The sequence below is a fragment of the Brevibacterium renqingii genome (assembly GCF_017808105.1).
Classification (GTDB): domain Bacteria; phylum Actinomycetota; class Actinomycetes; order Actinomycetales; family Brevibacteriaceae; genus Brevibacterium; species Brevibacterium renqingii.
Map to the genome: position 1 here is coordinate 1 of NZ_JADBHF010000015.1, position 56,638 is coordinate 56,638.

General features: G+C 66.9%; 48 protein-coding genes (1 of these 48 cut by a window edge). 24 read left to right on the forward strand and 24 right to left on the reverse strand.

The annotated features are described in order from the left end of the window. Positions 1-133: 133 nt before the first annotated feature. The 6 genes from IHE57_RS14130 to IHE57_RS14155 all read left to right on the forward strand — a co-directional run bounded on the left by IHE57_RS14130 (position 134) and on the right by IHE57_RS14155 (position 7,648). A complete protein-coding gene (locus tag IHE57_RS14130; RefSeq protein ID WP_209374082.1) occupies positions 134-649 on the forward strand; it encodes a hypothetical protein in 516 nt (171 codons plus the stop codon). Between the two features lie 180 nt (positions 650-829). Beyond that, complete coding sequence (gene betT, locus IHE57_RS14135) at positions 830-3,100, forward strand: choline BCCT transporter BetT (RefSeq protein WP_209374084.1); 2,271 nt, start codon at positions 830-832, stop codon at positions 3,098-3,100. 185 nt (positions 3,101-3,285) lie between these two features. Next, positions 3,286-4,866: a lipase maturation factor family protein gene (locus tag IHE57_RS14140; RefSeq protein WP_209374217.1), complete on the forward strand. Its 1,581-nt coding sequence runs from the start codon at positions 3,286-3,288 to the stop codon at positions 4,864-4,866. A gap of 240 nt (positions 4,867-5,106) precedes the next feature. Then, positions 5,107-6,021, forward strand: a complete 915-nt coding sequence (locus tag IHE57_RS14145) for a metal ABC transporter substrate-binding protein (protein WP_366933979.1) — start codon at positions 5,107-5,109, stop codon at positions 6,019-6,021. Further along, positions 6,018-6,770: a metal ABC transporter ATP-binding protein gene (locus IHE57_RS14150; protein ID WP_209374086.1), complete on the forward strand. Its 753-nt coding sequence runs from the start codon at positions 6,018-6,020 to the stop codon at positions 6,768-6,770. Before IHE57_RS14145 ends, IHE57_RS14150 begins: the two co-directional genes overlap by 4 nt. Beyond that, positions 6,767-7,648 carry a metal ABC transporter permease gene (locus IHE57_RS14155; protein WP_209374088.1) on the forward strand — a complete coding sequence of 294 codons (882 nt, stop codon included), beginning with the start codon at positions 6,767-6,769 and terminating at the stop codon, positions 7,646-7,648. The genes IHE57_RS14150 and IHE57_RS14155 overlap by 4 nt, the downstream gene beginning before the upstream one ends. A 149-nt stretch (positions 7,649-7,797) precedes the next feature. Here the strand turns inward: IHE57_RS14155 and IHE57_RS14160 are convergent, their stop codons facing one another. After that, entirely contained in the window at positions 7,798-9,057 is a 1,260-nt protein-coding gene (locus IHE57_RS14160) for an Nramp family divalent metal transporter (RefSeq protein ID WP_209374090.1), read from the reverse strand. A 467-nt stretch (positions 9,058-9,524) separates the two neighbouring features. On the opposite strand from IHE57_RS14160, the gene IHE57_RS14165 reads away from it, so the two are divergent. The 3 genes from IHE57_RS14165 to IHE57_RS14175 all read left to right on the forward strand — a co-directional run bounded on the left by IHE57_RS14165 (position 9,525) and on the right by IHE57_RS14175 (position 12,564). Further along, positions 9,525-10,340 (forward strand): class I SAM-dependent methyltransferase, encoded by an 816-nt coding sequence (locus IHE57_RS14165; protein WP_209374092.1) that lies wholly within the window; start codon positions 9,525-9,527, stop codon positions 10,338-10,340. Between the two features lie 126 nt (positions 10,341-10,466). Next, entirely contained in the window at positions 10,467-11,033 is a 567-nt protein-coding gene (locus IHE57_RS14170; RefSeq protein WP_209374094.1) for a hypothetical protein, read from the forward strand. Between the two features lie 148 nt (positions 11,034-11,181). Further along, on the forward strand, positions 11,182-12,564 hold the full coding sequence (locus IHE57_RS14175; RefSeq protein WP_209374096.1) for a uracil-xanthine permease family protein: 1,383 nt from the start codon (positions 11,182-11,184) through the stop codon (positions 12,562-12,564). 116 nt (positions 12,565-12,680) lie between these two features. On the opposite strand, the gene IHE57_RS14180 is transcribed toward IHE57_RS14175, so the two are convergent. The 3 genes from IHE57_RS14180 to IHE57_RS14190 all read right to left on the reverse strand — a co-directional run bounded on the left by IHE57_RS14180 (position 12,681) and on the right by IHE57_RS14190 (position 16,353). After that, positions 12,681-13,799, reverse strand: a complete 1,119-nt coding sequence (locus IHE57_RS14180) for a LacI family DNA-binding transcriptional regulator (RefSeq protein ID WP_209374099.1) — start codon at positions 13,797-13,799, stop codon at positions 12,681-12,683. A gap of 287 nt (positions 13,800-14,086) precedes the next feature. Continuing rightward, positions 14,087-14,797 carry a sulfite exporter TauE/SafE family protein gene (locus IHE57_RS14185; RefSeq protein ID WP_209374101.1) on the reverse strand — a complete coding sequence of 237 codons (711 nt, stop codon included), beginning with the start codon at positions 14,795-14,797 and terminating at the stop codon, positions 14,087-14,089. Next, entirely contained in the window at positions 14,797-16,353 is a 1,557-nt protein-coding gene (locus IHE57_RS14190; protein WP_209374103.1) for an amidohydrolase family protein, read from the reverse strand. The genes IHE57_RS14185 and IHE57_RS14190 overlap by 1 nt, the downstream gene beginning before the upstream one ends. 93 nt (positions 16,354-16,446) lie before the next feature. Here IHE57_RS14190 and IHE57_RS14195 point away from each other — a divergent pair, with 93 nt between their 5' ends. After that, positions 16,447-17,664 (forward strand): methyltransferase domain-containing protein, encoded by a 1,218-nt coding sequence (locus tag IHE57_RS14195; RefSeq protein ID WP_209374105.1) that lies wholly within the window; start codon positions 16,447-16,449, stop codon positions 17,662-17,664. A 110-nt stretch (positions 17,665-17,774) separates the two neighbouring features. On the opposite strand, the gene IHE57_RS14200 is transcribed toward IHE57_RS14195, so the two are convergent. The 5 genes from IHE57_RS14200 to hutI form a co-directional block, all read right to left on the reverse strand. Beyond that, positions 17,775-18,518 carry an IclR family transcriptional regulator gene (locus IHE57_RS14200; protein ID WP_209374107.1) on the reverse strand — a complete coding sequence of 248 codons (744 nt, stop codon included), beginning with the start codon at positions 18,516-18,518 and terminating at the stop codon, positions 17,775-17,777. Positions 18,519-18,600: 82 nt separating this feature from the next. Continuing rightward, positions 18,601-20,067, reverse strand: coding sequence for an amidohydrolase family protein (locus IHE57_RS14205; protein ID WP_209374109.1), 1,467 nt, complete (start codon positions 20,065-20,067; stop codon positions 18,601-18,603). After that, the gene (locus IHE57_RS14210; protein ID WP_209374111.1) at positions 20,064-21,380 is read right to left on the reverse strand and encodes an allantoate amidohydrolase; all 1,317 of its coding nucleotides are present in this window, start codon (positions 21,378-21,380) and stop codon (positions 20,064-20,066) included. Before IHE57_RS14210 ends, IHE57_RS14205 begins: the two co-directional genes overlap by 4 nt. A gap of 66 nt (positions 21,381-21,446) precedes the next feature. After that, positions 21,447-23,123: a histidine ammonia-lyase gene (gene hutH / locus IHE57_RS14215; RefSeq protein WP_209374113.1), complete on the reverse strand. Its 1,677-nt coding sequence runs from the start codon at positions 23,121-23,123 to the stop codon at positions 21,447-21,449. 35 nt (positions 23,124-23,158) lie between these two features. Next, positions 23,159-24,481, reverse strand: a complete 1,323-nt coding sequence (gene hutI / locus IHE57_RS14220; RefSeq protein ID WP_209374115.1) for an imidazolonepropionase — start codon at positions 24,479-24,481, stop codon at positions 23,159-23,161. A 308-nt stretch (positions 24,482-24,789) separates the two neighbouring features. Here hutI and IHE57_RS14225 point away from each other — a divergent pair, with 308 nt between their 5' ends. Next, the gene (locus tag IHE57_RS14225; RefSeq protein ID WP_209325964.1) at positions 24,790-25,665 is read left to right on the forward strand and encodes an SDR family oxidoreductase; all 876 of its coding nucleotides are present in this window, start codon (positions 24,790-24,792) and stop codon (positions 25,663-25,665) included. A gap of 128 nt (positions 25,666-25,793) precedes the next feature. Here IHE57_RS14225 and hutU read toward each other — a convergent pair whose 3' ends face one another. Further along, a complete protein-coding gene (gene hutU, locus IHE57_RS14230; RefSeq protein ID WP_209374123.1) occupies positions 25,794-27,515 on the reverse strand; it encodes a urocanate hydratase in 1,722 nt (573 codons plus the stop codon). A gap of 349 nt (positions 27,516-27,864) precedes the next feature. Here hutU and IHE57_RS14235 point away from each other — a divergent pair, with 349 nt between their 5' ends. The 6 genes from IHE57_RS14235 to IHE57_RS14260 all read left to right on the forward strand — a co-directional run bounded on the left by IHE57_RS14235 (position 27,865) and on the right by IHE57_RS14260 (position 35,767). Then, positions 27,865-28,428, forward strand: a complete 564-nt coding sequence (locus IHE57_RS14235) for a dihydrofolate reductase family protein (protein WP_209374125.1) — start codon at positions 27,865-27,867, stop codon at positions 28,426-28,428. A 432-nt stretch (positions 28,429-28,860) separates the two neighbouring features. After that, positions 28,861-29,754, forward strand: coding sequence for a LysR family transcriptional regulator (locus IHE57_RS14240; protein WP_209374127.1), 894 nt, complete (start codon positions 28,861-28,863; stop codon positions 29,752-29,754). A gap of 88 nt (positions 29,755-29,842) precedes the next feature. Beyond that, a complete protein-coding gene (locus IHE57_RS14245) occupies positions 29,843-30,982 on the forward strand; it encodes a CaiB/BaiF CoA transferase family protein (protein WP_209325960.1) in 1,140 nt (379 codons plus the stop codon). A 105-nt stretch (positions 30,983-31,087) separates the two neighbouring features. Beyond that, positions 31,088-32,227, forward strand: coding sequence for an acyl-CoA dehydrogenase family protein (locus IHE57_RS14250; RefSeq protein ID WP_209374129.1), 1,140 nt, complete (start codon positions 31,088-31,090; stop codon positions 32,225-32,227). A gap of 260 nt (positions 32,228-32,487) precedes the next feature. Continuing rightward, positions 32,488-33,918, forward strand: coding sequence for a purine-cytosine permease family protein (locus IHE57_RS14255; RefSeq protein WP_209325958.1), 1,431 nt, complete (start codon positions 32,488-32,490; stop codon positions 33,916-33,918). A 385-nt stretch (positions 33,919-34,303) separates the two neighbouring features. Further along, complete coding sequence (locus tag IHE57_RS14260) at positions 34,304-35,767, forward strand: lipase family protein (RefSeq protein ID WP_209374131.1); 1,464 nt, start codon at positions 34,304-34,306, stop codon at positions 35,765-35,767. Positions 35,768-35,812: 45 nt separating this feature from the next. On the opposite strand, the gene IHE57_RS14265 is transcribed toward IHE57_RS14260, so the two are convergent. Next, on the reverse strand, positions 35,813-37,315 hold the full coding sequence (locus IHE57_RS14265) for an amidase (RefSeq protein ID WP_209374133.1): 1,503 nt from the start codon (positions 37,313-37,315) through the stop codon (positions 35,813-35,815). Positions 37,316-37,677: 362 nt separating this feature from the next. Here IHE57_RS14265 and IHE57_RS14270 point away from each other — a divergent pair, with 362 nt between their 5' ends. Further along, positions 37,678-39,879, forward strand: a complete 2,202-nt coding sequence (locus IHE57_RS14270; RefSeq protein WP_209374135.1) for a DUF222 domain-containing protein — start codon at positions 37,678-37,680, stop codon at positions 39,877-39,879. A gap of 247 nt (positions 39,880-40,126) precedes the next feature. Here the strand turns inward: IHE57_RS14270 and IHE57_RS14275 are convergent, their stop codons facing one another. Then, positions 40,127-40,603: a MarR family winged helix-turn-helix transcriptional regulator gene (locus tag IHE57_RS14275; RefSeq protein ID WP_209374137.1), complete on the reverse strand. Its 477-nt coding sequence runs from the start codon at positions 40,601-40,603 to the stop codon at positions 40,127-40,129. A 271-nt stretch (positions 40,604-40,874) separates the two neighbouring features. Here IHE57_RS14275 and IHE57_RS14280 point away from each other — a divergent pair, with 271 nt between their 5' ends. From IHE57_RS14280 to lgt, 3 genes are read left to right on the forward strand one after another with little or no spacing between them, the layout of a single operon-like run. Next, complete coding sequence (locus IHE57_RS14280) at positions 40,875-41,519, forward strand: maleylpyruvate isomerase family mycothiol-dependent enzyme (protein ID WP_209374139.1); 645 nt, start codon at positions 40,875-40,877, stop codon at positions 41,517-41,519. Between the two features lie 5 nt (positions 41,520-41,524). Continuing rightward, on the forward strand, positions 41,525-41,851 hold the full coding sequence (locus tag IHE57_RS14285; RefSeq protein ID WP_209374141.1) for a hypothetical protein: 327 nt from the start codon (positions 41,525-41,527) through the stop codon (positions 41,849-41,851). 33 nt (positions 41,852-41,884) lie between these two features. Beyond that, a complete protein-coding gene (gene lgt, locus IHE57_RS14290; RefSeq protein WP_209325951.1) occupies positions 41,885-42,811 on the forward strand; it encodes a prolipoprotein diacylglyceryl transferase in 927 nt (308 codons plus the stop codon). A gap of 120 nt (positions 42,812-42,931) precedes the next feature. On the opposite strand, the gene IHE57_RS14295 is transcribed toward lgt, so the two are convergent. The 5 genes from IHE57_RS14295 to IHE57_RS16460 form a co-directional block, all read right to left on the reverse strand. After that, positions 42,932-44,626, reverse strand: a complete 1,695-nt coding sequence (locus IHE57_RS14295) for a nucleobase:cation symporter-2 family protein (RefSeq protein ID WP_209374143.1) — start codon at positions 44,624-44,626, stop codon at positions 42,932-42,934. A gap of 210 nt (positions 44,627-44,836) precedes the next feature. Continuing rightward, on the reverse strand, positions 44,837-46,030 hold the full coding sequence (locus tag IHE57_RS14300; RefSeq protein ID WP_209374145.1) for a pyridoxal phosphate-dependent aminotransferase: 1,194 nt from the start codon (positions 46,028-46,030) through the stop codon (positions 44,837-44,839). Between the two features lie 271 nt (positions 46,031-46,301). Further along, positions 46,302-47,690, reverse strand: coding sequence for an MBL fold metallo-hydrolase (locus IHE57_RS14305; protein WP_209374147.1), 1,389 nt, complete (start codon positions 47,688-47,690; stop codon positions 46,302-46,304). Between the two features lie 181 nt (positions 47,691-47,871). Then, complete coding sequence (locus IHE57_RS14310) at positions 47,872-48,627, reverse strand: sulfite exporter TauE/SafE family protein (RefSeq protein ID WP_209374150.1); 756 nt, start codon at positions 48,625-48,627, stop codon at positions 47,872-47,874. A 46-nt stretch (positions 48,628-48,673) separates the two neighbouring features. Beyond that, positions 48,674-48,859 carry a DUF8730 family Cys-rich protein gene (locus IHE57_RS16460; protein WP_246475965.1) on the reverse strand — a complete coding sequence of 62 codons (186 nt, stop codon included), beginning with the start codon at positions 48,857-48,859 and terminating at the stop codon, positions 48,674-48,676. A gap of 111 nt (positions 48,860-48,970) precedes the next feature. Here IHE57_RS16460 and IHE57_RS14315 point away from each other — a divergent pair, with 111 nt between their 5' ends. Next, positions 48,971-49,264: a metal-sensitive transcriptional regulator gene (locus tag IHE57_RS14315; RefSeq protein WP_209325946.1), complete on the forward strand. Its 294-nt coding sequence runs from the start codon at positions 48,971-48,973 to the stop codon at positions 49,262-49,264. 34 nt (positions 49,265-49,298) lie between these two features. Here IHE57_RS14315 and IHE57_RS14320 read toward each other — a convergent pair whose 3' ends face one another. The 3 genes from IHE57_RS14320 to IHE57_RS14330 form a co-directional block, all read right to left on the reverse strand. Beyond that, on the reverse strand, positions 49,299-49,856 hold the full coding sequence (locus IHE57_RS14320; protein ID WP_209374152.1) for a hypothetical protein: 558 nt from the start codon (positions 49,854-49,856) through the stop codon (positions 49,299-49,301). 63 nt (positions 49,857-49,919) lie between these two features. Next, positions 49,920-50,705, reverse strand: coding sequence for an SDR family oxidoreductase (locus tag IHE57_RS14325; protein WP_209374154.1), 786 nt, complete (start codon positions 50,703-50,705; stop codon positions 49,920-49,922). 64 nt (positions 50,706-50,769) lie between these two features. Continuing rightward, positions 50,770-51,150 carry a cupin domain-containing protein gene (locus IHE57_RS14330; protein ID WP_253720321.1) on the reverse strand — a complete coding sequence of 127 codons (381 nt, stop codon included), beginning with the start codon at positions 51,148-51,150 and terminating at the stop codon, positions 50,770-50,772. A 182-nt stretch (positions 51,151-51,332) separates the two neighbouring features. Between IHE57_RS14330 and IHE57_RS14335 the strand changes: the two genes are divergently transcribed. Both IHE57_RS14335 and IHE57_RS14340 read left to right on the forward strand, forming a co-directional pair. Further along, positions 51,333-52,787, forward strand: a complete 1,455-nt coding sequence (locus IHE57_RS14335; RefSeq protein WP_209374156.1) for an NAD(P)/FAD-dependent oxidoreductase — start codon at positions 51,333-51,335, stop codon at positions 52,785-52,787. A 15-nt stretch (positions 52,788-52,802) separates the two neighbouring features. Then, positions 52,803-53,972 (forward strand): pyridoxal phosphate-dependent aminotransferase, encoded by a 1,170-nt coding sequence (locus tag IHE57_RS14340; RefSeq protein WP_209374158.1) that lies wholly within the window; start codon positions 52,803-52,805, stop codon positions 53,970-53,972. Positions 53,973-54,016: 44 nt separating this feature from the next. Here the strand turns inward: IHE57_RS14340 and IHE57_RS14345 are convergent, their stop codons facing one another. From IHE57_RS14345 to IHE57_RS14360, 4 genes are all read right to left on the reverse strand, one after another. Further along, the gene (locus tag IHE57_RS14345; RefSeq protein ID WP_209374160.1) at positions 54,017-54,637 is read right to left on the reverse strand and encodes an OmpA family protein; all 621 of its coding nucleotides are present in this window, start codon (positions 54,635-54,637) and stop codon (positions 54,017-54,019) included. Then, positions 54,637-55,218 (reverse strand): hypothetical protein, encoded by a 582-nt coding sequence (locus tag IHE57_RS14350; protein ID WP_209374162.1) that lies wholly within the window; start codon positions 55,216-55,218, stop codon positions 54,637-54,639. Before IHE57_RS14350 ends, IHE57_RS14345 begins: the two co-directional genes overlap by 1 nt. 120 nt (positions 55,219-55,338) lie before the next feature. Further along, a complete protein-coding gene (locus IHE57_RS14355; RefSeq protein WP_209374164.1) occupies positions 55,339-56,130 on the reverse strand; it encodes an alpha/beta fold hydrolase in 792 nt (263 codons plus the stop codon). Positions 56,131-56,211: 81 nt separating this feature from the next. After that, positions 56,212-56,638 carry the 3' portion of a homing endonuclease associated repeat-containing protein gene (locus tag IHE57_RS14360; RefSeq protein WP_209374166.1) on the reverse strand. It continues 239 nt past the right edge of the window, so only the last 427 of its 666 coding nucleotides appear in the window; the start codon falls outside the window, past its right edge; its stop codon occupies positions 56,212-56,214.

Consider the following 56,638-nt stretch of genomic DNA (forward strand, 5'->3'; position numbering starts at 1 on the left):
TAATCCTGGCTGACCTCGGACACTTCACCTGCACGCATGCCTTCAGTATCCCATGGGCGATCGGGAACACATGTTGCGAAACCATTACCTGCACACCGCCCGCCGCCGAGGCGGGACTGCCAGAATCACAGTTATGACTCCCCATTCCGACCCCGCTCACTACGTGCCCCCATCCGCCGGCCCTGCCACCGGGCGTGCGGCTGCGGGCCCGGACGGCTCGCGCACTGGCCTCTTCCGCATTCTTGCCAGGACGCCGCTTTTGGCGATGAGACGCCGGGCGTCCCCTCGCTCGGCACCGACGCAGCGGTCGACGACTGCCCGAACTTCATCCCCGACCGCTCTGTTCCGCCCCGGGGAGGTCGAGTACGCACACCTGCAGAGCCTGCCGCCCTTCGTCTCCGATCACCTCATCCTCACCGACCTGCGGATCCTGCGGGTGCGCACCGATGACAGCGGTGCCATCACCCAGCTCTCCCAGGCAGCCTCCCGGCAGATCAGCACGGCGCGCTCGGAGCACTTCCGCGACCGTGCGACGGTGACGGTCGAACTGCACCTCGGCTCGTCGCTGCGCCTCGAAGAGACCGCACCCGCCGAGGCGCACCGATTCGTCGTGACGGTCAACGGGTTGACCGGCCGACACCGCAGCTGAGCAATTCCGCCGTTTTACAGCACTCACCCGGCCCCTGATGCCGCTGCCCATCAAGCCACCCTGACACGCTCCCGGTTTCCTGAGAACAGGGGGTGATGTCCCCGTGAGATTCCTCCACCCATAGAATGGACCGGGCCCTTTTCGGGCCCTGTCCACTTTTTGCCTACCGGAGGTTGATGCGTGCAGGATCCGAACGAAGAGACGTTGAAACGCCCGGTCGTCGAACGAGAACGCTTCGGCGGCACCGACCCAGCCACCAGAGTCAGCCGAGACACCGACCCCGACAAGCGCGCGCCGATCGACAGTTCGGAGATGAGCAAGGGGCCGGCCGAGCTCTCCGACGAACGTGGTTCGCGAGTCAACTGGCGAGTGTTCATCATCGCTTCGCTCATCATCCTCGCCTTCTCCGTGTGGGCCATGGTGATGCCGAGCTCCGCACAGTCGACGATGAAGATGGCCGTCGACTGGATCGCCGAGAACCTCGGCTGGTTCTACGTCGTCACGGTCACCGTCGTCATCGGCTTCGTCCTCTGGGTCGCCCTGTCGAAGGAGGGCTCGGTCCGCCTCGGTCCCGACCATTCCCGCCCCCAGTACAACCTCTTCACCTGGGTCGCGATGCTCTTCGCCGCCGGGGTGGGCATCGACATGCTCTTCTACTCGGTGACCGGACCGATCACCCAGTACCTCCAACCGGTCAACGCCGATCCGGAATCCGCGGCCGCCGCTCAGGACGCCGTGGTGTGGACGATGTTCCACTACGGCATCGCCGGCTGGTCAATGTACTCGCTGCTGGGCATGGCCATGGGCTACTTCGCCTACCGCTGGGGCATGCCGCTGTCGATCCGCGCGGTCCTCTACCCGCTGCTGGGCAAGCGCGTGCGTGGAGCCACCGGCGATGTCATCGACATCTTCGCCCTCGTCGGCACCGTGTTCGGGGTGGCCACCTCGATGGGCATCGGCGTCGTCCTCCTCAACGTCGGCTTCTCGATGCTCTTCGGACTCCCCGAAGGCCTCGCCCTGCAGATCGCACTAGTCCTCGTCGCCGTCGTCATGACGGTGGCCGCCTGCACCTCGGGCGTAGACAAGGGCATCCGGCTCGTCTCCGAGCTCAACCTGTGGTCGTGCGCGGCGATGATGCTCTACATCCTCGTCACCGGCAAGACCGCGTTCCTGCTCAGCGCCATGGTCGAGAACATCGGCCGCTTCGTCTTCACCCTGCCCGAACGCACCCTGTCGACCTTCGCCTATGTCAGCGATGGCTCCGAATGGATGGGCGCGTGGACGCTCTTCTTCTGGGCGTTCTGGCTGGCCTGGGGCCCCTTCGTCGGGCTCTTCCTCGCCCGCATCTCCCGCGGCCGGACGCTGCGTGAGTTCGTCATCGCCGCGATCACCGCTCCCGTCCTCTGCGACTTCATCATCGTCTCGATCTTCGGCAACTCGGCGCTGTCCGAGGTCTTCAGCGGCAACAATGCGTTCGCGCAGCTCGCCATCGACTCACCTGAGGAAGGCTGGTACTCGCTGCTCGAGATGTTCCCGGGCGCGACCTTCCTCATCGGCCTGGCCACGCTCTCCGGGCTGCTGTTCTACCTCACGTCCGCGAACTCCGGTGCCATGGTCATGTCGAACTTCTCCTCGACGATCCCGAACCCGGAGGAGGACGGGGCGAAGTGGCTGCGCATCTTCTGGGCGCTCGTCACCGCCGTGCTCACGATCGCCATGCTCGTCGCCGGCGGGGTGACGACGATGGAATACGCCACGCTCATCTTCGCTCTGCCGGTGACGGTCATCGCCTACCTCGTCATGGCCTCGTTCTCGAAGGTGCTGCGAATGGAGCGCGCCGAACGCGAGGGGCGCATCCGCAGACGCCGCACCGTCGCCGCCCACGGCGGCCGCGCACCGGAGAAGACCTGGCGCCAGCGTCTGGCGACGCTGCGCTCCTATCCGTCGCAGAAGTCCGTCGCCCGCTTCGTCGCCGAGGTGGTCGGACCCTCACTGACGGCCGTGGCCGCAGAGTTCCGCGAACTCGGCTACACCGTCGAGCACCTCCAGACACTCGACGAGGAAACCGGAATCACGACGCACACGCTCAACGTCGACATGGGCGAGCAGCGCGACTTCCACTACGAGACCGCAGCCGTCGAGGCGAATGTGCCGTCCTTCGGCGCCCGGAATGCACCGCGCGGCGACGATGTCTACTACCGGATCGAGGTGTTCACCCAGACCGGTTCCGAGGGCTATGACCTCATGGGGCTGAGCTCCCAGCAGATCATCGACGACGTCCTCGACCGCTACGAGAACCACCTGTCGTTCCTCGCGTACTCGCACGAGCACTCCTACCAATCGGTCGTCACCCCGCCGGCACCGCCGGCCACGGACTCGATCCCAGCGGTCCCCACCTCGGCGGATGAGGTCGAAGAGATCGAACCGGAGCCCGAACCGGCACACGAGTGAGCGGCATCGTGCACGCACACCGAACCCATTCGGCGCCCTGACCGGGACCGAAACGAGGCTGCCCCCGATCTCGGGGGCAGCCTCGGCGCATTCATCACGGGTATTGCGCGATGCCGAGCTGGGCACCATAGTCGAGACAGGGACGCCGAGAACGCCGCACGAACCTGGAGGTGATCGCCGTGGACATGACCGCGGTGCTGTCCTTGCTGAGCGCCGAGGACTACACGATCTCTCGCGAGATCATCCAACGCGGCTTCGGCGTCCTGTTCCTCATCGCTTTCCTCTCCGCGTTCACCCAGTTCCCGGCCCTCCTCGGCGAGCGCGGGCTGACCCCGGCCCCACGCTTCATCGCGCTGACCACTGCCGAGCAGGCGCCGACGATCTTCCGCTGGAAGCGCTTTCCGTATTCGGACGGCCGCCTCCGGCTCGTCAGCGTGATCGGAATGGTCCTGGCCGCCTCGGCGATCATCGGCCTGCCCCAAGCCGGTCCCGCCTGGGTGCCGATCCCGGTGTTCCTGGCGATGTGGGCCCTGTACTTCTCGATCACGTCGATCGGGCAGCGCTTCTACGGCTTCGGCTGGGAATCGCTGCTGCTCGAGGCCGGGTTCCTCGTCGGCTTCCTCGGCTCCCATGAGGTGGTTCCCACCCTGCCGATGATCCTGCTGCTGCGCTGGTTCGTCGTCCGCGTCGAGTTCGGCGCCGGCATGATCAAGATGCGCGGCGACAGCTCCTGGCGCGACCTCACCGCGATGGACTACCACCATCAGACGCAGCCGATGCCGAATCCGCTCAGCCGGCTCGCCCACCTCACGCCCGCCTGGTGGCATCGCGGTGAGACGCTGGGCAGCCATGTGGTGCAGCTGATCGCACCGTGGCTGCTGTTCCTGCCCCAGCCCATCGCCTCGTTCGCGGCCGCGGCGATCATCATCACCCAACTCGCGCTCGTCATCACCGGCAACTACGCGTGGCTGAACTGGGCGACGATCCTGATCGCCTGCTCCGGCATCAGCGATTCGTTCTTCCGCTGGATCGTCGGCGGCCCCTTCCCCGGCTGGGGCTGGGATTCCGTCGTCGATAAGGTGACCGGATCCGCCGGCGCCGAGGCGATCGGCCCGTCCGCAGGCACCGGTCCTTCCCCGGTGTGGTGGATGGTCCTCGTGCTCGTCTTCGTCGCCTGGCAGTGCTGTCTCAATGTGCCGGCTGTGCGCAATCTCTTCTCCCCCGGTCAGCTGATGAACGCGAGCTTCAACCGGCTCGGCCTCGGCAATGCCTACGGTGCGTTCGGGTCGATGACCGAGACCCGGAACGAGATCATCATCGAGGGCTGGATCGATCCGGGCGAGGACAGCGGGGAGGTCGGTGACGGCCACGACACCGACGAGGATCTGCCTGCGGACGAGGGGTGGCGGGAGTATCGATTCAAGGGCAAACCCGGCGATGTCGCACGGATCAGCCCCCTCGTCGCGCCCTACCACCTCCGGCTCGATTGGCTCATGTGGTTCGCCGCCCTCGGCGACTATCGGCAGTCGTGGTTCTCCGAACTTCTGCGCCATATCGGCTCCGGCGATCAGCAGATCCGCCGCCTCATGGGTCCCGACCCCTTCGACGGCGAGGCACCGGAGCTCATCCGTGTCCGGGTCTTCACCTACCGCTACGCCACTCGTGCCGAGCGCCGAGCCGCGGCAGCCGCCGGGCGGCCTCGCCCGTGGTGGGTGCGCTCGCACCCGCGCGTCCTGGTCAGGCCGATCGACCTGCGCGAGAACTGAGGCTTCGGCGGCGGCCGATCCGCCCCGACCTGCTCGACCCGGGCACCTCTCCGACCGAGGGCCGCCTCGGCGAGGCTGTGCGACACGACTTGGCTTTCCTCAGGTCACGATCTAAAGTTAACGTACCTTAACTTTGATCCAGGCCCCGTCGTCGAACCAGGAGCCCTCGTGTCCCAGCAATGCAATTCCCGTGGCCGACCCAGCCGTCCGAGCACACCGACCCTGCCCTCCACACACCCGATCCCCCGAGCCCTCGGCGTCGCCACTGCGGCCGCACTCGCCTTGGGCATCAGCGCCTGCGGCGGCACTGCGACGGCCGAAGGCGCCGGTGACAGACCGATGGTGCTCACCACCTTCACGGTGCTCGCGGACATCGCGGACAACGTCGCCGGCGATCACCTCGAGGTCGAATCGATCACGAAGCCCGGCGCGGAGATCCACGGCTACGAACCCACGCCGGGAGACATCCGCAAGGCCGCGAAGGCCGACCTCGTCCTCGACAACGGACTCAACCTCGAGCAGTGGTTCTCCCAGTTCGTCGACGACATCGACGTCCCTCACGCGGTCGTCAGCGAGGGCGTCGACGAGCTGTCGATCACCGGGGACGCCTATGCCGGCAAACCCAACCCGCATGCCTGGATGAGTCCGCTCAACGTCCAGATCTACGCCGAGAACATGGCCCACGCCTTCGCCGAGCTCGACCCGGAGCATGCCGATGACTACTCGGCCAACGCCGAAGACTACGGCGAGCAGCTGCAGGAGGTTCAGGACGAGCTCGTCGACGACCTGGCGAGGCTGCCGAAGTCCCAGCGCGCGCTGGTCACCTGCGAGGGAGCCTTCTCCTACCTCGCCCGGGACGCCGGACTGAGTGAGAAGTACATCTGGCCGGTCAACGCCGAATCGCAGGCGACGCCGGGACAGATCACCTCGGCGATCAGCTTCGTCGAGGACAACGAGGTTCCAGCCGTCTTCTGCGAATCCACGGTCTCCTCGGCCCCGATGGATCAGGTCGTCGAAGCCACCGACGCCGAATTCGGCGGCATTCTCTACGTCGATTCGCTCTCGGACGCCGACGGCCCGGTCCCGACCTATCTCGACCTCATCCGCCACGACGCGAAGACGATCGCTGCCGCGCTGACGGGAGGCCAGGCATGAGCACTCCCGCCATCACCGTCGCCGAGGCGACCGTCCACTACGGGCATGTGCTCGCCCTCGACCGCGCCTGCCTGACACTCGAGCCCGGCCGGATCTGCGGCCTGGTCGGGATGAACGGTTCGGGCAAATCGACGCTGTTCAAAACCATCATGGGCATCGTCACCCCCGACTCCGGACGTGTGTCCATCAACGGAGAGTCCCCCGCGAAGGCCCGTCGGGCCGGACTGCTCGGCTATGTCCCGCAGAGCGAGGACGTCGACTGGGACTTCCCGGTCTCGGTCCGCGAGGTCGTCATGATGGGACGCTTCGGGCACATGGGCCCGCTGCGCATTCGCCGCAGGGCCGATCGCGAGGCCGTGGACCTGGCCCTCGAGCGGGTCGAACTCACCGATTTCGCCGACCGACAGATCGGCCAGCTCTCCGGCGGGCAGAAGAAACGGGCCTTCGTCGCTCGCGGCATCGCCCAGGGAGCGAGGATCCTGCTGCTCGACGAACCCTTCGCCGGGGTCGACAAACGCAGCGAGGCCACCATCGTCCGGCTGCTCAAGGAGCTCGCGGCCACCGGGGTGACGGTGCTCGTGTCGACCCATGACCTGCATGCGCTGCCGGACCTCGCCGACGAGGCAGTCCTTCTCATGCGGCGAGTGCTGCTCCACGACTCCCCGGCCGAGGTGCTCCGTCCCGACAACCTCGCCCTGGTCTTCGGCCTCGACCTCACGGGCACGGCCGGCGGCGGTGATGCGGCATGAGCCTCATCGAACTCGCCCTCGAGCCCTTCGCCTTCGACTTCATGCTCCGGGCCCTGGCGACCACGCTCATCGCCTCGATCGTGTGCGCCCTGCTCTCGTGCTGGCTCGTGCTCATCGGCTGGTCGCTCATGGGCGATGCCGTCTCCCACGCCGTCCTCCCGGGGGTTGTGCTCGCCTATGTCCTCGGCGCACCTTTCGCCCTCGGAGCGGTGGTCTTCGGCTTCCTCGCCGTCGGGCTGATCGGCGCAGTGCGTGACACCAGCCGGATCAAGGAGGACGCCGCCATCGGCATCGTCTTCACGTCTCTGTTCGCGCTCGGCCTCGTCCTCATCTCCGTCACGCCCTCGCACGTCGATCTCAACCACATCATCTTCGGCAATCTGCTGGGCGTCTCGGCCACGGAGCTGGTGCAGGTGGCTGCGCTCGGCGTGATCACCCTGGCCGTGCTCGTGGCCAAGAACCGCGATTTCACGCTCTATGCCTTCGACCCCACCCATGCCCATGCCCTGGGGATCAATCCGCGCGTGCTCGGCGCGGTCCTGCTCGGGCTGCTCGCCCTGACCTCGGTCGTGGCACTGCAGGCCGTCGGAGTGGTCCTCGTCGTGGCGATGCTCATCATCCCCGGGGCCACGGCCTATCTGCTCACGGACCGGTTCCAGCGGATGCTGCTCATCGCCCCGGCCGTCTCGGTCCTGTGCGCGCTCATCGGCCTCTATTCGAGTTACTACCTCGACACGGCCTCGGGCGGGATGGTCGTACTCGCGCAGGGGGCGATCTTCCTCCTCGTCTATCTGTTCGCCCCACGCCAGGGGCTCATCGGCCGCAGTGTGTCCGCCCGGCGCCGGCGGCGACGGCTCGGCGCGGGTCAGGTCGGGTGAGCGGAACCGCTGTCTGCCGCCTCGGCGGGGTCACGGGAGGTCAGCGGGCTCGCCGAGGGCGGTGGCACGGGCGACGGAGAGCCGCCTCGGCGGGGTTGAGGACCGCACGCGCGGCACTCGGACCGGGGAAGTCGCGCGTGCGGCCACTCTCAGTCTATGCCGAGAACGAGGAGGACGATGAGGATGAGGTTGAGGACGATGATGAGCGCCGAGGCGGCCACCGCGACCACGGTGATCCAGCGTCCGTTCGCGTACTGCCCCATCACCGTCCGGCTCATCGTGAGCCTGACCAGGGGAATCATCGCAAACGGGATGCCGAGGCTGAGGACGACCTGGCTGAGCACGAGCGCCCAGGTCGGATCGACGCCGACCCCTAACAGGATGAGGGCGGGGATCATCGTCACCGCCCGCTGCCAGACGATCGGCACATCGACCCGCAGCAGCCCCTGCATGATCGACGCTCCCGCGTAGGAGCCGACCGCGCTCGAGGCCAGGCCCGAAGCGAGCAGACCGATGCCGAAGAACAGCCCCACGACCTCGCCGAGGTTGGCCGTCACGACCGCATGAGCGCCCTCGATCGTGTCGGTGCCGTCCTGTCCGCGCAGCGAGGCGGCGGCCAGCAGCAGCATCGCGATGTTCACTGAGCCGGCGATGACGAGGGAGAGCACGACATCCCAGCGGCTGGCTCGCAGCAGCTGGGGCACCGAGGCTCTGGGCGTTCTGCCGTGCCGGTCGACCGACAGCGCCGAATGCAGGTAGATCGCATGGGGCATCACGGTCGCGCCGAGCATGCTCGCCGCGAGCACCACCGAGTTCGTGCCCTCCAGCCGGGGGACGATTCCGCCGGCGGCCTGTCCCCAGTCCACGCCGCCGACGAACAGGCCCGCCAGAAAGCCGATGGCGATGATTGCGAGCAGGGTGATGATCACCGTCTCGAAGGGGCGCTGGCCGCGGGTGGATTGGATCGAGAGCAGGAACAGCGACACGACTCCGACGATGATCCCGCCGAGGAGGAGCGGCAGGCCGAAGAGGATGTTCAGGGCGATGGCGCCGCCGATCACCTCGGCGAGGTCGGTGGCGACGGCCACGATCTCCGCCTGCGCCCAGTAGGCCAGTCGGGACCTGCGGCTCAGTCGCTCGCCGAGCAGGCTCGGCAGGGACTTCCCGGACACCAGACCGAGCTTCGAGGACAGGTATTGGACGAGAACGGCGATGAGGTTCGCGGCCACGAGCACCCAGACGAGCAGGTATCCGTATTCGGCGCCGGCGGTGAGGTTGGCCGCGACATTGCCCGGATCGACGTAGGCGATGGCGGCGACGAAGGCCGGACCGAGCAGAGCGACCGTGGAGATCCTCTTCTTCCGGCCGCGCCCGTCCGTGTGCACAGCGGAGGAGGAATCGACGTTCATGAAGTTAAGGTACATTAACTCTTTTCTGCGGGCAACAGGGCTGCGGCGGCAGGAATCCGGCACCCGCTCTGGAAAGCGACTCCGCCACCGTCGAGAGCCCGTGCGCCGTGGACTTCCGGCCGCGAGACCCGAGGCCGCGACATCCGGTCGGGATCGGGGCGCCTGCCTGCCGTAGCGGGTGTCGGCGAGACCGTCCTGCGCCTTCCACAGCTCTTGGGTGGGCGTTTTGGGCGGAGAATCCACGAGCCAGATCAGCCCTTTTCTCCCACCCAAGCGCCGAATTCGGGTGGAGACGACTGCCCAAGGGCCGCGCGCGGATGGATTCGGATACCGATTCGGCGTCGCGCCCGCCGTGTTTCGCAGAAAGACCGCGATTCCTCGTGCATGAGCTGCAGGTCTGGCCTAGAGTCGAAGTACGGCATCGGTGCCGGCGGAGGTGCCGAACCGTCCGGCAGAGGAGTGTGAACATGCCCGAATATGCCGACAGACGACGCACCCGTGGCGAGACGCCTCAAGAGCGCCACGAGCGATGGGCGTGGATCCATGACACTGCAGCGATGACGGGGTGGGACTTCTCCCCGCTGGCAGGTCGCCTCATCGCCGACGACCCGCCGTGGGACTTCGACCAGATCTGCCTCGACGCGATGGCCGAGTCGAACAGCTGCCTGGATATGGGCACCGGCGGCGGCGAGCGCCTCATCGACCTCATCGACCGCCTCGACGAAGCCAGACCGCCCGGCGAATCCGCGCCCACGATCACCGCGAGCGAGGGATGGGAGCCGAACGTTCCGCTGGCCGCCTCGGCGCTGCGGGAATACGGGGTCGAAGTGACCAGGTACGACAGCGACCACCATCCGGAGATGCCCTGGGATGCCGGCACGTTCGATCTCGTGATGAACCGTCACGAAAGCTACGACATCGCCGAGGTGGGCCGCGTGCTCGCACCGGGAGGCCGCTTCGTCACCCAGCAGGTCGATGGGACCGAAGCCCAGGAGTTCCGGGATCTCTTCGGGGGCGGACTGGGCGACCTCGGTCAGCAGCTCGAACCCTGCCTCGACGAGGTCGAGAGTCAGGGCCTGACGATCGATGCGGCACGGAAGTGGCAGGGCACGATGTGCTTCACCGACGTCGAGGCGGTGATCGAATACCTCGCCTACATTCCCTGGGACGTTCCGGGTTTCTCCGTGATGCCCAATCTCGACGTGCTGGGGAGCCTCGCGAAGTCGACCGAGCCCATCGAGGTCACGCAGAAGCGATTCCTCATCGTCGCCCATCGCCCGTGAACGCCGCCCACCTCGCGGAGGCGCCGAAGGGAGGGCCTGGAGATCGCGCAGGAGGGAGGATTTCCCGACCCTCCCTGCAGGACAGCCGCATGGGCCGGGCCGCCTCGGCGTCGATAGCGTCGAGGCATGACCTCGCCGGACTTCACCTACCCGCAGCCGACCGATGATGAGCTCGCGGCACAGCAGCCGCGGAGCCCGAGTCCTCACGCCCCGCTGATCTACTCCTCCCCCGGCGCCGGCTTCGATCACTGCGAGTATGCGCCGCGCTTACGGGCGGCCGGCGCCACCCGTGCCGCCGGTACGGCCGGTGCCATTGGTACGACCCGTGCGGCCGGTGCCGCTGATCCGGCGGAGTCGCCTGCTCTGGGAAAGACGGTCCTGATCCTGTCGATCCTCGCCACGGTCCTGACTCTGGCCGCCTCGGCGCTCCTCGGTGCCACCGTCGGCCCCGCCGAGGCCGCCTCGGGCTACTACTTCACCGAGACACCCGACTGGTACCAGGGGCTGGCCATCGGCCTCGTCGCACTTCAGGCACTGTGCGCCTGCCTCGGGACCGCAGCCATCGTCATGGGCATCGTCTCGACGATCACCGGGCGCGGTCGCACCTTCGGAATCGTCGCCATCGCCGCGGCGGCGGTCGCCCCCTTCGCCTCTTTCGGCACCTTCCTCGCCCTCAGCTTCGCCTTCGCCTGAGCGCCGACACAAGCGGCTTTCAGTGCTCGAACCGTCCGGATTCCGGCCGAGTGTTGACACCGTCCGCGGCACGATGCACGATTGAACAAATCGATTTGGCCGCTGATGTGCGGGCCGATGATCTTGATGCGCCCCGAGGAGCAGTGCCATGACCGCAGCGCCCAATGCCGACATCCATCCCGTCGATCGGCTCCGACCGGTCCACACGCTGATCCCCTTCGCGATCCAGCACGTGCTGGTCATGGTGGCGACTCCGATCTCCTCGGTCTTCCTCATCGCCACTGCGCTCGGCCTGGACACGGCGACCACCTCGGCGGTGCTGTCGGCGGTCTTCGTCTTCTCCGGCCTCGGGTCGATCCTGCAGTCGGTGGGCGTGTGGAAGATAGGTGTTCGGCTGCCCTTCGTCATGCTCCCCGGCGGCGCGGCCACGATCCTCTTCATCACGATCGCCCAGGGCACCGATGTCGAGACCGCTGTCGGCGCCGTGCTGCTCACCGGTGTGTTCTACATCCTCGCGGTGACGCTGTTCGTCAAGGTGCTGAAGTTCTTCCCGCCGCTGGTCATCGGCATCATGGTCATCGTCATCGGCATCAACCTCGTCCAGGTCACCGGAAAGCTCATCGTCGGCGAAGCGGATGCCCCCGATTTCGGTGACCCGCAGAACCTGCTGCTCGGCCTCATCACGATCGCCATCACCGTGCTGTGCTTCCGGTTCCTGCGCGGGATGCTCGGCAAGCTCTCGGTGGCCGTCGGACTCGTCGGCGGCACCGTCGTCGGCGCGTTCATGGGCGCCACCGACTTCTCCGGTCAGGCCGACGGCCCGCTGTTCGCGTTCCCGGTCCTCTTCCCCTTCGGCTCACCGAAGTTCGATCTCATCGCCGCGATCCCGATGCTGCTGTGGGCACTGGCCTCCATGGCCGAGGCGACCGGACAGACGATCATCAACGGCGAGATCGTCGGGAAGGAGGTCGAACCCAGTCGTGCGGTTCCTCGTCTCATCCGCTCCGACGGCATCATCACTGCGCTCGGCGGAATCTTCGGCACACCGGCCATGGTCACCAGCGGCGAGAACGTCGGCATCGTCCGCGCCTCGGGCGTGCGCAGTCGGTATGTGACCGCGATCGCCGGCATCATCCTCATCCTCATCGGCCTCAGCCCCGTGGCGCGCATCCTCAACGGCGTACCGTCGGCCGTCGTCGGCGGGACCGCCGTGGTCGTCTTCGCCATCATCGCCGTGCTCGGCATCCAGATGCTCGCGAAGATCGACTTCAACGAGACAGGCAACCTCATCACCGCCACTGTGGGCCTGGCCGCAGGGCTCATGCCCGTGCTCATTCCCGGCATGTATTCGCAGCTGCCGTCGAGCGCCGCCTCTCTGCTGGGCAGCGGTGTCGCCATGGCCGCCTTCGTCTCGGTGCTGCTCAATCTGCTCTTCCACCACACCGGAACACGCAATCGGCTTCCGAAGTCCCGGACCCCGATCGACGATCCGAGCCGCCTCGACCAGAGGCCCTCGGACTACCGGATCTGAGGTCCGCCGTCGAAGGGCGGCTGCCGTGGTTTGTCGGTAGCCGCCGGCTGTCGCGAACTGCTCCTCGGCTGTTCACTGTCGGCGGTCGAGCACTCACGATCGCGAGCCGGCCGGTCTCAGCGACGCTGGGGGCCGGCGGTCGATTCCCGAATGACGAGCCGGGGGCTGGTCACAGGCAACGAGGCCGTGCCCGTCGCGGTCACCTCGGCGGGCTCACGAACGGCAGTCTCTCCGGCCCGTTCGGGCCCCTCACCGTCGACCGTAGGCCCGGCTTCGTCGGTGCCCTCACCGTCGAGCACGGCCACGAGCTTCTCGACGGCCGCGCTCGAGATCGCCTCGAGGCCGAGGTCGACCGCCGTCAGCGGCGGAACGCTGGTGCGGGCGCGCAGGCCGTCATATCGGGTGACGATGAGCAGGTCCTCGCCGACGCTTCTTCCGGCGTCCTTCGCAGCCCTCACCGCTCCGGTGGCGAAGGTGTCGACGGGGGCGAGCACCGCATCGATGTCCGGGTGTTCGCTCAGCAGCGTCTTCGTGGCTGCGTAGGCTGCCTCTTCTCCCCCGGTCTCGGTCGCCTCGGCGATCAGCGCTGTGAAACCGCGGGCTGCGGCGGTCTCGGCGTAGACGGCGCGGGCCGCTGTCTGGGCCCCGCGCAGGCTGCGGCTGACCAGCAGCGCCGGCTGTCGGGCACCGCGTTCGAGGAGGTGGCCGAGCAGCAGTTCGGCCGTGGCGCGGTGATGCAGGTCGACGCTCCACTTGCTGCCGGCTCCGGGCCCGTCGATCGTCACGTAGGGGATGCCGCGGTCGCGCAGCGCCTCGGCGAGGGGATCGTCGACAGTCGGTTCGAGCAGGATCGCTCCGTCGATGTCGAGCAGATCGATGGGATCGTTCTCCTCATTGGGCGGGGCCAGCACGAAGACATACCCCTTGATCAGCGCGGTTCTCGCGCATCCCATGGCCAGTTCGGTGAAGAAGCCCAGCTGGGACGGGCCGGCCGACACGGCCGCCGGCATCGACGACAGCAGGGCGAGCGCCTGTGATCGGCCGGATCGCAGGCTCTGGGCACGGACGCTGGGCCGATAGTTCAGCCGCTCCGCGACTTCTCTGACCTTCTCACGAGTGGTCGCATTGACCTTGCCCTGACCGCTGAGCGCGTGCGAGACCGTCGTCCTCGACACACCTGCCTCACGTGCCACATCGGCGATCGTGACGCGGTGGACACGCGGGGATTCGGACATGGTTTCAGCCTACTTCACTGTGCCATCACAGAGATGCCAGCCGAGGGCGCCTGCAGATTTGCCTGTTGTCGACCGGCGCCGAGGCTCGATTCCCCGAACATAGGTCGCAAACGGACATTTTTCGCGCCCAGAAGTATCCGATTGCGACCTATTCTTGCGGCCCGAGTATCCGATTGCGACCACTAGTCGGTGCTGCCCCGGCGGCCCCACCTGTTCAGCGGCACAGCGCCTGGGCAGCCCCGCGCGCCTCCCCACACCGGGGCCCCGGCATTCTCGCCTTCGCGCCCTCATGCCTGGACGATGACGATCGCCCCGGAGACGATGGCGAAGCCGAGGACGATATAGCGCAGCACCGGTCCGTCGAGGCGGTGGTGGACGTAGCGGGAGAGGAACGAACCGATGGCCAGGAACGGCAGCATCCACGCTGTGGCGATCATCGTCTCCGTCGTGACCTGCCCGCTGAAGGCGAGCACGATGAGCGAGATGACCTCGCCGACGAGGAAGCATACGGCCACCGTCGAACGCAGCTCGGGCCCCGGACTGTGCTGATAGGCCAGGGCGTAGGGCGGTCCGCCGATGCCGGTCGAGGTCTCGGTGACGCCGGTGATGAGACCGACGGTGGCGAGCACCGGACGGTTCGGGGAGAACTTCGGGGCGAGCAGAGCGATGAGCGCGGCGATGAGCGTCGACCAGCCGATGAGCAGCGCGAGCTGGTGGAGGTTGACGATGACGAGGATCCACAGGCCCGCGAAGGTGCCGGCGAAACGGCCGACGCTGATCCATGTCACCCCGGTCCAGTCGATGTGCTCACGTTCGCGTGCGGCGATGTAGAAGTTGAGCGGGATCATCAGCACGAGCAGCATCACGGGGATGAGACTCGGATCGATGAACGTCACGACCGGAGCGAGGATCATCGCGAACCCCATCCCCGTCGATCCCTGCACGAACGCGGAGACGAGGACGACGGCCGCGATGATCGCGAATGCGAGCATCGTCATCAGGCGCGGTCCCCCGCCGAGGCGGTCCCACCCGTGCGTGGGCCCCGCACTCCCGCGGTTCCTCCGTTCCCCGTTGAGTTCCCCGCCGAGGCGGCCGCGTGCTCGGTCATCCATGTCGCCCGGTGTTCGGCCGCACTCGGGTCGATGCGGGTGATCGGTGAGTTCTTCACGACGCGGTGAGAGACCTCCCGAGCGCGGTCGAGGAAGGCTCGGCCGTCCCAGTCGACGGGCCAGCCGTGTTCGAGCCGCAGCCGGCCGTCGACGATGACGGCCTCGATCTGGTCCCGGTTGGCCAGGCGCACGAGCTCCCAGGGCACGTCCCAGGAGGGCACGAACTCGGGGGTGTCGATGTCGACGACGAGCAGGTCGGCCCGGGCTCCGGGCGTGATCTCACCGATCTGCCCGCCCAGTCCGACAGCATTCGCACCGCCGCGCAGGCCCTGTTCGAGCCAGGTCCAGCCGCCGCCGGCCGAGGAGTCGACGACGTCCATCCCTCCGGTCAGCCGCTGCGCGGTCTCGGCGGCGTCGAGCAGGCGGAAGGCGTCCGAGCGGGTGCCGTCGGTGCCGAGGCCGATGCGGATTCCGAGTTCGTGCATGAGCAGGGCCGGCGCCACCGCGTTGCCCTTCCACGAGCTCGCCACCGGGTTGTACGAGATCGCGCCTCCGCAGTCGCGCAGCAGTCGGATCTCTCGTGGCGTGAGCAGAGTGGCATGCGCGGCGAGCAGTTCCGGGCCGAGCGCACCGAGGCGGGCCAGCCTCTCGAGCGGACGTTCTCCGCTCGAGGTCAGGGAGCGTTCGACGGCGACGATGTGTTCGTTGAGGTGCGTCTGGAAGGGCACTCCGGCCTCGCGGGCCATCTGCGTGAGCGCCACGAGAGCCTCGTCGGAGGCGACCTCCGGGATGGACACGGCGAGGGACGGGTGGACGAGCGGCTCGGCGTCCCACCTGGTCAGGTGGCGCTCGGCTGCGGCGGTCACCTCGGCGACGGTCGAGGTGCGCACGCCCCCGCCGAGGTCGTTGCAGATGATCCCGAGCACGCAGCGCAGCCCGACATCGGAGGTGACGTCGGAGATCGCGGAGACGTCGACGCTGGAACGAGTGCCGGCGTCGGCCACGGTGGTGAAGCCGCCGCGCAGAGATTCCCAGGCCGCGAGCCGGGTGGCGACGTCGACGGCCTCGGCGTCCATGTTCGACTCCATCGGCACCCAGACGCGCTGGAAGATCTCCGAGGGTTCGCCGAAGACGAGGGATTTGCCGAAGGTCTGCGTGAGATGGTGGTGGGCGTCGATGAACCCGGGCATGAGCAGGCGGCCGGGCAGGTCGATGCGGACGGGAGCCGGTCGAGCGCCCGAGTTCGACTCGGAGACCAAGGCGGGCTCGGCGGGTTCATTTGGCGGCTCTTCGGCTGCGGCGGCCACCTCGGCGACGGGTCCGACGGCGCGGATATGGCCGCCCTCGACGAGGACCGCGTGACCGGACTGCGCACCTTCGGGCAGGAGGACCTTCTCGGGAACGAGCAGAGTCGGTGCCTGATGGAGCGCGCGCAGCTGAGTCATGGGATCCTTCATGCTCGAGAGTGGAGCCAAATCGATTTGGTCGTGTCTATTCTACGGTCGGCGGTGGGGAGGGTCAACGATTAGAATAAGGGGATGACGACCTTGCCGCTCGCCCCCGCCTCGGCGGATAACGGTCGACTCGAATGCGGGTATTTCGAGCGCGGGGAATGCCGTTCGTGCGCTCTCATCGAAACCGAGTACCGGCAGCAGATCACCGACGAGGAGATCTGGTGTCATGAGGTTCTGGCTGCCGTCGCGCCGTCGGTGTGGCTGCCGAGCTTCACCGGAGCTGTCCGCGACTTCCGCAACCGCGCGAAACTCGCCGTCGGAGGCAGAGCCGGGCAGGTGACCCTGGGCATCCTCGACCAGGAGTTCCACGGCGTCGACCTGCGCGAATGCGGGATTCAGGCACCGACGATCCGGGCGGTGATTCCGGTTCTCGCAGAGTTCCTCGATGCCACCGGGCTCGCGCCCTACGATGTATCCGCTCGCCGAGGCGAGCTGAAGTTCGTCCATGTCACTGCGGCTCCGTCCGGGGACCTCATGATCAGGTTCGTCGTGCGCACTCAGCACGGTCTCGATGTGCTGCGATCGCGCCGAGCCCGCTTCCTCGAACTCGTGCCGCACGCGCGCGTGGTCTCGGTCAACCTCCTGCCTGAGCACAAGGCCGTCCTCGAGGGAAGCCGCGAGGAGCTGCTGCACGGCGGCTCTCTGCGGATGAACCTCGACCGGGTGGATCTGCATCTGAGGCCGCAGAGTTTCTTCCAGACGAATACGACCGTGGCGATCGGCCTCTACGAGCAGGTCGCCGAGTGGGTGGATGCGGTGGCGGCGGAGAGTCTGTGGGACCTCTACTGCGGTGTCGGCGGATTCGCCCTCCACTGTGCGCAGCCGGGAGGCCGCAGCGGCGACGATCAGGATCACAGAGTCCGACGAGTCACTGGCGTCGAGGTCAGTGAGCAGGCGATCGAGTCGGCGAAGATCAGCGCGGAGGAGCTCGGCGTCGAGGCGCAGTTCCTCGCCGCCGATGCCACGGAGTTCGCCGAGGCGGCCCTGACCGCCGGCGCAGCCGGTGCCGAACGGCCGGACTGCGTGATCGTCAATCCACCTCGGCGCGGGATCGGGGCGCGACTGTCGGCCGCGCTCGAGGGCTCCGGCGTCGAGCACATCGTCTATTCGAGCTGCAACCCGGTCTCCCTGGCCAAGGACCTCGCCCGGATGCCCGGCTACGAGGTGACCCAGGCGCGCATCTTCGACATGTTCCCGCACACGAAGCACCTCGAGGTCGCCGTGCTGCTGACCCGCCGCTGAGACTGCTCTCGCCGATTGTTCCGCTCGGTGCTGCACGAAAGCGACAACAGGCCCCTCCCGGCGATCGTCCGGCCAAGCAGGACCGAGCCGCAGCTGCGCACCACAGCGCATCACCGCAGCTTCGCGGTCACCTCGGCGGCGGCGGTCCGCACCTGGTCGACCAGGTGTCCGGTGTCTTCGGGCATGGTCTCAGTGACCACCGAGAGCCCGATGGCGGCGATCGGCCGCCCCAGCACATCGAAGACGGGGGCCGCGATCGTCGAGATCCCGGGCGTGACCTCGCCGTGTTCGATCGCGCAGCCCGCCCGACGCTCCTGGGCGAGCACCGCGTTCAGGGCTTTGACCGAGGTCGGCCCCTTGCCCGTGCGGGAGACGAATCCGGTCTCCGACTGCAGCATCGCGAGCACCTCGGACTTCGGCAGCTGCGCGAGGATCGCCCGCCCCGTCGCGGTCAGGTAGCTGGGCATGCGCACGCCGGTGGCGGTGATGACGGCGACCGATTTGAGTGACTGCTCCTTGAGCACGTATTCGGTCTCCCAGCCGCGGATCACGGCGAGCTGCGCGGTCGTGGCCGTGTCCTCGGCCAACTGGCGCACGATCGGCTGCGCGAGCCGCTGCAGCGGGTTCGTCCGCAGGTAGGACGCCCCGAGCTCATGCACGCCGGCGCCGAGGACGAAGCCCGATTCGGTGCGCGCGACGAGACCGAGCTCTTCGAGCACGGCGAGGATGTCGTAGGCGCTCGAGCGCGGAATGTCGAGGGACCGGACCAGGGCACCGGCCGTGATCGCTCGGTTCGACGAGGCCATGTGCCGCAGGATCGCGATCGCCCGGCGCAGGGCGGGGACCTCAGCCACGGCCGGCTCCTCCGAACCCGACGCTTCCGATGCCGCCGCCTCCGGCGCCGAGCGCGTCACGCTCGATGACCTCGGCCACGACTCAGCCCTCCATCCCCAGCGCCGCGAAGGCTTGCGCGTAGAGGTCCGAGATGTCTCCGAGCTCGGCGTGGACTCCCTCGCGGACCCGCACGCGGCCGCCGCTGACGGTGAGATGGACATCCGCCGAGGTGGCCGTCAGGATGATCTGTTCGTCGAGTGACCCGAAGGTGCGCATGCTGTCGGTGCGCAGCGCCACGAAGTCGCAGGCCTTCCCGGCCTCGAGCGAACCGACGGGCAGTTCAAGGCTGCGGGCACCGCCCTCGGTGAGAGCGGTGATGAGCTCGGACGGAGAGAAGCGACCGCGCTGAGCTGAGCGCAGACGCTCTCCTGCCTCGAGCCCCTGGGTCTCGCGCAGGGCGTCGAGGACGACGTGCTGGTCGGATCCGAGCGAGATCACGGCCCCGGCGTCGGCGAGTTCGCGGGCCGGTCCGATGCCGTCGGCCAGGTCCGCCTCGGTGCACGGGCACATGACGATCGAGGCCCGGGACCGTCCGAGGACCGCGATGTCGTCCTCGCTCAGATGGGTGGCGTGCACGGCCGAGAGGTTCGGCCCGACGACGCCGGAGCGGGCGAGCACCTGCGTCGGCGTCGTCCCGTACGCGGTTCGGCAGGCTTCGTTCTCCGCCGGCTGCTCGGACAGGTGGACATGCACCGGCCCGTCGAGTTCGGCGAACCGGGGCAGGTTGGCGGCGGGCACGGCGCGGATCGAGTGGATGGCTGCGCCAATGTGCACGAAGCTCTCGCCGGGATCGCCGACGGGGAACTCATCGGCGAAGGCGGTCGACAGAGCCGCGTGGCGGTCCATGTAGCCGTCGATCGTGCCATCGCCGAACCGCGCCTGCTCATCGGAGAGTTCGGCATCGATGGCGCCGGTGAGATAGCAGGTGTCGAGCAGTCGGATGCGGATCCCCGCCGAGGCGGCCGCCCGTGCCAGCGCCCGTTCCATCGCGTGCGCCCTGTTCTCGGCACTGTCGCCGGCGGCGTCCCCGCGGGGACGGGACTCGTCCTCACGTGCGCTCGTGAACTCATTCGCCGCCGCGTCCCCGTGGGGGCGTCCCGACTCGGGCTCGGCCCCATACGGTGTCCCGTCCTGTGCGTGGTGGACGTAGTGGAACTCCCCCACCGACGTGTATCCGCCGGCGAGCATCTCGGCGAACACGGCGCGGGCCACGGTCTCATAGGATTCCGGTTCGAGCTTCGCCGCGACCGAGTACATGACTTCTCGCCAGGTCCAGAAGGTGCCGCCGTCGCCGTGGGTGCGGCCGCGCAGGATGCGGTGGAAGGCATGCGAGTGCGCGTTCACTCCGCCGGGCAGGGTGAGGCCGGGGGCCACCTCGGCGCCGGCGGGGGCTGAGGCGATACCGGTCTCGACCGAGCTGAGCGTGCCCGTGTCATCGGAGGTGAGCAGGACGCCGTTGGCCACGGCCCCGTCGACCCATGCGGTCTCGCACCAGAACTGCGTGCTCATCGCGCACCTCCGTTCCCGGCCGCGGAATCATCCGCTGGCCCGACTGCAGAGTCCTCCGCGGAGCCGATCGCGGAATCATCCGCCCGTCCGGTCGGTTCGGTCAGCCCCAGTTCTCGTTCCAGCACTCTGACGAGGGCATCGACCCCGGCCCGCTGATCGTCGACCTCGCAGGCCTCTTCGGGCGCATGCGAGACGCCGGTGGGGTTGCGCACGTAGAGCATCGCCGAGGGCACATGGGCGGCGAGGATGCCAGCATCGTGCCCGGCGCCCGAGGGCAGCAGCGGCGCCTGCGGCAGCACCGAGGTCAGCCGCGAGTTGAGTTCGGCGGTGAAGTGAGTCGTCGGCGAGTAGGACTCCTGCGAGACGGTCACCTGGACACCGGCATCGGCGGCGTGGGAGCCGGCGCGCTGACGGATGGCATCGAGCACCTGCTCGACGACGGCGTCATCGGGGTGGCGGATGTCGAGCCAGAAGCTCATGGCCGAGGCGATGACGTTCGTCCCGCCCGGGTGGATGAGCGTGCGCCCCACGGTGGCCACGGCGCTCGCGTCAGTGGCGGCCGCTAGTGTCGGGATATCCCCGATCACACGGGAGGCCGCGACAACCGGATCGGCACGGTGGCTCATCGGCGTCGTGCCGGCATGGTTGCCCTGCCCTGCGAAGGAGAAGTGCCAGCGGCCGTGGCCGATGATCGAGGAGCCGATGGCCACGGCCTGATCGGTGCGGATCAGACCGATGCCCTGTTCGACGTGGAGTTCGATGAATGAACCGATGCCGGCCAGCCGAGACTGGTCACGCCCGACCCGCTCCGGGTCGAGGCCATAGCCGCGGGCGACCTCGGCGAAGGTGTCCCCAGCCGAGTCCTTGAGCCCGAGTGCGCGTTCGGCGTCGATCGCGCCGGTGAGCAGCCGGGAACCGAGACAGGCCACGCCGAAGCGCGAGCCCTCTTCCTCGGGGAACACGGCCAGAGCGAGAGGCCGCCTGGCCCGTTCGAGCGCGCCGGAGGACTTCAGTTCGTCGAAGGCCGCCAGCGCCGAGGCGACCCCGAGGGGCCCGTCGAACTCACCGCCGCCGGGAACGGAGTCGAGATGGGAGCCGGTGACGACGGCGTTCTCACCGGGCGGGGTGGCCCAGGCCCAGGTGATGCCATTGGCATCGATCTCGGTGTCGAGACCGCGGCGGGCCGCCTCGGCGAGGAACCAGTCACGCAGTTCACGCTCCGTGGCCGAGAAGCCGGGGCGCTGGTAGCCCGGGCCGCGGGCGTCCCGGCCGGTGTCCTCGATCTGCCTCAACAGGGAGACGACATCGCTCATCTCAGTTCACTCCGTTCGAAGTCAGTGGGTGCGGGACCGTCACGTGCTGGCAGCCCCGCGTCGGCATCAGTCCTGGTGGGTCGTCGCCGCAGCGGTCCCCGAGGCCTCGGCAGCCGCCTCGAGGTTGCCCAGGGCCGTGAACTCGGGATCGTTGACGGCCGGTCCACCGCCGGCCGGCTGCCAGGTGCCGGCAGCGGAGGTGACGGTGTGACGGAACTCGGCGACCGCCTCAGCGGCGGCGGTCAACGTTCCGTCCTTGACCTTCGCAATGGTCTCGGCGAGCTCCGGGGACAGGAACCGGTCGGGACCGGGACCGGGCACGGTCTCACGGATGGTCGCGATCACGGCTCCGGTGACCGGGGCCGGGGCGGCCTCGCGCATATCGCAGGCGCGTGAGGCCGCGTAGAGTTCGATGCCGATGACGGAGGCGAGGTTGTCGACGACCTTGCGCAGCTTGCGGGCGGCCGACCAGCCCATGGACACGTGGTCCTCCTGCATCGCCGAGGACGGGATCGAGTCGACCGAGGCGGGAGCCGCGCCCCGCTTGGCCTCGGAGACCATCGCGGCCTGCGTGTAGTGGGCGATCATCAGCCCCGAATCGACGCCGGCGTCATCGGCGAGGAACGGGGTCAGGTCCTGGTTGCGGGTGACGTCCATCATCCGGTCGGTGCGGCGTTCGGACATCGAGGCGACGTCGGCGGCGACGATGGCGAGGAAGTCCAGCGCATGTGCCAGGGGCGCGCCGTGGAAGTTGCCGTTCGAGGAGACCATGCCGTTGGTGAGCACGACCGGGTTGTCGATGGCCGAGCGCAGTTCGCGTTCGGCGACCCCGGTGGCGAAGGCGACGGCGTCGCGGGCGGCGCCGTTGACCTGCGGGGCGCAGCGCATCGAGTAAGCGTCCTGGACGAGGTGGGTGGAATCGCGATGGCTGGCCGTGATGCCGGAGTCGGCGAGCGAGGCGAGCATGTTCGCAGCCGAGGCGGCCTGGCCCTCGTGGGGGCGCAGAGCGTAGTGGAGTTCGGGGGCGAAGACCGCGTCGGTGCCGAACAGTCCCTCGATGCTCATGGCGGCGGAGATGTCGACGGCGGTGAGCAGGTTCTCGAGGTCGGTCAGGGCCATGATGAGCATGCCGAGCATGCCGTCTGTCCCGTTGACCAGCGCCAGGCCCTCTTTCTCGGCCAGAGTGACCGGGGTGATGCCGGCGGCGGCGAGGATCTCATCGGCAGGTCCGGCGACACCGTCGGGTCCTTCGGCCACGCCTTCGCCCATGACGACGAGTGCGCAGGCCGACAGCGGTGCGAGGTCTCCCGAGCAGCCGAGCGAACCGTACTCGTGGACGACGGGGGTGATGCCGGCGTTGAGCAGGTCCACATAGGTCTGGAGCACCTCGGCGCGGACTCCGGCGCGGCCGGTGGCCAGCGTCCGGGCGCGCAGCAGCATGAGTGCGCGCACGACCTCGCGCTCGACGGGGTCGCCGACGCCGGCGGCGTGGGAGCGGATGAGCGATTTCTGCAGCTGGGTGCGCAGTTCGGCGGGGATGTGACGCTGGGCGAGTGCGCCGAATCCGGTGGAGACGCCGTAGACGGGCTTCTCGGCCTGGGCGAGGGCGTCGACGGCCTCGCGGTACTTATTCACCCTGGCCAGGGTGGCCTCGGACAGGGAGACCTTGGCGTCGTGGCGGGCGACGTCGACCACCTGCGCGAAGGTGAGGGTATCGGGGTCGAGATCGATGAAATCGGTCATCAGGAGCCTTTCCTTTATTGCTTGAGGTGTGGAAGTCAGTCGTTCGGACGGTTGTCGGCGATGAGTTCGCCGCCGGAATAGACGCGTTCGACGAGCTGGACGCCGGGCCGGTAGGCCAGATGGCGGCAGCTGGGCGCGTCGAGAACGGCGAGGTCGGCTCGGGCTCCGACGCCGAGGTGTCCGATGTCGCGCCGCTGCAGAGCATTGGCGCCTCCGGCCGTCGCCGCCCACACCGCCTGTTCGACGGTGAAATGCATGTCGCGGACGCCGATGGCGATGGCGAAGGGCACGCTGTTGGAGAAGCCCGAGCCCGGGTTGCAGTCGGTGGCGATGGCCAATCGCACTCCGGCATCGACATACCGGCGGGCGTCGGGATAGGGCTGGCGGGTGGAGAATTCGATGCTCGGCAGCAGGGTGACCACGGTGCCGGCCGCAGCGAGGATTTTGAGGTCCTCATCCGAGGCGAAGGTCGCGTGATCGACGGAGGCGCAGCCGAGTTCGGCGCCGAGTCTGAGCGCCCCGCCCTCGGTGAGCTGGTTCGCATGCAGGCGCGGTTTCATGCCTGCGGCCTTGCCTGCCTCGATGATCCGCCGAGTCTGTTCCTCGGTGAAGGCGCCCTTTTCGCAGAACACGTCGATCCACTTCGCCTTGCCCTCTGCAGCCGGGATGATCTCGTCGATGACGAGGTCGACATAATCGTCCGGGTTCTCCTTGTACTCGGGCGGGACGACGTGGGCGGCGATGAGGGTGGACTCATCGGTGTGCCGGTTGATGATGTCGAGAGCCTGGATCTCATCGTCCAGTGTCAGCCCGTAGCCGGACTTGATCTCGAAGGTCGTCGTGCCCTGACGGCGAGCCTGGTCGAGCAGGTGGACGAGGTTGGCGTCGAGTTCGTCCTCCGTGGCCGCCCGGGTGGCTGCCACAGTGGTGGCGATGCCTCCGGCCGAGTACTTCTGCCCGGCCATGCGGGCGGCGAATTCCTCGGACCGGTCACCGGCGAAGACGAGGTGGTTGTGGCTGTCGACGAAGCCGGGGATGACGGCTCTGCCGCCCAGATCGATGGTCTCGATCGCTGCCAGCTCCCCCACCGAGGTGACCTCGCCGTTGACGATGTCGTCGTCGTTGACCGCAGCGACCTCGGGGCGCGGGGCCGCTGGAGCGCTGCCGTCGACTCCGCCCGGTCGCTCTTCGCCGGCGCCGAAATGCCCAGCGACTGCGGTGTCCGCCTGGGCGGACGGTCCGGACCAGACGACCCGGCCGTCGTCGATGAGCAGCGCGGCATCGGCGATGACGTCGAGCTCGCCGAGGTTGTCGAGGTCGTTGACGACCAGCTCGCTGATCCCGGTGAATAGCTGCATGATGCGTCGGCCCCTTCCGATCGAGAATCCTTCAGTCCCAGTATGGACTGCGTGCTCGCGGCGCAGAACCGCGCGCAAAGATATTCGTCCGATATTTCGGACACCTGGAGCGCGGGGAGCACTTCTGTCCAGAGGCCGCACTCGTGGCAGCGCGCCCCTGCACGCAGAGGTGCAGGGAACGAGGCGCCCGCTCCTGCGCGCCGAGAGCCCACAACTGCTGCGGACACCACGACGGAGCCCGCAGCCGAGCGGTACCCTGGCACCACACATGCCATTCGGCATCGGACCACGGACGAAGGAGACCAACGATGAGCACTGACAGCCGCCTCGGCGCGGGCGAAGACACCGGCAACACACGTTCGCTGGCCGGACGCACGATCATCATGAGCGGAGGCAGCCGAGGGATCGGACTGTCGATCGCACTGCGCGCAGCGCAGGACGGGGCGAATGTGGCGATCGTGGCGAAGACCGCCGAGCCGCATCCGAAGCTCGAGGGGACCATCTACACTGCGGCCGAGCAGATCGAAGCGGCCGGCGGCAGGGCACTGCCGATCATCGGCGACGTCCGTGACGATGACTCCGTCGCCGAGGCCGTCGCCACGACCGCGCAGACCTTCGGCGGGATCGACATCGTCGTCAACAATGCCAGCGCCATCGACCTGTCGACGACGGCGGACCTGTCGATGAAGAAGTTCGACCTCATGCAGTCGATCAACGCGCGCGGCTCGTTCCTGCTCGCCAAGACAGCGCTGCCGCACCTCAAGGCCTCGAACGCCGCACACGTGCTCACCCTCTCCCCTCCGCTCAACCTCAACCCCGCGTGGGCGGGCAAGCACTTGGGCTACACGATGGCCAAGTACGGAATGTCCCTGGTCACGCTCGGGCTGGCCGAGGAGCTCAAGGCCGATGGGGTGGCGGCGAACAGCCTGTGGCCGAAGACGACGATCGCGACGGCGGCGGTGAACAACCTCCTCGGCGGGGCGGAGCTCATGGCCCGCAGCCGCAGGCCCGAGATCGTGTCCGAATCGGCATGGACGATCCTCACCTCGGATCCGCGCGAGGTCACCGGGAACTTCTTCATCGACGAAGAGGTGCTGGGAGCACAGGGCGTAACGGACTTCTCCGTCTACAACCACGACCCGCAGGCCACAGACCTCGAGCTCGACATCTTCCTCGACGAGTAGGCCTCGAGCGGTGGCACTGACGCCGAGAGCTCGGTCCACGACAGAGAGCCCCGTTCGCAACGGAAGCTTCCAGTCGTAGACCGAGCTCTCGGCTCAGGCGCCGCAGCCCCACGCAGCCCGCAGCCCGCTTACTGCGCGGCGGATTCGTCGTCGCGCTGATCGAGCTCCGGGATCATCGGCACACGCTGACCGCGGTCGCGGGCGACCTCGGCGGCACGGTCATAGCCGGCGTCGACGTGGCGGATGACGCCCATGCCGGGGTCGTTGGTGAGCAGACGGGCGAGCTTCTGCGCGGCGAGCTCGGTGCCGTCGGCCACGGAGACCTGGCCGGCGTGGATGGAGCGGCCGATGCCGACGCCGCCGCCGTGGTGAATGGACACCCAGGTGGCACCCGAGGAGGTGTTGACCAGCGCATTGAGCAGCGGCCAGTCGGCCACGGCGTCCGTGCCATCGAGCATCGACTCGGTCTCGCGGTAGGGGCTGGCGACCGAACCGGAGTCCAGGTGGTCGCGGCCGATGACGATCGGGGCCGAGATCTTGCCCTCGGCGACGAGGCGGTTGAACAGCAGACCGGCCTGGTGGCGTTCCTTGTAGCCGAGCCAGCAGATGCGGGCGGGCAGTCCCTCGAACTCGACGTATTCCTGCGCTGCGTCGAGCCACGTGTGCAGGTGCTCGTTGTCGGGGAAGAGCTCCTTGAGCGCGGCATCGGTGACTTCGATGTCCTTCGGGTCACCGGAGAGAGCCACCCAGCGGAACGGTCCGAGGCCCTCGCAGAAGAGCGGTCGGATGTAGGCGGGGACGAAGCCAGGGAATTCGAAGGCGCGGTCGTAGCCGGCCTTGCGGGCCTCGTCGCGGATCGAGTTGCCGTAGTCGAAGACCTCGGCGCCGCGATCCTGGAACTCGACCATGGCGCGCACGTGCTTGGCCATGGACTCCTCGGCGCGGATGGTGAACTTCTCGGCGTCCTGCTCGGCCTCGTCGTGCCAGTCATCGACGCTCACGCCGACGGGCAGGTAGGACAGCGGATCGTGGGCGGAGGTCTGGTCGGTGACGATGTCGACTTCGGCGGCCTCGGGGCGGTCGAGGATCATCGGCAGGATCTCGGCGGCATTGCCGACGAGCCCGACGGACAGTGCCTGCTTGTTCTTCTTGGCCTCGATGACCTTGTTCAGCGCGGTGTCGAGATCGGTCTCGACCTCGTCGAGGTAGCGCTTGCCCTTGCGGCGGTCGAGGCGGGTCTTGTCGACGTCGATGATGAGGCAGGCGCCGCCGTTGAGCGTCACGGACAGGGGCTGCGCGCCGCCCATGCCGCCGCAGCCGGCGGTGATGGTCAGCGTGCCGGCCAGGGTGCCGTCGAAGCGCTTGCGGGCGATGGCGCCGAAGGTCTCGTAGGTGCCCTGGAGGATGCCCTGCGTAGCGATATAGATCCAGGAGCCGGCCGTCATCTGGCCGTACATCATCAGGCCTTCGGCCTCGAGCTCGCGGAAGTGCTCCCAGTTCGCCCAGTCACCGACGAGGTTCGAGTTCGCGATGAGCACGCGCGGGGCCCATTCGTGGGTGCGCATGACTCCGACGGGCTTGCCGGACTGGATGAGGAGGGTCTCGTCGTCCTCGAGGTCGTCGAGGGTCTTGACGATGGCGTCGTAGGCTTCCCAGGAGCGCGCCGCGCGACCGGTTCCGCCGTAGACGACGAGGTCCTCGGGGCGCTCGGCGACCTCGGGGTCGAGGTTGTTCATGAGCATGCGCTTCGGCGCTTCGGTCTGCCAGGACTTCGCGGTGATCTCGGTTCCGCGGTCGGCGCGGATGACCCGGCTCGGGTCGTGCTGGGTGAACGACGGCTTGGTGGTCATGGGGTTCTCCTTGTCGCTGTGTCCGACGAGGCGGACCCAGTGGCCCGCTTCATCGCTGCGCCGAGGGATGTCCTCCCCTGCGCTGTCTGCTCTGACTACACCATCCATTCTGTCGGCTGGGCAGGATTGCGAAAGTGGCTCAAGACAAGTTCTGTCCGATATTTCGGACGGCCCTGGTGCGCGTCCGCTCCGAGGCGCACACTGGATCCACGCCATGGCAGTGCTCGACCGCGACGATGGGTGGGCTCACGCCAGGCGTTCGTGCCCCGCCGGATGAGAACGCTCGCACCCGGCCCCACGAGAATGTTCGCGCCCGCCCTACATGCCCCAACCCGCGAGAAGAGGAACGATGAGCCGCATCGTCTATTCCCTGTCCACCTCGCTCGACGGGTACATCGTCGACGCCGAGGGGCAGTTCGATTGGTCGGTCCCCGACGAAGAGGTCTTCGCTCTCGCCCTGGAGGAGGTGCAGGGACTGAGCGCCCACCTGCTCGGCCGCCGGCTCTACGAGACGATGGTCTATTGGGAGACTGCGGACCGGGACCCGGATCTCGACTTCGCCGAGGCCGGTTTCGGTCGGCTCTGGCGGGCGTTGCCGAAGCTCGTCTTCTCGTCGACGCTGACCGAGGTCGTCGGCAATTCCGAGCTGGCGGCAGAACCCCTCGCCGAGGCGGTCGCGCGCCTCCGCAGCGAACACCCCGATGCCGAGATCGGCATCGGAGGGGCCGGGCTCGCCGCCCAGGCAGCCGATCTCGACCTCATCGATGAGTACCGTATTCGCGTCCACCCGATCCTCGTCGGCGGCGGCACGCCGTTCTTCGCCCACCACGGAAGACACGCGAACCTCGAACTCCTCGAGTCCCGGACCTTCGCCTCGCAGGTCATCTACTTCCGCTACGGCGTCAGACGCTGACGCTGCGCCCGAATCGACCCGACGTTTTCCCACGCGAGGCCCTTCGGCCTGTGCCTCCCACGAGCCGAGCCTCATCGGCCCGCGCGCCTTCGCGTGCCCCAACGCCCGCGGAAGCCTGCAGCCAGATGATTTCGCGTCCGGTCGCGAGCAGGATAACTCGCGTCCGGTCGCGAACAGGATAAGGTGGGAGAAGCTCTCCGGAACCACCGGCCCGCCCTCGCTGATGCACCCGCGGAGGGCCTGAGACAAACTGACGGCAGCGTCACCAGCCGCGGATCGCAGATCACGGCAAATACCCTCCTCACCAAAAGACCGCAGTTATTGTTGCCTGCTTGTGCAATAATCTGTAGCAAGCGTCCGGCTCGCCGAAGATGAGGCCGACCGCTCAGACGCACGAGCCGAGTCCCTGAGAGAAGAACCCGGAGATCGACCATGGAGCTGCAGCAGATCCGCGCCTTCGTCGCCGTGGCCGAGGAACTCCACTTCGGTCGCGCCGCCGAACGCCTGGGCATGGCCCAGCCGCCCCTGAGCCGCACGATCCGGGCGCTTGAGGCCGAACTCGGAGCCTCCCTGTTCCAGCGCACCACCCGCTCGGTCAGCCTCTCACCGGCGGGCAGCGCCCTGCTCGAACCGGCCAAGCACATGCTCGCCACCCAGCAGGCCGCCATCGAATCGGTCCACCGCTCCTCCAGCGGACAGGTCGGCCACGTGCGCTTCGGCTACTCCCATCCCTCCTCGCGCGAGCTCGCCGCCGCCCTCGTCGCAGCCTCGCACGAGAGAAATCCAGGAATCGTCTTCCAACTCGAGTCGACGGTCTACGCCGATGAGGGACTCGAGCGGATCATCGACGGCAGCCTCGATCTTGCACTCGTCCGCTGGCGCCAGCGTCCTCCGCTGATCGGCGGGCGTCCGGTGGCGATCGAACGCCCCTGCGTCGCCATGCCGAGTTCGCACCGGCTGGCTGGCCGGAAGACGGTGAATGTCGAGGAGCTCGCCGACGAACCCTTCGTCCTGCTGCCGGCCCGGCCGAACTCGAATCTCCGCGAGACCGCCATGCGTCTGTGCCTCGACGCGGGTTTCAATCCGCGTGTGATTCAGGAGGCCCCGGACTCCCAGTCGATCTCCGCGCTCGTCGCCGCCGGCATGGGCGTGACGATCACCTTCGACTCGGTCGCCGCCGGCTACGACTCACGGATCTCGGCCGTGCCGCTCAATGCCCCGGACGAGATCACCCAGCTCTACCTCGCGCACCGGCTCGACCACCAGGATGCGGCTCTGGACACCGTCCTCGAAGTCGCCGAGGCAGTGCTGCCGACCGTGCGCTGAGCTCAGGCGCCGACGCCTTCCGACACCTCGGACGAAATCCATACAGCCACCGTTGTATTCATGCAGGCCAGCGCCGAGGATGGCACTCATGAACGCAATGAAGCACCTCCTCGCGGGAGTTCGGGTCGTCGATTTCTCCCGCGTTCTCGCCGGCCCCTACGCCACTGCGATGCTCGCCGATCAGGGCGCCGAAGTCATCAAGATCGAGATGCCCGGTCACGGAGACGATTCCCGACACCTCGGACCCTTCACCGGAACCGGGTCGGCCTATTTCACCGGACTCAATCGCGGCAAGCGCTCCATCGAGGCAGATCTCAAAGATCCTGACCACCATGCTCGCCTGCTTCAGCTCATCGCCGACTGTGATGTCGTCGTCGAGAACTTCCGCCCCGGGGTCGCAGCGAAGCTCGGACTCTCCTACGAGGACGTCAAGGCGATCAAGCCCGATGTCATCTACGCTTCGATCTCCGGCTTCGGTCAGCACGGCACCCAGTCCCAGCGCCCCGCCTACGACACCGTCATCCAGGCGCTGAGCGGTCTCATGGCCTCGACCGGCTTCCCCGATGGTTCGCCCACCCGCGTCGGCGAATCCATCGCCGATGTCTCCGCCGGAGTCTTCGCCGCCTTCGGCATCTCCTCTGCCCTCTTCCACCGTCAGACCACCGGCGAGGGAGCCCACATCGACATTCCCATGCTCGACGTCATGCTCGCGATGCAGCCGACGAACGCCTCGATCCATGCGGCAGGTTCCGCTCCGGCCAGGGTCGGCAATCGCCATCCCGTCTCGGCCCCCTTCGACACCTACCGGGCCGCCGATGGTCTCATCGTCATCGCCGTGGCCAACGACCGGCTCTTCGGAGTCCTCGCCGACTCCCTCGACAAACCCTCCCTTCCCGCCGACCCTCGCTTCGCCACGGATGCGCAGCGCTCGGCCAACGACGAAGCGCTGCGCACCGAGATCGAAGAGTTCACGACGGGCCACACCGTCGACGAGCTGTGCACGATCTTCGACGCCGCCGGGGTCCCGAACTCCCCCGTCCTCGACTACGCCGAGGCTCTCGACGGCCCGATCGGCGCAAGCCGGGATCTCGCCGTCGAGGACGAACGCACCGGGCACGCCTACCTCGGCCATCCGCTCCTCGTCGACGGAGTCCGGCCCGCGTCCACGCTGCCGGCGCCCCGCCTCGGCGAACACAATGCCGACTTCAGCGCCGCACCCCGGCACTGACCCCTGCCCGACCCCACGGGCACTCTCCGACCGAGCCGCCTCGGCGTCGCCCCTCCCTGCCTCCGCCCTCATACCGCACACGATCACCACACCCTAGGAGCACCCATGGCCTTCGACATCACCGCCGACGAACAGGAGATCCTCGACGCCGTCACCCGGATCAGCACGGACGTCCTCGCCCCGCAGGCAGCCGCCACGGATGCGGACGAGCGCGTCGCCGATGAGACGCTGCAGACACTCGCCGAGGTGGGGGTCATGGGGCTCAACCTGCCCGAGGAGTTCGGCGGGCCGGGCGTGGGTTCGGCGGCGATGAGCCAGATGGTCGCTGCGGTGACCGAGGCCTGCGCGTCGACGGCGTCGATCGTGACCGCACAGTTCCTCGCCACCGATTCGATCCTGCTCGGCGGGACCGATCGCCAGCGGCAGGATTGGCTGCCGCGAGCCGCCGCCGGAGAGGTGATCGGGTCCTTCGGGCTGACCGAGCCGGGCGCCGGATCGAATCCGGCGGAGATGTCGACGAAGGCCACCCGCGTCGAGGGCGGCTGGCACATCAAGGGCACGAAGTGCTTCATCACGAATGCCGGTTTCGCGGACTTCATCGTCGTCTACGCGAAGACGGACACGGAAGCCGGGCACAAGGGGATCAGCGCCTTCATCGTCGATACGAAGGAGGCCCGGGACGGACTGAGCTTCAATCCTCCGGAGAAGACCATGGGCCTGCGCGGCAGCCCGGTCTACGAATTCGTCATCGATGCCGTCGTTCCCGCCGATGCGCTGCTCGGTGTCGAGGGCGAAGGCTTCACCACAGCGATGCGGGTGCTCGACCGCGGTCGCATCGAGGTGGCGGCGATGAGTCTGGGCATCTCCAAGGCCGCGCTCGATGCGGCAGTCGCCTGGGCCGGTGAGCGCAGGATCAACGGCAAGCCGCTGAATCGCCTGCAGGGCATCGCCTTCAAGCTCGCCGACATGTACACGAAGTACCGTTCGGCGTGGCTGCTGACGATGGACGCCGCCGAGCAGCGCGACGCCGAGGTGGACTTCACCCTCTCGTCGGCGACGGCCAAACTCGCCGCTTCCGAGGCCGCCGCCTTCATCGCCGACGAAGCCCTGCAGATCCACGGCGGCTACGGCTTCACCAGGGACTTCCCGCTCGAGCGATACGTCCGCGATGCGCGGATCTACCGCATCTACGAAGGCTCCTCGGAGATCCAGCGCACCATCATCGCCCGTTCGCTGTCGAAGTAGGCGGCGGGGGTCAGGCCTCGCAGACGTTCGGGGCAAGGGCCCACCTCGGCGCGAGGGTCGGGAACGTCGGGCCCCGGCGCGGGGATCGCACGCGTCGGGCCGCCTCGGCGAGACGTCTCGGCGAATGATCCTGAGGGAATCTATTGTTGGACCTCGCCGATATTTCCGATATCTCGGACGGAAAGAGTGATGTGGACCTCGTACCAGCGTGCGCTGCGGTGCCACACTGTTCCTGATTCATAAGTTCAAAGGAGAAATTCATGGCTGGTACATCCAGTTCGGGGATCGAAAAACGGTCCATCGAGATGGTGCCCGACGCCGAGCGACACGGGACACCGAAGTCCCAGTTCACGCTGTGGTTCGGGGCCAATACGCAGATCACCGCGATCGTCGACGGCGCCCTTGCCGTCGTCTTCGGCGCTGACGCACTGTGGGCCATCGTCGGCCTGCTCATCGGCAATATCATCGGCGGCATCGTCATGGCTCTGCACTCGGCACAGGGTCCGCAGCTGGGTCTGCCGCAGATGATCTCCTCGCGCGCCCAGTTCGGCATCATCGGCGCGATCATTCCGCTCGTGCTCGTCGTGCTCATGTACATCGGCTTCGCGTCGACCGGCGCAGTGCTGTCCGGCCAGGCCGTCAACCTCATCATCGGCGTCGAGACCCCCGCCGTGGGCATCGTCATCTTCGGCGCGCTCACCGCGCTGGTGGCGCTGCTGGGCTACAAATACATCCACGTGCTCGGTCGGATCTCCTCGGTGACCGGTCTGCTCGGGTTCCTGTTCATCACCTACTGTGTGCTCACTCAGGTCGACGTGCCCGGGCTGATCTCGCACTCTAGCTTCGCGTTCCCCGCGTTCCTCTCAGCGGTCGCCCTGTCGGTGGGCTGGCAGCTGACCTACGGGCCTTATGTCGCCGATTACTCGCGCTACCTGCCGCGCTCGACCCCGGCGTCGAAGACCTTCTGGTTCACCTTCGGCGGCTCGGTCATCGGTTCGCAGTGGTCGATGACGCTGGGAGCTCTCATCGGCGCCGCCGCCATGACGGAGTCGGGCAACCGCTTCGTCGACAATCAGGTCGGCTATGTCGGAGACATCGTCGGCGGCGGGGTCTATGCGCTGCTCATCTTCATCGTCATTCTGCTGGGCAAGCTGACCGTCAACACGCTCAACGCCTACGGCGCATTCATGTGCACGCTGACGATCCTCACCTCGTTCGGCAACAAGGCGACCATCCGCCGCTGGACCCGGGCGGTCTTCGTCATCGGCATCGTCACGCTGACCGTCCTCGTCGCCCTGCTGGCCTCGGCGGACTTCCTCGCGAACTTCAAGAACTTCGTGCTCGCCCTGCTCATGGTCTTCACCCCATGGAGCATCATCAACCTCACCGACTACTACCTGATCTCGAAGGACCGCTTCGACATCCCCGCCTTCTACGACCGCCACGGACGCTACGGCAACTGGAACTGGCGCGCGCTGCTCTCGTATGGAGTGGGCGTCGTCATCCAGATCCCGTTCCTCGCTCAGTCGTTCTACACCGGCCCGCTCGTTGCGAAGCTCGGCGGCGCGGACATCTCGTGGCTCGTGGGCATCGTCGTCACCTTCGTGCTCTACTACGTCCTCATCCGCAATCACGGCGTCGCCCCGAAGGAGACGATCTACCCCGAGGTGGAGGAGCTCGAACGAGCCTGATTCCCGGCGGTCGGCTGCTGGGGGCCGCCGGCCCTGCCGCCACTGCCTCGTCTGCAAGAGAATCATCGACGCCTTGGGGCCCGTTTCCGACACGGAGACCGGCCCCGAGGCGTCGATGCTCGTTTCGCGGCCGTCGCCTGTGCGCCTCGGCGGGCGGCTCCGACTGGATCTGCAATGGCGCATCTCAAGAAACCCCGAGGTTACCAATCGGTTTTACTATCAAGTAATATCAGTGACGCCCGTCACCATACGGGCACCGCACCGCGGGTGGCCTCGCCGACGACACCCCTGTCACGCTGGTCCGCACCGCCGCTGTCAGCACCTTCTCACTGACGAGACGCACGACCTCAATGCAGAGATCCACGACAGAACAGGACACATGCCTATGCGCACTCCCACAGACACGCCTGCAACCAGCAGCCTCCGCCCGCGCCGTCGGCTCGGGCCGGCCAGCGCGCTCGGAGCCGCGGCCCTGACCAGCCTCGCGCTTGCCCTCGGTCCGAGCGCGACGCCGGCACAGGCGACCGAACTCGTTCCGCAGACCGAGGCCGAGGCCGAAGACCTCGTCGAAGACCGCCAGGCCGAGGACTCCAGCTCCCTGAACGAGAGCAATGTGCCCGACGGCATCAGCGTCGAAGAAGCGCGCGCCGCCGTCGACAAGTCCGACGAGATCACCACTGCCGACATCGAGTACGCCGCGGCTCTCGAGGACCTGCCCTCCAATGACGTCCCCGAAGACTTCTACAAGACACCGGACCAGCTGCCGGATGAGAACGGCGCCGTGGTCAAGCAGTCGCCGTCGACGTTCTACCTCGACCCGGTCAAGCTCATCAAGCACAACGCGAAGACCACGGCGTTCATGTACAAGACCACCGACGAGCAGGGCAATGCGCGTGCCGCCACCGCCACACTGCTCACCCCCGAAGGGGCAACAGGGACTGCGAAGGATGCGGTCGTCCTCTCCCCGGGGACGCAGGGCACTGCCGACAAGTGCGCCCCGAGCCGACAGATGAGCATGGGCACCGAATACGAAGGCATCTCGGTCACCTCCGCATTGGCGGCGAAGCATCCGGTGATCGTGGTCGACTATATGGGCCTCGGCACCGAGGGCACGCACCACTACCTCAATCGCGTCGAAGAGGGACGGTCCGTGCTCGACGCGGCCAAAGCGGTTCAGAATGTCGAGGGAAGCGATATCAACGCTGATACGAAGCTCCAGCTGCGCGGCTATTCACAGGGCGGCCAATCGACTGCCTCGGCCATGGAGCTCGCCGAGGACTGGGCGCCCGGTCTCAACATCGCATCCGCCTCGGCGGGGGCCGTCCCAGCAGACCTGTACGACGCCGTCTCCAAGCTCTCCAGCGTATATACGGCGTTCCTCCTCTACGGCATCGACACCTTCGCCGAACAGAGCGGAGTCGAGCTCTCCGAGCACCTCAACCAGAAGGGGCTCGACGCCGTGGAGAGCGCCTCGAATCAGTGCACGATGGAGGCTCTTGTGAGCCACGCCTTCACCGACACGAGCACGCTGACGAAGGACGGCAGCTCATTCCAGGAGCTCGTCGACGAAGAGTTCCGACCGATCATCGACAAGCAGCTCCTGGGGAAGTCATCGATCCCCGACGTCCCCGTCCTCGTCAACCACAGCCGACTCGATGACGTGGTCCCGTTCGAGCAGGGACGCGATCTCGCCTCGACGTGGTGCAAGGCCGGCAACCGTGTGGCCTTCGAGGACAATCTCGGACCCACACACGTCGGCGGCTACGTCGTCTCGCTGCCCCGAGTCGAGGCCTTCACCGATCGCACGTTCGCCGGCAAGGCTCCGCTCGACAGCTGCTGGCGGCTCTGAGCGAGTCGGCAGCCTGAGCAGCTTCTCGCGGAGGCTCGCGCGGCTCTACATCGGCGCGAGCCTCCGCCACGGCAGCAGCTGCTCGACCGCGGCGGCGACCTCGAAGGCCCGCCGGTCATCGTAGGGATGGGCGATGATCTGCACGCCGGTGGGGATCCCGCAGCCGACGAGACCCGAGGGCACATTGACGATCGGCACCCGATTGCAGATGTTGAACGGCATCGTCATGTGCGCCTGCCAGTAATGGTCGAGGCGCAACCCTCCGACGTCACCGTCCGAACCGTCCCGGCCGATACCGGTCGCATCGATCGTGATCCCGTCGAGGTAGCTGGCGTCGGCTTCCAACCCCGCCACCGCCGAGGTGGGCGCCAGGAGAACATCGAACCCGTCCATGGCGGCGGCCAGCTCGGCCTGGATCTGCGCCTCCATCGCGAGACCGTCGTACTGCGAGCGTCGCGCTGCCACAGCCTCGGCGTCGTCCATGAACCGCAGTGTGTAGTCGGCCAGAGTGTCCTCGTGCCCACGGGTCGCCGCCCGCATCCCCGGGGCGAGGATATTGCCGAAATGAGTGAACGCCGCTTCGAAGATCCGTTCGGCCGTCCATGGCATCTCGATCTCTTCGACGATCGCACCGGCGGATCCGAGCGCCGAGGCGACCGCGCGGGTATTGGCGATGATGTCCTCCCCGACGGGGAAGTCCCCCAACCGCAGACACAGCGCGATCCGCCGGCCGTGCAGGCTTTCGACCACCTCGCCGGAGGCGGCATCGAAGCCGTCGAGGAATCCTGACGAATCGATCGTCGCATGGTCGCTGGCATCTAGCCCGACCATGACTCGCGCGAGCAGGGCGGCATCGGCCACGGTGCGCGCCACCGGCCCGTCCCCGCGGTACCAGTCCGCAGCCAGCGGCTGCGCCCCGGGGACCCGGCCGTACGGAGCCTTGAAGCCGACGGTGCCGGTGAAGGCGGCCGGCAGCCTCGTCGATCCGGCGATGTCCGAGGCCGTGGCCAGAGGAGCGAAGCCGGCGGCGAGCGCCGCACCCGATCCGCCCGACGACCCGCCCGGCGAGAGCTCGAGGTTCCACGGATTGCGCGTCACACCCCACATCGGTGAGTGCGTGATCGTCGCGCAGCTGAACTCCGGCGACGTCGCGCGGGCATGGACAGCCCCTCCTGCTGCGCGGATGCGGGCGATGATCGCCGCGTCCGCCTCGGCGATGGTGTCGCGTTCGTGGATGAGGCCTTGAGTCAGCTCGCGGCCTGCCAGGGCGTGCTTCTCCTTGGCGATCACGGGCAGTCCGAGCAGCGGACGGGTGGCGGCCGCCTCGGCGAGGTCGTCATCGGTGGCATTCGCGTAGAAGCGCTCGGCCTCCTTCGCCGAGGTGACCGCCTCCTCGACGACCTCGGTGACCGCATTGACCCGCTCGTCCTCGGCGGTGATGCGACCGATGTGCGCAGCGAGATGGTCGACAGGGGAGAGTTCCTTGGCACGGAACCGCGCGAGTGCCTCGGTGGCGGACAGGGTCCAGGATTCGGCGGCTGAGTTCATGAGATCACCTCGGCGTGAGTTCGACAGTCGGGCCCGGAACGGGCGTTGCTCATACGGTATCGCTCGACCGCGGCTCGGCGACGGAGCGTCCCACCGCTGCGATGAAGTCCTGCTGTGGTGGTGGGGCCGCTCCGTCGCAAAGAATCCGCTCTGCGCTTCAATCGACATCGATCCGCGTCAGTGCCGACGAGTAGAGTCGCCGTCAAATCGACCCTGAATGAATCATTTGCCTTGATCTGCACTTCAAACGCCAACGAAGCCGTTTCGAATCGAATGATTTTCGAAGTTTCTATTGTTTTATCCAACTTGACCGTCTAGAATGAGAACAAGAGACCTTCAACGACGAACGGAACTCGCCAGCGATGACCTTCACCCCCGACCGCAAGCGACGCAAGTCAGGAAAGCGCGACCGTCGTGCCGCCGCTGACTCGCGCAGCGGAGCGAGCAGAAGGCCGCCGATCAATTCGAGCCCCGCGGATTTCACCGACCTCCCGCCCTGCGCTGCTCAAGAATCCGCGGACAACGCACTCGTGCAGCCCGAAGCCGAGTCACCGCGCCCTGCATCTCTGGCGGAACAGCTCAAGTCAGCCGGACTCGACCTCAGCGACCACTGCCTCGCCGAGATGTTCAACGCCCTTGACCCTGTGCCGACCGACGACGCCCTATCGACCGACGACAAAGAATCACGCGACGATACATCGGCTGCCGACGGCGAGCATCCGACCGAAGCCGTCGAACCAGCGTTCTCCGCCGAGGCTGAGCCGAATGCACAGACGGGTTCGACTGCACACACAGATCCGACCGCACAGTTCGAAACGAATGAGCAGACCAGCTCAACCACGCAGCCCGAAACCGCCGAGCCTGCGAACGCGATCACCGGAAGCAGCAACGGCACAGCTCCCGTCGCTGCTCAGTCCGAGGCTGGAGACGATTCTCAGCGACCCGCCTCGCAGCACCCGATCCTCACCGACGCAGCTTGGAACGACCTCGTCGCGACCGCTCCCGAGATCACTGACTCGATCGCCTCGCTGACCGGACTGGTCGGAGCGCTTCGGGCATTCGACCGGCCGATGGGGCCGAGCGAGGCCCTGCAGGTCATCGATGGCGCGGAGGCACTGCGTCGGATCAGTGAGTCCCTGTCCACTTTGGCGCTGGCCGTCTACGAACGCGTCGGCACGCCCGCAGACAGTGGCGCCAAGTCGACCAAGGCGCTCATCCAGGAACGCCTCAATCTCTCGGGTCGAGAAGCGAATCGCCGCGCAAAGCTGGCAGAGAATCTTGGGGGACGTGTCGCCCTCGATGGCCAACCGCTCGAGCCCGAGCACCCACTCGTTGCCGAGCAGCTCCACCTCGGCACCCTGCCGGCCGAGCATCTCACTGTCATCGAAGACTGCCTCAAGGCGCTGCCCGCGTGGGTGGACCAGGAGACGAAATCCCGAGTGGAATCCGACCTCGTGAAGTACGCGGCGTCGGTGACTGTCAGCGAGCTCCGCGACATCTTCCGTCGGATGCTCGCTCTTATCGACCCCGACGGTGCGGAGCCGCTCGACCCCAGCGATCGTTCCGCCTATTTCGTCACCGCCCGTCCCAAACGCAACGGTGACTGGAGGCTGGAGGGCGTCCTCGATCCCGTAGCGGGATCCGAGCTTCATGGGCTGCTGACATCGCGGATCCAATCCGGCAAAGGCAATACATCGAGCACAGCGGGAGCAGGGCCCACGAACGCCGCGGCGGCCGTTGCCGAGGGCGAAGACGCTCCAGCATTCGCCCCGAACGCCGGAGTCGGTCAGGCTCGCGGCGAGGAACGGTTCGAACCGATCGACGCCGTACTCGCCGGAGACCGTTTCGATGCACCCCCGTGGGCCGTCGTCGAGGCTGCCGGTGAGGCCGAGGCCGATAGGGCCGATTCCGACCGTTCCATTCCTGCCGGTCACGGTGTCCGCGCCGACGGTGCGGCCGTTGATCTCATGAGCGAGCAGCCCGGCGCGAGGGTCTGGATCTACGAGCGTTTCGCCACTCTCATCTCGCGCATCAGCATGAAGGAAGCTGCCAAGGGTTCACCTTATGCTCTCGTCGTCACAGCCAAGGCGTCTGATGTCGCCGACGGCACCGGCGAAGCCACCACAGGCTCCGGCGACCGCTTCCCGATGGGCGACATCACCCGGCGCGGCCTCAACGGCACGGTCTTCTTCCATTTTATGGACGAAAAGGCTCGCACGGTGGAAGTCTGCACGGATCAGCGCTTCGCCAATAAGAAGCAGACCGCGATCGTCACCGCCCGGGATCGCGGATGTGTGTTCCCCGGCTGCGACGCACCAGCGGGATGGTGCGACGTGAACCATGTCGTGCCGTACGCCAGGGGCGGTGAGACCGACATCAACAACATGTGCCTGCTCTGCTCCTATCACCACCACCTCATGGACCGCTCCGACTGGGAAGTCCTCATGCTCACTGACGGGCGGCCGGCCTGGCGCCCGCCGGAGAGCATCGACCCCGCTCGCGCTCTCATCCTGCACTCACGGTTCATCACCGACGACATCATCGACGGTCTCTTCGGCACGTAGCCCTGCTCGGTCGCTCAATGGCACCGTTGTGTCTTCATCTCGGGTGAGTACGCAGGGCGCAATCTGCGCCCACAATCACAATCTGCGTCCGCACCGCAGTCTGGCCCCACGGCCGCCGCCCTGCCGACCATATTTGGTCCATGCTTCAGGACGCGAGCAGATGCATGAGACGCGAAAAGACGCAGCCGCGCACTGAAGCCGGTGCGAAATATGGCCAGTCGGCCTCACAGCGCGAGCGGGCACGCCGTCACCGAAAAGGATCCGTGACTTCGCTCAGCTCGGCGAGCAGCCGGCGCAGCGTGTCGAATGACCCGTCCCCGAGGTGGCTCCTCCATTCATCTTCAACCTCGGCCTCCGACCGACGGGCAACAGCGATGACCTCATACCCTCGGTCAGTGATGGTGATGAGCTTGGCACGTCCGTCCTCGGGGTCGGGCGAACGTCGCAAGAAGCCACCTGTGATGAGTTCGTCGACGAGGTAGGCAGCACTCTGCTTCGTCAGCTGCGCAGACTCAGCGAGCTCGGTCAGTCGTGAACCCTCGGGGCTCACTCGCTCGAACAGCCGTGCCTGCGACAGGGTGATCGTGTACCCGGCTGCTTCGACGGCGGCCATCGACCGCATCTCCGTTTGCCGGTAGGCGAGGAAGGCCAGCATCCCGAGGCTCGGCTGCCCGCTCGGACGGGACTGCCGGTCTGAACCCGACTGCGCGCTCTGTTCACCCATCAGCATTCCCCCACTGCTCGAAACAGCTCTTGTGCCGCTTTACTGCGGCTCTTATAATAGTCAGACTATCTGACTACTATTGTTCATTCCACCGCCCTCACCGATCACTCGAAACCTGAACCGGGCCGCCCCACGCAGACGGGCCGTCCCATACAGACGGTCCATCCCACGTAGACGGTCCGCCCCACGCAGACGGGCCGTCCCATGCGGACGGTCCATCCCACACAGCATCCCACACAGATGGAACGCCCTTCACAGAGGAGAAAGCATCATGGACGATGCACTGTGGTCCACCGTCGAAGCCGAACGCCTCAGCCTGGCCGATACGCTCGACTCACTCACTCCCGAGCAGTGGACGACCCAGTCCCTGTGCTCCGAATGGAGCGTGCGGGACGTAACAGCGCACTTGGCCATGACACCGACCGCGCCCACATTGGGACAGATCATCGTCGGCCTCATCCGCTCCCGCGGCGACATCTGGGCCTTCGGCCGGGACCTCGCCCGCGACTACGCACACCGCCCCACCGAGGAGATCATCACTGAACTCAGGCGCACCGCCGCCGCCCGGCATCTGCCGCCGCTGACCAGCCCGGACAATGCGCTGCTCGATGTCCTCGTCCACGGTCAGGACATCGTCCGCCCTTTGGGAATGACTCGCGCCATCCCCACGTCCGCGGGCCTCGCCGCGCTCCACCACGCCTGGTCGATGGGCTGGCCCTTCCACGCACGACGACGCCTGCGCGGCATCCGGCTCACCGCCACGGACGCGGACCTCATCGTCGGATCGGGCGTACCAGTCGAGGGCCGCCTCGGCGATCTGCTCCTGCTCGTCACTGGTCGCACCGAAGCAGCGCTGCCGCACCTGTCCGGACCGGGAATCTCTCTGCTCAATTCACCACCTCTCTTAAGGAAATGATCATCATGGTCGCCATCATCACCGCACTCGGGGCCTTCTGGCTCGGCTGTCTGCTCCGCTCGAGGTTGGCCGCCCATCTCATCTATGCCGTCGCCTATCTGTGGGCGTTCGTCTTCCAGACTCTGTACCTGTTGCTGGCCAGCCTCGAAGGAGGCAGCGACCCGGCGTTCTCCCCGGGCACGTTCCCCTTGGAGTACGGTCTGGTCACCCTCGGGGTGCTCGTCATCGGCTTCGCTCTGGTCGAGGCCGGCCACCGGCTGCGGACCCGACTGCGTCACCGCCGGAGCCTCCGCGCGGAAGGGACGGCGGACGGCGGGCTGGCGACTGCATAAGGGATTCTCAGTCGTCGCAAATAGACTGAGTCCATGCCTGCAGTTCCCACGAGCGCAACGCTCGCCGACACCGCCCTGCCGCACGACATCTCGGCGGCGATCCCGAGTCCGAGCATCTCGAGCTTCCAGCTCGGCCCGCTGACGATCCACTTCTATGCGCTGTGCATCCTCGTGGGCATCATCATCGCGATCGTCCTGACCAATCGCCGTCTGACCGCACGCGGAGTCGAGGACTGGCAGGTGCTCGACATCGCGACCCTGGCCGTGCCGATGGCCATCGTCTTCGCCCGCATCTACCACGTCATCACGCACTACACGGACTACTTCGGCCCTGGCCGCAACCCGTGGAACCCCTTCGAACCCGGATCCGTGTGGGCGATCTGGGAGGGAGGCATCGCGATCTTCGGTTCGCTCATCGGCGGCACCCTGGGCGCTTGGATCATGTGCCGCCGGCTCGGCCTCAAGCTCACGACGCTGCTCGATGCCCTCGCTCCCGGCCTCATCCTCGCCCAGGCATGCGGACGCTTCGGCAACTGGTTCAACCAGGAACTCTTCGGCCTGCCGACCACCCTGCCCTGGGGGCTCGAGATCGATCCGGGCAATCCGGCGATCCCGCTCGGCACTCCCCCGGGCACTCTGTTCCACCCGACGTTCCTCTACGAGGTCATCTGGAACAGCCTCGGCGCTCTGGTCCTGCTCTACCTCTCTCGCCACATCTTCTTCCAGTGGGGACGGCTCTTCGCCGTCTACCTCATGTGGTACGGCGCCGGCCGCATCGTCTGGGAGTCCATCCGCCTCGACCCCAGCTTCGTCATCCTCGGTCTGCGCACGAACGTCTGGGGCGCGATCGGAGCCGTGGCGCTGGGCGTGGCCATCATGCTCGTGCAGTGGAAGCGCCACCCCGAACCCGAGGAATCACCGTTCATCAAGGGACGTGAACCGCAGCCGGCCGAATCCTGAGACTCACCCTCGTCGAGGCGGCTCCCCCACGAGCGCCGTCACCTGGATCATGAGGGATCCGGGCCAGACCGTGGAATCCGGCCAGACCGTCCTTCACCTGGATCGGGTCACGGACGGAATTCAGCTCCGCTCCGCCTCCGATCGCGCGGCTCCTTCGGGATGGTCCGTGGTGCTCACAGAGGGTGCCTGCGACGCATTGTCGTCGGCTTCCGATGCATGGTCCGAAGACGGCGCGAAATCTAGGGACTCCCCGTCTTCGACGACGAGCTTGATCTGGGAGGTATGTGCGATATCGCCGTTCTCGATCGCTGTTCTGACGACGTCTTCCTTCTCATCGGGGATGACAGGGATCTCTTCTCCGTCGCAGTCGACGAATTTGCCGTCGATGAAGCAGTCGCCCTCACGAAGGTCCTTGAGATTGGTCGGAGTGAGGTACCGGATCGGTTTCGCCGCGAATACCGAGGGATCCTTCGAATTGCCGGCAGTGAACTCGTTGAACAGCAGATTGAGCAGGACAGCCATGATCGCCGCCGAGGAGATACCGGAATGGAACACCACTTGGAACCAGTTCGGGAATGCATCGTAGACGTCCGGCTTCATCACCGGCAGCATCGCGAAGGCCAGTGAGGACGAGACGATGATGAGATTCATATTGCCTTCGAAGCTCACCGTCTTCAGGCTGCGAATGCCCGATCCGGTCACGGTGCCGAAGAGGATGAAGCCTGCGCCGCCGAGCACGGGCATCGGCACAGCGGCGACGACTTCGCCGAGGAATGGGATGAGTCCGAGTGCGACGAGGATGACGCCACCGGCCGAGACGACGAATCGGGACGTGATCCCCGACAGTGCGACCAGTCCCACATTCTGCGCGAATGCCGACTGAGTGAACGAACCGAAGAACGGGGCGATGGTCGAGGACAGCATGTCCGCCCGCAGGCCGTTGGCCACTCGCTTCGAGTTCACCGGAGTTCCGACGATCTCGCCGACGGCGATGATATCGGCTGCGGTTTCGGTTTTGATGACGAGGATGACGATGAGCATCGACAGGATTGATGCGATGTCGAAAGTCGGCACTCCGAACGGCAGAAGCGCCGGCAGAGCCACGGGGGCGGAGGAACCGATCTCGGAGAAATCGGCCTTGCCCATCAGCGCTCCGATCGCAGTGCCGAGGACGAGGCCGATGAGTATGGACAGTCGGGAGATCGTTGCGGATCCGACCTTGCTGAGCAGAAGGATGATGCCGAAGGTGATGAATGCCAAGAGGATATTGCTGATCGAGCCGTATCCGGCTGCTTCTTCGTCCCCGCCCATCGCCCAATCAGCAGCGGTGGGGATGAGGGTGAGGCCGATGGAGGTGATCACCACGCCGGTGACCACCGGCGGGAAGAACCGGATGATCTTGGCGAAGAAGGGCGCGATGACGAAGCCGATGATGCTGGCGACGATGATCGAGCCGAAGATCGAGTTGACGGTCCCGCCACCCTGCAGGATGGCCAGCATGGTGGCGACGCCGGCGAATGACACGCCTTGGATGAGGGGAAGCTTTGAACCGATGAAGCCGAAGCCGATGCTCTGGATGAGTGTGGCGAGGCCGCCGACGAACAGGCTTGCCGTGACCATCTGTCCGCTTTCGGCGGGGGAGAGACCGGCCGCCCCGCCGATGATGATGGGCACGGCGATGATTCCGCCGTACATGGTGAGCACGTGCTGCAGGCCGTAGGCGAACTGCTGCGGCAGCGGCAGCCAGGCATCCTCGGGCCGGTCGGAATCCGGCGGAAGCGAGTTGAGACGGCGTTTCGTGGACTTCTGTGTCATCGATAGAACTTTCCAGGAGGGTTTCTCAGCAAGGGGCTCAGACTCACCTACGTCGCTGCGGCTACGCGTCGAACCTCTTATCTTTTTCGTATCGTGGATCACATTTTCCAGAAAATGTAATCCTGATCACCCTCTTCCCTTTTCACGTCCAAGTCAAATCTGACTCTTCGGTAACCGGGCCTGCGACCCACCTCGCCGAGGCGGCCCCGCTCAGCTCTCGATCCACTCCTTGAGCCGGCCGAGACCGGTCGTGATCGCGGACTCGTCGATGCCCGAGTAGGCCAGTCGGATATACGACCTCTCCTCCCCCGGCTGCGGGGCCCCGAAGTGCTCACGCGTGCAGAAGGAGACTCCTGTGGCGTGCAGCGCCTCGGTGGAGAAGTCCGCCAAGGTCGAGATCCCCTTGGCGGCCATCGCCTCGGTGACGTCGGGGAAGACGTAGAACGTCGAACCCGGCGTGGCCACACTCATGCCGGGGATCTCGTTGATCAGGCGGCAGGTGGCATCGCGACGCTTGCGAAGCACCTCGAGCATCTGCCCCACCGGCCCCTGCGGTCCGCGCAGCGCCGCGATGCCCGCCCACTGCACGTACTGGTTGGTGCAGGATTCGTCGTTGGTGTTCATCGTCGAGATCGCCTCGGCGACGGCTTTCGGAGCCACCGCGCACCCGAGCCTGGATCCGGTCATCGCGTACTTCTTCGAGAACGTGTAGAGGATGACGGTCCGCTCACGCATTCCCGGCAGCGCGGCGATGGACTGCGAGCGTCCCTTGTAGCGCATCTCGAAATAGGCTTCATCGGAGAGCACCCACAGGTCGAATTCCTGCGCGATGGCGGCCACGGCTTCGCGCTCGGCCGGAGTCGACTCGGCCGAGATCGGGTTCTGCAGGTCGTTGTAGATGATCGCCGTCGTGTTCTCGTCGATCGAGGCCCGCAGATGGTCGAGGTCGATGGCGAAGCCGCCCTCGGTCGGCACGTATCGGTAGGGCAGTGCGGTGCCGCCGAGGTATTCGATCTGGGATTCGTAGATCGGGAACCCGGGATTCGGATAGAGCACACCGTCGCCGGGGTCCATCACGGCTTGGAGGAACTTCGTGATCACGGGTTTGCCCCCGGTGGTCACGACGACCTCGGCGGGGTCGATCGTGATGCCGCGCCGCGAACCGATGTCATCGGCCAGGGCCTCGCGCAGCTCAGGGATGCCGGGACCGGGGCAGTAACCCGTCTTGCCGTCGCGGATGGCCTGCTCGATCGCCTCGACGATGTGGCCGGCCATAGGAAAATTGAGATCGCCGAGGTGGAACGGGAAGACCTCGTTCCCCTGTGCCTTCCACTCGGCGGCGGCCTGGGCAACACGGAACGCGGTCTCGGTGCCGAGGTTGTCCAAGCGGCGAGCAGTCTTCATCGTCGGCTCCTTCGAATGCGCGGGCGTGCGGGGTCCGACAGCGATCCCGGCGCAGGGTTCACAAGGGTCTCCTGCATTGGGTTCAGAGGCGGACCTCGTCGGCCGAGACGGCCTTATCCCACACCTTAGGGGACTTCGTGGTGCACCGACAGAGTCACCGGCCGATCAGCGGCCGGACTGGTCGCCAACTCCGCACAGGCGACCGGCCCCGCAGCGTACCTCTCGCCGCGGGGCCGGCAGACCCGGGTTCGGCCGATGCGCCCGAGCGGGCTCAGGAGTTCTTCCAGGCGCTCCAGGCCGCATAGCTGCCGTCGAGTTCGGCGACGTCATGGCCGGCCCGTCGCAGCGTGCTCGCCGCGACCGAATTGCGCACGCCGGTCTGGCAGTAGGTGACGAATGTGCCTGAGTGGGGCAGCTCGTCCTGGTGCCACAGGACACGTCCGGCGCTGAGTTGCTGGGAGCCGGGAACGTGCCCGTCGGCGTGCTCGGTCTTGTTCCGCACATCGACCACACCAGCGGCGTCGAAGCTGTCGAGGTCTTCGGGGCGCACGACCTGCGGGACTGTCGTCGGCAACCCGTCGATGCCTGTGACAAAGCTGCTGACTTCGTCGATGCCCACACGCAGAAGGCGATCGCGGATGTCTTCTGCCGCGTCCTGATCGTCGGCCAGGATGAAGATCGGCCGGGTGTCGGTCTCGGGGTCGATCGCCCAGGCGCCGTGACTGGCGATCTTGCCGGGGTTGGGCAGATTGATGGCGTTGACGACGCTCGCCTCGTGGACCTGCTCGACGGGTCGGGTGTCGATGAAGGTCACCGAGTCGGCGCTGACCTCGGGCGCCAGATCGGCGGTATCCGCCTCGGGCAGCGGCCCGCGCGTTCCGAGGATCGCCGGACCGGCGACGTTCTGCCTCTTCATCCGGCTGAAGTAGGCGTGGGCGTCGGGCTGGCCGTCGAGCAGCTCGTCGACGAAGCCCTGTTCGTCATCGGCGGCCAGATGCTTGCCCCACCAGGAGAACAGACGCTCGTAGCCCACCGTCGTCGTCGGCACCGCGCCCAGGGCCTTGCCGCAGGCGCTGCCGGCACCGTGAGCGGGCAGGACCTGAACGTAGTCGGGAAGAGCGAGGAATTTGTCGCGCAGACTGGCGAAGAGTTGGCGCGCGCCCTCATAGCGGGTGTCTTCGGCTCCCATCGCCTCATCGAGCAGGTCGGGGCGACCGGTGTCGCCGACGAAGACGAAGTCACCGGTGAGGACGAATCCCGGCTGGTCGGCAAATGCGCCGTCGGTGACGAGGTACGACAGATGCTCGGGAGTGTGCCCGGGCGTGTGCATCGCCGTGATCACGATGTTGCCGAGGCTGAACTCGTCTCCGTCACGCAGCCGTGTGCCCTCGAAGGCGTACTGCCATTCGTCTCCGCCCTCACCGGAGACGTAGATCTGCGCGTCAGTGGCTGCGGCCAGTTCGCGGGTTCCGGACAGATAGTCGGCGTGGACGTGCGTTTCGGTCACTGCGGTGATCGTCATGTCGTTCTTCGCGGCGAGGTCGAGGTAGACACCGACATCGCGTCGCGGGTCGACGACGAGCGCAGTGCCGTTCGCCTGGCAGCCGATGAAGTAGCTCGCCTGTGCCAGGTCTTCGTCGTAGATGCGTTCGAGAAGCATAGGTCTTCTCACTTTCCCCGGTCGATGCTGCGTTCGGGCCTGCGGCCCACTATCGGTCGACCAGATTGACATCGGTTCTTGAAAAGATTCAACACATACCCCTGCGGGTATATTCCACTGCGCGTCGAGAGCCTCGCCGAGCTGGCCCTGCGCGTCGAGAGCCCGGCCGAGCGCAGAATCCTCACCACGTCACCAGAGTGCTGACGGCGACGAAGGCCGCAACGACGAGGACGAGAACTGCGAATCCGCGCTTGAGCACTGTGTTCGACAGCGACCGCCCCAAGCGTCCCGCGACCAGCGAGGCGACCATCGCGGCTGCGGCGAAGACCAGAGTCGGCCCCCAATCGAGATTGAGGTCACCGAGGTGGGAGAGGAAGCCTCCCAGGGAGTTGATGACGATGACGACCAAGGAGGTGCCCACGGCCACCGACATCGGCATCCCGAGGATGAGCGTCAGGGCCGGAACGATGAGAAAGCCTCCCCCGACACCGAGGAGGCCGGTGAGAAAGCCGACGACGAGTCCGGTTCCGATCGCCTTCGGAAGCAGCTTCCGCCAGGTCGGCGCTTCCTCATCGGCGCCGGCGGAGCCGCCGGAGGGCAGGAGCATCCGCACCCCGGCCAGGACCATGATCGCGGCGAAGACGAGCAACAGCACGGGCTGGCTCAGGTGGGAGTTGACCGCCGTACCGACGACGGCGGTGAGTGCGCCCGAGAAGCCGATCGTCAGGGCCAGTCGCCAGTCGACGTCGCGACGCATGCGCGGCAGGACGGCCACCGCCGAGGAGGCGCCGACGACGATGAGTGAACTGGGCACGGCGTCGGACATCGACAGACCGACCCCGTAGACGAGCGCCGGAACTGCGAGGATCGAGCCTCCGCCGCCGACGAGCCCGAGCAGGGCCCCGACGATCAGACCGAAGCCGAGCGCCGCGATCATCGACTGCCTCTTCCGACTGCCTCAGCTCCGTCCATGCGGAGCCGGCTCACCGTCCGAACAGGCGGGAGAAGAATCCCGGTCGCTGCGCCCGCGCAGCATCCTGCTCGGCCTGCGAATGCTTGCCGTTGCACCACTGGCCAGCGGGGACTTCGGCCTTGACTTGCGCGATGTGCTGGCCGCATCCGGCCCAGGTGGTTTTTCCGCAGGTGCTGCAGCGAGTCGCTCGACACATGATCGACCTTCTTCTCTCGAATTCATCAATATATACCCTATGGGGTATGCTGATGATTGTAGCGGGTTGTCCGCCAGCGATGTCAACACCACTGTTGAGGAGGAGAGTCGAATGGATGACCAGATTGCGGCGAGTCAGGATGCCGCGAGCACTGCCGAAGCGAAGCGGGCGATCGTCAACCGTCTGCGGCGCGCGGAAGGACAGCTGGCCGCTGTCACGCGCGCCGTCGAGGAGGACGCCGGATGCCGGACGGTGGTCCAGCGCCTGTCGGCCGTGTCCAAGGCCCTGGATCGGGCAGGGTTCCTCGTGATCTCCACGGCCCTCGAAGAGTGCCTGGCCGATCCGGACAATCCCGAAGGGATCAAACCCGAAGAGCTGCAGAAGCTCTTCATGTCCCTGGCCTGAGCCGTCTCTGCCCGCAGCCGAGCAATAAGGCCGGTCAGTCCACGGCCAGAGCCGCGCGTCCGGCCAGCAGGCACCACAGCCCGATGGCCAGCAGCACCGGGGCGCCGAGGACACCGCACCAGAAGCTCGGCGCGGCGAGGCTGCGGGGGAGGAAGAACGCAATGATCGCGATGAGCGTGATGAGCGCCCCCGCGAGGTGGAGTACCGGCTGGGCGAAGACGACGGCGAGCGCGAAGAAGTGGATGCCGACGATCGCGAGGATGAGCGGGGCGACCGCCTCGGCGTGGCCGGACCGGAGGGCGAAGAAGCTGAGCACGGCGGCCGCGACGATCTCCGCCCAGACCACGACGATGTAGATCGTGAAGGCGGTCGTGCCCGTGGCGATCGCACTCGGTTCGGACCAATTGCCGCTGGCCAGGAAGATGCTCGGCAACGCCAGGGCGAGCCCGGCCGCCGAGAGTCCGCCGAGGATGATCCGGAAGACGGCTCGATCCGGTGGGGCCTCCTGCGCCCATCCGGACCAGATGAACGCAGCGAGGCCGAACACCGCGCCGATCATCACCAAGTCGCGCGGGAAGGACAGGTCGATCATCGCTGATCCCTTTCACCCAAGGCAGGCTGTCCTTCGAGTCTAGCCCGGGTTCGGGATTCCGGTTCAGTCCCAGATGTCGTCGCCGCGGCTGAGGGCGTCGAACCCGCCGTCGACGAAGATGATCTGCCCGGTCATGCGTGAATTCTCGGCGGAGACGAGGAAGGCGTGCACGGCCCCGATGTCCTCGGCGTCGGCGGGGCCGTTGAAGGGCGTGGGCATGGCCGTCGCGGCCTGCTTCCGTCCCTCTTCGGAGGCGAAGAGCTCCTTCGTCATCGCGGTGCGCACCTGGCCGGGTCCGACCCCGTTGATGCCGATCCCCAGCCCGGCGTAGTCACCGGTGGGCGCGACTCGGCGGATCCACCGCGAGATCGCCCGCTTCGAACTCGAGTAGTTCGCATAGCCGACCTCGGGCCCTTGGTCTGCCAGTTCGGCGCCGCGGGACAGGGCCGCCTCGGCGTCTCCGGCCAGCAGAAGATCGACGAGCGTCTCGTCGTTTCCCTGCAGCGTCGCCGCCGAGGTGGTCACGCTGATCCGCGGGGCGTCGGATTCGACGAGCAGCGGACGCATAGCTTCGATGAGCCGGACGGTGCCGATGTAGTTGATCTTCGGCGACAGCGGGGTCGGCGAGGAGACGCCGGCATTGGCCACAAGGCCGTCGATCCGTCCGCCGCTGATCTCGGCGATCTTCTGGGAGACCCGTGCGATGGAGTCCCGGTCGCCCAGGTCGCCGGTGACGTCTCCGCGTTCGAGGTCGACGCGGATGACGGTGTCCCCCTGGCGCTCGAGGATGGCGGCGGTCGCCTCCCCGATTCCCGATGCTGCTCCGGTGACGACGATTGTCCGTGCCATGATGCTCCCTCTCTCAGTCTTCGTGCGGGTTCGGTCTTCGTGCGGGTTTGGTCTTCGTGCGGGCTCAGTCCTCGTGTGGGGCGATGAAGAGCTTCCGCAAGGGTGCCTCGTCGATGAACCAGCGGGTCTTCATCCCGTCCTCGAGGCGCACCAGCGTTCCCGGCGCCAGGGCGATATCGGATCGGACCGGCTCGTCGAACTCGATCCGGCCGGTCCCGGAGACGACGAGGAAGACCTCCTCGCCTTCGACGTCGCGCATCGCCCCGGCGCTCATCTCCCACAGTCCGTAGTCGGCTCCGGCGATCGTGCCGAGGTCGGCGAAGGCGGTGGTCGTCGCGTCGTCGGTCTCCCCCGCCGAGGCGGCTGCACCGATTGTCTGCCAGTCCTCGATGGGTTCGTGGTCGAGAGGGAATTCACGGGCGTCGATCGGCTCCATTGCGCTCATGCGATCAGTGTAGCCAGACAGTCTCCGGTTCGGCGAACAAGGCCGCGTATTCAGAACCTGCCGTCGGCGGTTCCAGCAGGCAATACGTTCGGGAACAACCATTTACTTCGCTCCTGGCGTGAGATAGAACTGATTCCGTACGCGCTGACGACCCGCACGCGTCGATGACCAGGAGTTGATCCATGTCCTACTTCAACGGTGAAGCCTCACACTGGCTGGCAGCCTCGCCGACCGAACCCCTCACCCCCTCCCCACTGCCGGCCGAGAAGCAGGATCTCGTCATCGTCGGCGGCGGACTGACCGGCCTGTGGTCGGCCTACTGCGCCCGCCAGGCACATCCCGACTGGGAGATCACGATCATCGAGGCCAGGCACGTCGGCTATGGCGCCTCGGGGCGCAACGGCGGGTGGCTGTCGACCCTGTTGCCGGGCAACAGGGCGAAGTACGCCGAGGCCGTCGACCGCGCCCTCAAGTCCGACCCGACCGGGCCGGTCGCGTCCGCGGGGCTCGACGGTATCACGAGCGTACGTGCGTTCCAGTCCTCTCTCTTCGATTCGATCGACGAGGTCCTCGAGGTGTGTGAGACCGAGGGCATCGACGCCCACCAGGTGCGCGGCGGCCATATCGACATCGCCCAGTCGGAAGCCGGAATGTCCCGCTTGCGCGAGCTCTTCGAGGGCAATGCGCAGTTCGGCTACGGCCCCGAGGATATGCAGTACCTCGACGCGGAGGAGACCCGAGCACACATCAACGTCGATCAGGCGCAGGGCAGCATCTACTTCCCCGGCACCGCCGCCGTCGACCCGGCCCTGCTCAGCCGCGGCCTGGCCCGAGTGCTGCGCGAACAGGGGGTGACGATCTGCGAGGACACCTCGGCGGGCCATATCGGCAAGGGCGTCGTCGCGACGAACCGCGGACCGGTGCGTGGGGAGACGATCTTCGTCTGCCTCGAGGGCTACTCGGACACCGTCAGCGGGAACCTGCCCGGGCTCGAAGGCAGGCAGGTGATTCCGGTCTTCTCCTCGATGATCGCGATCGAACCGCTGTCGGCCGAAGCGTGGGAGGGCATGGGGTGGGCAGGCCGCGAATGCCTCGGCGACACCGCCCACACCTTCATCTACGCTCAGCGCACCGCCGATGACCGCATCGCGCTCGGCGGACGCGGGGCACCCTATGCGTATCGGTCCGGTCTGCCCGGGGACGGCGAGGTCCCCGCCGAGGTGGTCGAACTGCTGCGCGCCCGCCTGTCCTCGCTCTTCCCGGACCTCGATTTCGACATCGCCCACGCCTGGCGCGGGGCCCTCGGGGTGACACGGGATTGGTGTGCCGGGATCTTCTTCGACCCCGAGCAGCGGATCGGCGTGGCCCGCGGCTACGCCGGGCACGGGGTGACGGCCACGCATCTGGCCGCGAAGACCCTGCTCGATCGTGCATCGGGGGCGTCGACCCCGCTGACCGGGCTGCCGTGGAACGACCACTTCTCCGGGCAGTGGGAGCCCGAGCCGATCAGGTGGCTGGGCATCCGGTCGATGTATCGGATCTTCGGCATCGCCGACGAGTGGGAGCGCATCACCGGAGCGAAGCGAACGAGTCTGCTCGCCCAGTTCGGTTCCCGCCTGGCCGGATTGCACGAGTAAAGAAAGAAGGACTCAATGACCGGCACCCCCTCCCGCATCTCACCCATGGCCGAGACCTACCCGGCCTCGAGCATCCGCAAGATGTTCAACCTCGCACTCGACTTTCCCGACGCCGTGAAGCTCACGGTCGGAGAGCCGGACTTCAACACACCCGAGCACATAAAAGCCGCGGGCATCCGCGCCATCGAGAACGACAACACACGCTACGTCGCCAATGCCGGCATCCCCGAGCTGCGGCAGGCGCTGGCGCGGAAGTACTCCGGCCGGTGGGGGCGCGGTCTCGGGCCGGAGAACGTGATGGTCTCCTTCGGTGCCATGGAAGCGCTGACGTTCGCCCTCGACGTCACCGTCTCCCCCGGTCAGGAGGTCATCGTCCCCGACCCCAGCTTTCCGAACTATCTGGGTCAGGTGCACCGCCTCGGCGGGGTGGCCGTGTCCGTTCCCGTGCGGGAGGAGAACGAGTTCAAACTGCGCGCCGAGGATGTGCTCGCCGCAGTCACGGACAGGACCGCGGCCGTGATCATCAACAGCCCCTCGAATCCGCTGGGCTCGGTGATGGACCGGACCGAGATCGAGCAGATCGCCGAGCTCGCCGATGAGCACGAGTTCACCGTCATCTCCGATGAGGTCTATGACGAGGTGGTCTTCGACGATGCCGAGTTCACCTCCGTCGCCGAGGTGCGGGCCGATTTCGACCGCTTCCTCGCCGTCGGCAGCTTCTCGAAGACCTACGCCATGACCGGGTGGCGATGCGGCTTCGTCATCGGCTCGCAGGACTACATCGCACCGATGGCCCTGCTGCAGGAGGGCCTGACCTCGAGCCTGCCGGGCTTCGTCCAGGAGGCAGCGGTCGCCGCCCTCGACGGACCGCAGAGCGTCGTCGACACGATGGTGGCCTCCTATGCGGAACGCCGTGAGCTCATGGTCGAGCGCATCAACGCCGTCGAGGGCTTGAGCCTCATCCGCCCCGAGGCGACCTTCTACGCATTCGTCAACGTCAGGGAATGGGGACTGAGCTCCTGGGACTTGGCGACCCGTCTGCTGGAGGAGCACAATCTCGCCACGATCCCCGGCTCGGCCTTCGGCCCGGCCGGCGAGGGCTACCTGCGCCTGACGTTCGCCGTCTCCCCGGAGACGATCAACATCGCGTGCGACCGGCTGGAGGCTTTCGCTGCGGGGCGGTGAACTCGTGTCTGCGCATCGAGCGCACGTCAGGTGCCGCCGCGCATTCAGTCGTCGGCGTAGCTGACTTCGACGCGCCGGTTCTTCGCCCGACCCTGCGGGTTGTCCTTGCCGTCCTTCGTGGAGTTCTTTGCGACCGGGTCGGCTTCGCCATGGCCTTCGACGCTCAGTTCCAGGTCTGAACGTGAGTCTGCGATGACGTCGGCCACAGCCTGCGCCCGCTTCTTCGACAGCTTCTTGTTCGCCGAGTTGTCGCCGACCGAATCCGTGTAGCCGGATACGGTCACCTTCGTGCCTTCGGGAACGTTCTCCACGGTATTCGCAATCGCTTCTGCGGCTCTGTCGGAGATATCGGCGCTGTTGAAGTCGAAGAGGATGTCGCTGGCCAAAGTGATGACGGCGTCGCTCCCCTCCTTCTTGTTCGTCGCCAGCGGGGTGACGGAGTCGGAAGTGTTCCACTCCATGACGCCACCCGGCTCCCACCGTTGGACCGAGTTGTTCAACTGCTTCTCCGTCGGCGCCGGGAGGTCCGCCGGAGTCGTCGCTTCCGATTCGGCGGCAGCACTGACGCTCGATCCGGCCATGACTCCGGCCCCGGAGCCGATCATCACACCGACCCCCACCAGGCCCAGAGCGCAGGCCCATCGCCTGTGCGTTCCGCGCCTCATCACGACTCCGTGATCGGGATGTCGGTGAACTTTGGCCACGATTCCTGCAGCCGGATGTCGACGGAATCGATGTCGTTCTCCGGAGCTTTGAAGACCGCCCACGCGGTCACCGGCTGATTGTTCGTCGTCTTCGTGAATACAGGATCCGAGGTCCACTCTTCGTAAGTGTCTGAAATCGGCGAATAGACCTTGAGGTTGTCGGCGTCGATGAGCTGCGGGTTGAATTTGTTCTCGCCCCAGGAATCATAGATGCTGATCGACTCGTCATCACCGACAGATCTGAAGTGCGGCGTAACGACCATCGTCAGCGTCTGGGTCTTCCCATCGACGACGAGGGAGTGGATCGCCACGGTGACTTCGTCCTCATCCGATCCAGGCACTTTGACGTCCTGCTTGGCGATGACGTCATCGGGATCGACCTTCTCGACGCCCGGCTTCGCTCCGTCCTTGCTGCCGGCCTCCTCGGCCGACGAGTCGCCGCTCTTCGAGTCGGAATCCTGCGGCGATGAGCAGCCTGTCACGGCCAGAAGGCAGAGGGCCGCTCCCGCGAGGCCCCGACCGAGCTTGGGCGAAATCACCATGCTGACGCTTTCCTTCGTCGGTATCCGCGCAGCCGCCGATGCCGACGACTCCGTCATTCTCGAGCATTTACGCTAGCACGGATGTAGTCACCGACAAAGGGAGCTGAGCCTCCGTTCCGGTCACTGATCGTGATGAGGCTCGAGGAACTCCACGAGCCGACCGGCAAGGATCCCGGGATCGACGTCGTGCGCCTGGCCCTCGAGCGTCTCGAACCGCCCGTCGCTCACCGTTCGTGCAAGCTCTTCGGCGCCCCATCGCAGGGAGTCGCGGGAGACTCCTCCTGCGAGCGCCAGAGTGGGCGCGGTGACTTCGGAGGCAGACACCGGAATCGCACCGTCGGCCATGATTTCGTTGTCGTAGGCAAGAGTCGGAGCAATGGCGGTGAAGCTCTCCCACTCCGGCGACTCCTTCATCCCCTCGATCATCGCCAGAGGCATACCGATCTGGTTCATGAAAGCCGCGACCGCACCGCTGCGATCGTCGGCCTCGAGGAAAGCAGACACCTTCTCCGCCTGCTCCACCGTGCCGGAGTCGGCGGGTTCTGCCGAAAAAGGAGGCTCGTAGACGAGCAGGTGGGTCACGGCTGCGCCGAGCTTCGCCGCGGCCTGAACCGCCAGAGCACCTCCCGACGACATTCCGAGCAGAGCCGTTCGACCACCAAGCGCCTCTGCGAGAGCTTCGATGTCCTCGACTTCCCGAGCGGGCGCATAGGGAAGGGTGTCGCCGCTCTCTCCGCGGCCGCGTCTGTCGTACAGGCACACAGTGTGGGTGGCTTGCAGCTGGTCGGCGATCGCACGCATCGGGCCTGCTTCGCGGTAGCACATCGCCCCGTCGACGAGGATGACGGGCGGCCCGTCTCCGTGCAGCTCGTAGGCGATGGTCGTACCGTCTTGGGAAACTACTGTGCTCACGATCTCGTTCCTCTCTGAACCAGGAGCAGTTCTCTTGATTGAGCCAGCATGGTGGAAATCTTCTGTTCGACTCCCCGGCTCTCACCCGACGGCGGCGAGCGCCGCGTTCCAGGAGCCATAGAACTTGCGCACGGCCGCCGCCGAGGGCACCTCACCCTTGTGCTCGGCAGCGTACTCCGTATAGGCCTTGTAGGTCGCTCCGACTCCCTGCGATTCACAGTCGGCGAGGAACTCGGCGATCGCCCTGTCGTAGGCCGCTTCGTCGAAGCGCAGCTGTCCCTTGGCCCGCCCCACCTTGTTCGTCGCCAGGCCTGCAGCCTTGAGGGCCTCGTTCCAGGACCCGAAGCGCTGCACGGCGGTCTGGCTGGTCGGCGGCCAGATGGTCGCCCCCTGGGCCGATGTCGCCCCGAGGCTGCCGAGCACCGTCTTGCGCAGCGCGTCGTATCTGCTCGCGGTCAGGCTCGGCACCTCGGCACGGCCGCGGACGAACGCGATCGCGGCGGCCACC

What these genes read in the sequence shown, in the direction of transcription:
- IHE57_RS14130 (WP_209374082.1), top strand. Translation starts at nt 134, where the DNA reads ATGACTCCCCATTCCGACCCCGCTCACTACGTGCCCCCATCCGCCGGC.
- IHE57_RS14140 (WP_209374217.1), top strand. Translation starts at nt 3,286, where the DNA reads ATGACCGCGGTGCTGTCCTTGCTGAGCGCCGAGGACTACACGATCTCT.
- IHE57_RS14150 (WP_209374086.1), top strand. Translation starts at nt 6,018, where the DNA reads ATGAGCACTCCCGCCATCACCGTCGCCGAGGCGACCGTCCACTACGGG.
- IHE57_RS14155 (WP_209374088.1), top strand. Translation starts at nt 6,767, where the DNA reads ATGAGCCTCATCGAACTCGCCCTCGAGCCCTTCGCCTTCGACTTCATG.
- IHE57_RS14160 (WP_209374090.1), bottom strand. Translation starts at nt 9,057, where the DNA reads ATGAACGTCGATTCCTCCTCCGCTGTGCACACGGACGGGCGCGGCCGG.
- IHE57_RS14165 (WP_209374092.1), top strand. Translation starts at nt 9,525, where the DNA reads ATGCCCGAATATGCCGACAGACGACGCACCCGTGGCGAGACGCCTCAA.
- IHE57_RS14170 (WP_209374094.1), top strand. Translation starts at nt 10,467, where the DNA reads ATGACCTCGCCGGACTTCACCTACCCGCAGCCGACCGATGATGAGCTC.
- IHE57_RS14175 (WP_209374096.1), top strand. Translation starts at nt 11,182, where the DNA reads ATGACCGCAGCGCCCAATGCCGACATCCATCCCGTCGATCGGCTCCGA.
- IHE57_RS14180 (WP_209374099.1), bottom strand. Translation starts at nt 13,799, where the DNA reads ATGTCCGAATCCCCGCGTGTCCACCGCGTCACGATCGCCGATGTGGCA.
- IHE57_RS14185 (WP_209374101.1), bottom strand. Translation starts at nt 14,797, where the DNA reads ATGACGATGCTCGCATTCGCGATCATCGCGGCCGTCGTCCTCGTCTCC.
- IHE57_RS14190 (WP_209374103.1), bottom strand. Translation starts at nt 16,353, where the DNA reads ATGACTCAGCTGCGCGCGCTCCATCAGGCACCGACTCTGCTCGTTCCC.
- IHE57_RS14195 (WP_209374105.1), top strand. Translation starts at nt 16,447, where the DNA reads ATGACGACCTTGCCGCTCGCCCCCGCCTCGGCGGATAACGGTCGACTC.
- IHE57_RS14205 (WP_209374109.1), bottom strand. Translation starts at nt 20,067, where the DNA reads ATGAGCACGCAGTTCTGGTGCGAGACCGCATGGGTCGACGGGGCCGTG.
- IHE57_RS14210 (WP_209374111.1), bottom strand. Translation starts at nt 21,380, where the DNA reads ATGAGCGATGTCGTCTCCCTGTTGAGGCAGATCGAGGACACCGGCCGG.
- hutH (WP_209374113.1), bottom strand. Translation starts at nt 23,123, where the DNA reads ATGACCGATTTCATCGATCTCGACCCCGATACCCTCACCTTCGCGCAG.
- hutI (WP_209374115.1), bottom strand. Translation starts at nt 24,481, where the DNA reads ATGCAGCTATTCACCGGGATCAGCGAGCTGGTCGTCAACGACCTCGAC.
- IHE57_RS14225 (WP_209325964.1), top strand. Translation starts at nt 24,790, where the DNA reads ATGAGCACTGACAGCCGCCTCGGCGCGGGCGAAGACACCGGCAACACA.
- hutU (WP_209374123.1), bottom strand. Translation starts at nt 27,515, where the DNA reads ATGACCACCAAGCCGTCGTTCACCCAGCACGACCCGAGCCGGGTCATC.
- IHE57_RS14235 (WP_209374125.1), top strand. Translation starts at nt 27,865, where the DNA reads ATGAGCCGCATCGTCTATTCCCTGTCCACCTCGCTCGACGGGTACATC.
- IHE57_RS14240 (WP_209374127.1), top strand. Translation starts at nt 28,861, where the DNA reads ATGGAGCTGCAGCAGATCCGCGCCTTCGTCGCCGTGGCCGAGGAACTC.
- IHE57_RS14245 (WP_209325960.1), top strand. Translation starts at nt 29,843, where the DNA reads ATGAACGCAATGAAGCACCTCCTCGCGGGAGTTCGGGTCGTCGATTTC.
- IHE57_RS14250 (WP_209374129.1), top strand. Translation starts at nt 31,088, where the DNA reads ATGGCCTTCGACATCACCGCCGACGAACAGGAGATCCTCGACGCCGTC.
- IHE57_RS14255 (WP_209325958.1), top strand. Translation starts at nt 32,488, where the DNA reads ATGGCTGGTACATCCAGTTCGGGGATCGAAAAACGGTCCATCGAGATG.
- IHE57_RS14260 (WP_209374131.1), top strand. Translation starts at nt 34,304, where the DNA reads ATGCGCACTCCCACAGACACGCCTGCAACCAGCAGCCTCCGCCCGCGC.
- IHE57_RS14265 (WP_209374133.1), bottom strand. Translation starts at nt 37,315, where the DNA reads ATGAACTCAGCCGCCGAATCCTGGACCCTGTCCGCCACCGAGGCACTC.
- IHE57_RS14270 (WP_209374135.1), top strand. Translation starts at nt 37,678, where the DNA reads ATGACCTTCACCCCCGACCGCAAGCGACGCAAGTCAGGAAAGCGCGAC.
- IHE57_RS14275 (WP_209374137.1), bottom strand. Translation starts at nt 40,603, where the DNA reads ATGGGTGAACAGAGCGCGCAGTCGGGTTCAGACCGGCAGTCCCGTCCG.
- IHE57_RS14280 (WP_209374139.1), top strand. Translation starts at nt 40,875, where the DNA reads ATGGACGATGCACTGTGGTCCACCGTCGAAGCCGAACGCCTCAGCCTG.
- IHE57_RS14285 (WP_209374141.1), top strand. Translation starts at nt 41,525, where the DNA reads ATGGTCGCCATCATCACCGCACTCGGGGCCTTCTGGCTCGGCTGTCTG.
- lgt (WP_209325951.1), top strand. Translation starts at nt 41,885, where the DNA reads ATGCCTGCAGTTCCCACGAGCGCAACGCTCGCCGACACCGCCCTGCCG.
- IHE57_RS14295 (WP_209374143.1), bottom strand. Translation starts at nt 44,626, where the DNA reads ATGACACAGAAGTCCACGAAACGCCGTCTCAACTCGCTTCCGCCGGAT.
- IHE57_RS14300 (WP_209374145.1), bottom strand. Translation starts at nt 46,030, where the DNA reads ATGAAGACTGCTCGCCGCTTGGACAACCTCGGCACCGAGACCGCGTTC.
- IHE57_RS14305 (WP_209374147.1), bottom strand. Translation starts at nt 47,690, where the DNA reads ATGCTTCTCGAACGCATCTACGACGAAGACCTGGCACAGGCGAGCTAC.
- IHE57_RS14310 (WP_209374150.1), bottom strand. Translation starts at nt 48,627, where the DNA reads ATGATCGCGGCGCTCGGCTTCGGTCTGATCGTCGGGGCCCTGCTCGGG.
- IHE57_RS16460 (WP_246475965.1), bottom strand. Translation starts at nt 48,859, where the DNA reads ATGTGTCGAGCGACTCGCTGCAGCACCTGCGGAAAAACCACCTGGGCC.
- IHE57_RS14315 (WP_209325946.1), top strand. Translation starts at nt 48,971, where the DNA reads ATGGATGACCAGATTGCGGCGAGTCAGGATGCCGCGAGCACTGCCGAA.
- IHE57_RS14320 (WP_209374152.1), bottom strand. Translation starts at nt 49,856, where the DNA reads ATGATCGACCTGTCCTTCCCGCGCGACTTGGTGATGATCGGCGCGGTG.
- IHE57_RS14325 (WP_209374154.1), bottom strand. Translation starts at nt 50,705, where the DNA reads ATGGCACGGACAATCGTCGTCACCGGAGCAGCATCGGGAATCGGGGAG.
- IHE57_RS14330 (WP_253720321.1), bottom strand. Translation starts at nt 51,150, where the DNA reads ATGAGCGCAATGGAGCCGATCGACGCCCGTGAATTCCCTCTCGACCAC.
- IHE57_RS14335 (WP_209374156.1), top strand. Translation starts at nt 51,333, where the DNA reads ATGTCCTACTTCAACGGTGAAGCCTCACACTGGCTGGCAGCCTCGCCG.
- IHE57_RS14340 (WP_209374158.1), top strand. Translation starts at nt 52,803, where the DNA reads ATGACCGGCACCCCCTCCCGCATCTCACCCATGGCCGAGACCTACCCG.
- IHE57_RS14345 (WP_209374160.1), bottom strand. Translation starts at nt 54,637, where the DNA reads ATGAGGCGCGGAACGCACAGGCGATGGGCCTGCGCTCTGGGCCTGGTG.
- IHE57_RS14350 (WP_209374162.1), bottom strand. Translation starts at nt 55,218, where the DNA reads ATGGTGATTTCGCCCAAGCTCGGTCGGGGCCTCGCGGGAGCGGCCCTC.